The following is a 57,671-nucleotide window of genomic DNA, read 5'->3' on the forward strand; positions in this document are numbered from 1 at the left end:
TTTTGTCAACCTTGAAAATTGAATCAATTCGTTAAAGAAAATAGAATATAATGAGCAAACAATCAGAGTTTTATGATAAGTTGAAGAAGAGTTTAGATGAAACAACTACGTTTCCATCAACCTATCTTTATAAATTTATTGTACCTACATCAAAAAATCAATTGCAAGAAGTGAAAACCATTTTCGATATAAGTGGGGCAGTTATCAATACAAAAGCTTCAAAAACGAATAAATATGTAAGTGTTTCGATTCGAGTACAAGTGAAAAGTTCGGAAGAAGTAATTGCCAAATACCAAGAAGTTTCTTCGATAGAGGGTATTATTTCTTTGTGATTTATTTAACACGAATTTACTTAGTCTTAAGATATCTTTCAAAACTAAAATATCAACCTAATTATCCTTATTTTTGACCAGTATTAATAAAAATTTTATGATTAAAAATTTCAAAACCTTTTCGATTTTTTTATTGTTTTCTTTAGTTGTTACAGCACAGAAAGAAAAAGTTTTATTAAAAATAGACAAAGAACCGGTATATGCATCTGAGTTCAAACGTTTGTTTGGTAAAAACCAAAACTTGAAAATTCAAAACGAACCGTCAAGTATTGATGATGACATGCAACTCTTTGTCGATTATAAACTAAAAATACTTGAAGCCGAAGCATTGCAATTAGATACGGTGTCTTCGTATATTGAAGAGTTGGCGAGGTATAGAAATCAGTTGGCTTTACCTTATTTAAATGATGATAGTCAGTTAGATAGTTTGACTAGAGAAGCATACGAACGCAGTTTAACTGAAGTTCGTGCAAGTCATATTTTAATTAGAGTAGAGGAAAACGCAACAGATACAGTAGCTGCTTATCAAAAAATTTCGGCATTGCGAGACAGAATTGTGCAAGGCGAAGATTTTGAAAAGGTAGCTAAAGAAAATTCTCAAGATCCTAGTGCTAAAAGTAATGGAGGCGATTTAGGATATTTTTCTGTTTTTAGAATGGTGTATCCTTTTGAATGTGCTGCGTATGCGACAGAAAAAGGAAAAGTTTCTGAGATTTTTAGATCTCAATTCGGCTATCATATTTTAAAAGTTACGGATGTCAGAGATTCTCAAGGTGAGATGGAAGTAGCTCATATCATGATTCGAGATACAACAGCAGCTGGTGCTCAGACCATCGATAAAGTTTTCAGAGAACTTTTAAAGGAAGATAATTTTGAAGAGTTGGCAAAAAAATACTCTGATGATAAGAGAAGTGCTCAAAATGGCGGAAGACTAAATAAGTTTACGATCGGTGCCATGCCGGTACCCTTCGGAGAAAAAAGTTTTGAGTTGTCTGAAAACAATAAGTATTCGAATCCATTTAGAACGGATTATGGATGGCATATTGTAAAATACATTCAACATTACCCTGTAAAAAGTTTTGATGCTGTAGAAAAAGAATTTCGTCAAAAAACCAAAAGAGATTCAAGGTCGAAGACACTTGCGAATCCAGTTTTGGTTCGACTTAAAAAAGAATATGCGATTCAAATAAACGAAGCAGCAAAAAAAGATTTCGAAAATCCTAGTTTTACGGTTAATGACAGTATAAATAAATGGCTGATAACTATAGAAAAAGATACCCTAATGCAAAAAGATTTTTATGGGTATATCATGAATAGGAGACATAAAAAAGCTCTTGAAAATTTTCAACCTTTTTTAGATGAGGAGATATTAAATTATTACAAAGAACATCTTGAAGAAACGAACGAAGAATTTAAGTATTTGTTTCAAGAGTATAAATACGGGTTGTTGATGTTTGATTTGATGAAATTAGAAATCTGGGATAAAGCTCAAAATGATACCATAGGATTGCAAGAGTTTTATCAATTACATAAAACTGACTATATCAAGCCAGCACTTTATACATCAGCTATTGTAAGTACGAAAGACTCTAAACAGGTAGCTACGCTAAAGGCAACAATTTCTAAAGCTGATAGCGTTAGCGTAATTCAAGAAGAAATGGTTGCTGTGGAAAATGTTTTATTAAAAAGTGGTAGCTTTGAAAAGGACAATGCAATTTTCCCAGAAGGAGTAGATTATTCGTTAGGCGCAATTTCTGTTCTTAAGGATGGAGACTATACGGTTCTTGTTAAAGTTTTCGAAGTGCAAGAAGCGAAACAAGAAGAATTTGATGATGTTAAAGGAAAAGTGACAAGTGATTATCAAAATGAAATTCAAGAAAAATGGTTGACTGGTTTGCGCAATAAACATAAGGTTAAGATATACAAACGTAGGGTAAAAGAGTTGGCCTCTGAAATGGAAGTTTATAGTGAATAAATTATTTGGTTATTTAGCGGTTTTATTGATTTTCTCGTCTTGTGATTTGTTAAGCAAAAAGCAACCGAAAAAATCATCAAAAATAATTGCGAAGGTTGGTACTTACCAATTGCACGAGGAAGATCTTGAGTTGATTTTTCCTGATAATATTTCCAAAAACGATAGTGCTGCTGTTGCAGCTAATATTATTGAATCTTGGGCCAAGAAAAAACTTCTCATGGAAAAGGCTCGAGTGAACTTGCCTGAAAAAAATGCAGAATTAGAGTTGTTGGTTGAGCGGTATAGAGAAGATTTGTTTATCAATTCTTTTAAAAAAGCATTGGTTGCCAAAGAGCTAGACACTGTGGTTTCTTATGAAGAGATGGTTGCTTTTTATGATGAAAACAAAGAGAGTTTTCGAATTAATGAGGAGTTGGTGAAGTTTAAATATATTGAGGTGAAACCGACACATAAGAAAAGACTAACCTATAAAAGAATGTTAGTGTCGAAGTCTCGAAATGATTTATTTATGTTGGATGAAGAAAATGAAGAGTTAGAATCTTCGTTTTTGAGTGATTCTTTGTGGTTTCGTTACAAAGATGTCCAAAATAAATTACCAGTTTTGAAGTTATATAATAAATCAACGGTGTTAAAACCAAAGAAATTAATTTCTAAAAAGCACAATGGTAATATGTATTATATATACATAAATGATGTTTTGGAAAGAAATGAAATTGCACCGATAAGGTATATTTCTGAGACGATTGAGAAAATGGTAATTCAGAAGAGAAAGTTGCAATTGATAAACAAGGTTGAAGAGGTGTTAATCGATGACGCTAAAAAAAATAAACAATTTGAAATATATTAAAATGATTAAAAAATCAATATTGCTTTTACCAATGGTTTTTATGTTTTTTTGTGTGCAAGCACAAAAAATCAAGGTAGATGGTGTTGCAGTGGTAGTAGGAGAAAATATTGTTTTGGAATCTGATGTACAGAAATTCAAACAGGAGGTCTATAATAGTAGTGAAGGGAAGGTTGAGTTGTCTGACTGTGAAATGTTAGAACAAATAATGCTGCAAAAATTATTGGCACATCATGCGGTGATTGATAGTGTGCTAGTTTCAGAAGTAGAAGTTGAATCTGGAGTTGAACGAAATATTGCATATTTAAAACAACAACTGGGTTCTATCGAAAAGGTATACACGATGTATGGTTTCGATGATGAAGATGATTTACGAAAAGAATTGTTGAAAATCGAAAAAGAGAACATGTTGATCCAGAGAGAAAAACAAAGCGTTGTGTCTGAGGTTACAGTTACACCGGAAGAAGTTCGTGTTTATTTTAGAAGTTTAGAATCGCAAAACAATTTACCTGAATTTGGTGCTGAAATAGAGATGTCTCAAATAGTAATGCATGTCACACCTTCAAAAGAAGAGAATGATAAGGTAATAGAAAAGTTGAATGATATCCGAAAAGATATCTTAAACGGTTCTAGTATGCGTATGAAAGCGGTATTGTACTCAGAAGATCCTGGGGTGACACAGAATGGTGGTAAGTACACATTAACTCGAGAAAGTCAATTCGTAAAAGAATTTAAAGAAATTGCATTTAGTTTAGATGAAGGAGAGGTTTCAGAGCCTTTTAAATCTGATTTTGGATACCATATTATCCAATTAGAAAAGATAAAAGGACAGGAGCGAGATGTACGTCACGTATTGATTCAGCCTAAAGTAAATGAAAAACAATTAAGAGCTGCGGAAGAAAAAATATCAAATATAAGAGATAGTATTCTGGCAGAAGATCTAACGTTTGAGAAAGCTGTTATAAAGTATTCTCAAGACAAAGGTACAAGACAAAACAAAGGTATTATTATCAACCCACAATCGAATGATTCTAAGTTTGAATTAACTCGTATGGATCCTGCTTTGTATGGTAGAGTTAGTTCATTGAAGAAAGGAGATATTTCAGAACCTTTTTATGATGAAACGAGAGAAGGTCTTAAGATGTTTAAGATTATTTTACTGCGTAATAAAACAGAAGCGCATCAAGCAGATTTCACAAAAGATTATGTGAAAATTCAGCAGATGACCTTACAAAAGAAACAAGAAGATACGATGACCAAATGGTACAAAGATCGTGTTGATGAAACTTTTGTGAAGATTGGTGAAGCGAATCAGCAATGTAGTTTTGAGTACCCTTGGGGTATGGAACATTAAAAAAAAGAGCGTTGTTTTTACAACGTTCTTTTTTTTGTTTAGTTTTCAAAAAAACTAAATACATTACCACCATATCTTTTTTGGTAACTAAAGTTTTTATGCTCGCTTAAGTCGGTTTGATTTGAATGTTCGATTATCAGAAGGCCGTCGTCATTTAAGAGTTGTTTTTCAAATACAATACTGGCAATTTTTGAAAAATCTTCTTTTGAAAAATCGTAAGGAGGGTCTGCAAAAACAATATCTGATTGAAGCTTTGTTTTGTCTAAAAATTTATAGACATCTGATTTGATTGTGTTTATGTTGAAGTCAAATTCTTTGTTTATTTGGTTGATGAATTTTATACAACCATAATGTTGATCGACAGAAGTGATGTTATCTGTTCCTCTAGAGGCAAACTCAAAACTTATATTTCCAGTTCCTGAAAATAAATCTAAAACAGAGATATCCTCAAAGTAATAGCTATTGTTTAATATGTTAAATAACGATTCTTTTGCCATGTCTGTTGTGGGTCGAACCGGTAAGTTTTTAGGGGCGCTTAATCTACGTCCTTTGTATTTTCCTGATATTATTCTCATATGGGTTATGCTGAATATTCTTGGTTGAGTAACAAGTAGTGATGGTGTTTAGAGATGTTTTTAAATGATTCATTTAATCTCTGGTTTTCAATCTCGTAGAAATTTACATTTCTGATATATTGATAACACAATTCAAATATTTCTGAGTGTTTTTCAATGTCTCCTAAAAGCTGCAACTCAAATGATTCTGGATCGAATTCTAGTTGCTCTGCGACAAATAAGATATAGTATAAGAAGTCTTCAGCAGTATTGAAATTGAACCTGTTTATCAACTGTAATTCCCCTTTGTTAAAAGCGATACACTCAAAATTAGTATCGTTTACATTTGCAAAAATCACACTTTCTTTTTGAAGTGCATTTTCTGAAAGAGACTCGATTAGTTTTGTAAACACATGAAAGTACTCAAAGCTACCATAGATTCCGAATAAGTAATTGTTCAAATTTACGAACGGAATATAGACTGTTTTAGCTGCTATTTCTTTTATAGAATCGTAAGTAACATAATCAATAGGAAGTAGCTTTATAGTGTGCTGAAGATATGATTTCAGTTGTTGTTCTTCGAACAAAGCATCGGGAACAAGAGTTGCTAATTCATTTTGATGGATAACTGTTACTTTTTTAAATTTTCTCTTTAAGAATTCGTTGCTGTCAAAAATAGAGGTCAATGCATTGAGGTGTTTTTCCGGCGTGAGTGCTTTTTCCTCAAAATCAAAATCTTGAAAAACTACTATTTTGTTGTTTAAAGGATTATAGATGCAAAAAGAAAATCCATCCAAATTAATTTGGATGGATAATATAGTTTCTTCTAAATCGGTATTTTCAACCTCTTTAAGTCGTATGTTGTTATTCCTTTTTGTCATAAAAAGGAGGCCAGTTTCCGTTAGAATTTACTTCTTCCAAAGAACCTACAGATAAGAATTCACCTTTTACTTCATCTCCACCAATAGCTTCTTTTTCTTGTCTAATTAGGTGTGGGTCTAATCCTTCTAAAATAATAGCTTTATCAACTTTTGCAATAAAAACAGGTACTTCTAAGCCAGCTACTTTCGTAATATAACCAACAGTGATTTTGAACTCAGTATTTGTTCCAGGAACCTTTAACATTTTTGTGTAATCACGGTTTTTAAACATCGTCTCTTTTACAGATTCGTAGCCTGTTGTATCCGTAACTTTTTCTTCTACCTCAACCATGATAGGTTGCCATTTAGTTCCTTTATTTACTTGTTTTACCTCATTGTGTGTGTTGGTGATCGCAAATTGAGCAGTGTCTAAAAATTTAATTAACTTTTCTCCACTTCTTTCGTATTTACCCGTAATCGTTTTGTGTGCATCTTGCGCATCACGAATCATTCTTAAGTTCTCGATTACTTTTGCGTATCTGACTTTCTTTTCTATGTTAAAACGTATAGGTCCCATAATACTGTTGTAAATAGAATATCCTAAATAACCTGCTAAAGAAAGAAGAACAATTGAAACTAACCATTGAAGTTTTAACGGTACAAATTTCATAATTAATATAGCGAAGACAACTGCTGCTATAATACCCGCAATTAAAGTAAATATCATTGTGATTTTAGGTTTTAAATTTAATCTAGACAAATCTACAATTTTTTTTCAACCATAAAAATTTTTAAGGACAAATCAATGGCTATCTTTGTGTTTTTTTTAATGTATGATTAAAAGCCCATCTGTTTTTTACAAAGAATTACTGAAGTCGTTTCCTTTTGAGGCTACGAGTGCTCAAAATGAGTTGTTAAAGTTGTTGTCTGATTTTTTATTTGAAGAGGATTCTAGTGGGGTTTTTCTGCTGAAAGGTTATGCTGGTACTGGTAAAACTTCGACGATTAGTACCTTGGTTAATAATTTGTGGAAGATAGGGCAAAAGCCAGTTTTACTTGCGCCGACAGGCCGAGCGGCAAAAGTAATTTCTGTGTATGCCAAAAAAAAGGCGTTTACCATTCATAAAAAAATTTACCACCCTAAAAAAACGTCGAATGGAGGAGTTGAGTTTGTAAGACAAGTAAACAAACATACCAATACCATCTTTTTTGTTGATGAAGCATCAATGGTGCCAGATGCGCCTAGTAATTCAAAGTTATTTGATAATGGTTCTTTGTTAGATGATTTGATGGATTATGTCTATTCTGGAAAGAACTGTAAGATGGTGCTCATTGGGGATACCGCACAGTTGCCGCCAGTTAAATTAGAAGTTAGTCCAGCCTTAGATGAAGATAATTTAAGTTTTCATTACAATAAAAGTGTCACAATGATCGAGTTGGACGAGGTGATGAGACAACATAAAAATTCTGGTATTTTAAGTAATGCAACTGATTTAAGAATGTTTGTTGCGAATGATTCTTATGCAGATTTCGAATTTACTTTAGATTTTCCTGATTTGGTTCGTTTGGTAGATAGTTATGATATTCAAGATGCAATTCATACGGCATATGATCAAAATGGAATTGATGAAACTGCAATTATAGTGCGTTCAAATAAACGTGCTAACCAATACAATCAGCAAATACGAACACGTATTTTAGATAAAGAAAATGAAATCTCTCCTGGTGATCATGTGATGGCTGTGAAAAATAATTATTTTTGGTTAAAAGACTCTTCTGAAATTAGTTTTATCGCAAATGGAGATTCTTTTGAAGTGTTAGAGATTTTTAAAACTGTGTCTCTTTACGGTTTCCGTTTTGCGGAAGTCAAAGTAAGATTGATTGATTATCCTTCACATCCACCTGTCGAAACAGTGTTGCTTTTAGATACGTTGCTTTCAGAATCTCCTTCATTGTCATATGAAGAATCGAATCGTTTGTATCAAGAAGTATTAAAAGATTATGAAGATATAAAGTCGAAGTATAAGAAGCTTTTAGAGGTGAAAAACAATAAATATTTTAATGCAATACAAGTGAAGTATTCATACGCTATGACTTGTCACAAGTCGCAAGGTGGGCAATGGAAAACAATTTTCATTGAAAAGCCATATTTGCCTGATGGACAGAGTAAAGATTATTTTAGATGGCTCTATACTGCCTTAACAAGAGCTAAAGAAAAGTTGTATTTACTAGGTTTTCAAGATGAAGATTTTCAACAGAATTAGTTGAGTTTGTAGGCAATTTTTATTTGCCCGTATGTGTTGATCTTTTCTTCAATAGCATCTGTTTTTCTCGAGTATTTTATTACAGAATAGGATAGGTCGAATCGCTTGATTGCATATTTCAATCCAAATTCTAACTCGTAAATAAATGAATTTATGCCAAATGTGATAGGGCTATCGTATTTGAATAGGCTCCCTTGGATGGTTGCATTGTGAAGTGCATAGCCGATTTGAGGTTTTATAAAAATAAAGAGTTCTTTTTTTTGAGAAGTTGCGATCCTATTCAGGTTGCTCTCAAACAATGTTGAGTTAGAGTATGTGTTTAGTAGGGTTGAAAATAGGTTGATTCTTGCGTAAATATTTGTGTTGAGTTCGGTAAAGATGGTTCCAAGTTTAAGAGTTGTTGTTGAAGTAAAGTCCATTCTTTTTTTCGAGGTTTTACTAAAAGGTTTTAAGAAAACAAGTCCCATGTTGATGCCGAACGTATTTGATATTTGGTAATTCCAACCAGTAGTTGGGTTAAATCCATAGATCTGATGAATTAAATTCTGCATATCTTCAGCTCTGGCATCTGGCCCCAATACGCCAAGTTCTAAAGATGATTTTAATCCGTAGTTTTTTGGACTAAAAAATAAATGACTGTATTTCGCAAAAAGATAGCCTGCATAGGGTCTATCTACGGCTTCAGGAAAAAAAGAGTTCGCGAATTGCGGTGTATACATCATGTGTCCAATTTGGAATTCATGAATTTTCTTAACACTCGAGTTTTTTGATGCATAACGAAAATATAGAAATGTACCATTTGTGTAATACCTATCATAATAACTAGAAGTGTATAAATCGTTATCACTTATCAAGCCTACCTCTTTGGTAAATGCTTTTTGTGAAAATGATAAATGTACTCCAAGTATCAAGAAGAGACTTGAGAAAGTGTAATACTTCAGTTTTTTCAATAAGTAGTCTTTTTGATGCTTTACTTATGGGGTAAGGAAAGAATCATTAATATCATGTGAAAATACAAAAAAGCTCTGATTGAGAATCAGAGCTTTTTTACTAACCAAACTTAATTTATGAAATAAAGGGTAACCACTCCCTTCCAAAAGGTATTTGCAATTACCGTGCCAAAAATTAATTTTAGTCTAAATGTTTTTGAGCTTTGTAAGAAGATCTAACTAGCGCACCACTCTCAACATGCCTAAAACCAAGCTCTAAGCCAATTTTTTCATATTTTTTAAATTGTTCAGGAGTAATAAAATCTTTTACAGGTAAGTGTTGTTTACTAGGTTGTAGGTACTGTCCAATAGTTACAATATCTACCTTAGCTTTTGCTAAATCATGTAGTGTTTCAATTACCTCGTCTTCTGTTTCTCCTAGACCTAGCATAATACCTGATTTGGTTCTTCTTTGGCCGTTGTCTTTTAAATATTTTAATACAGCCAAACTGCGATCGTATTTTGCTTGGATTCTAACTTCACGAGTCAATCTTCTCACGGTTTCTAAATTGTGAGAAATAACTTCTGGCGCGGCTTTTAACAAACGATCGATATTTTTTTCTTCTCCTTGAAAATCAGGAATCAATGTTTCCAGTGTCGTATTCGGATTGGCTCTACGAATAGCTTGTATGGTTTCTTCCCAAATGATAGAACCACCATCTTTTAAATCATCTCTGTCTACAGAGGTAATAACCGCATGCTTTATATTCATTAATTTTATCGAACGAGCTACTTTTTCTGGCTCATCCCATTCAACCGTTTCAGGTCTTCCAGTTTTTACGCCACAAAAGCCACAAGAACGAGTACAAACGTTTCCAAGAATCATAAAGGTTGCAGTACCCTCACCCCAGCATTCACCCATATTTGGGCAGCTACCACTAGCGCAAATTGTGTTCAGCTTGTATTTGTCAACCAATCCTCTTAGTTCTGTGTATTTTTTTCCTACAGGAAGTTTTACACGTAACCATTTTGGTTTGGTTACTTTATTTTCTTTAATAATTTCTTCAGCCATAATGTTGCTATCAATAATTGGGTGCAAAGTTACGAATTAGAAAACTAAAAATTTTGGTGTTTAGAAGAAGAATTCAAACTTTATCGTTCTTAAATTGATTTTAGTACAAGGCTATCTTTTTAGTTAATTCACCAGCGGAAGTTTTTATTTTTACAATATAGACTCCTTGTGGAAGTTGTTTTACTTCTAAAGTAGTTTTGTCTTTCCATTCTTTTAATTCAGTTCCAAAAGTGTTGTAGAGTTGAACAGAAGAAACTGACATTGAATGATTTTTAACGATTTCAATGGTTTTGTTTTCTGGGTTGTATTTTACGAAAATATCTCTTTCGGTGATGCTTTCGGTTGATACTGTCTCTTGCGACTTGAAAGCAATGTAGAATCTGTTTGTATACAGACCTTTATTTAAGTTCAAGGCTATTGGAGTATCAGTCAATTCAACTTCAGAGTTGTCTAATTTGTCGATTAAATAAACTGGTCTATCTATGTTTATTTTTTCATCGGCCATAAGATACGATACTCCATCATAGTCCATCTTTACCGTAATAGGGAATTCTAAATCATCTTCAATTTCTTGGATTCCTGTAATCACATAGGCGGGTCTTAGATTGTCAAATTTGAAATAGACATCCGTGTCATAAAGGTCAAAAACCTGACTTTCGAAGCCTTGATCATAATCAAATGAGTTTCCTTTATTGAATGAAACCGCAATTTGTCTATGGTAATCAATGTTTTCGTTGTTGGTGTAGTCAAATCCTACTTTAAGAACTGGTGTATTATTGATGACTTCTAAATTTTTTGATTTTTTAGTTTTTTCTTTGAAAAATACAGAGTTAGCACCAAGTGTTTCGTATACGCGCTGGTTGTTGCTAAAGGTTATTGTACCCGAATTATCTCCGGCTTTTAAGAAGAATCCTTGTCCTACTGGTATATATCTTTGTGGAGCAGTATATGTCGCTCCCCCTAGACCAGCTGTGCCATCAATCGGTTCAGGAGCAGCTACACCTGCATTTTTGTTTAGAGTACCATAGCCACCTTGGTATTGGCTTTGCGTGTGGTTTCCACCATCTCCAGTGTGTTCCCAGAAATACATAGTACCTGCAATAGGGTTGTCATCAAAAAACTGATCTGCATCTAATGCAGAAGGGTATGGATTTCCTAAAAGAGAGTTGTGTCCTGCACTAATGGTAGTTGTAATATCTCCATCATTTGGTGTTCCAACAAATGTATAGTTTTGTGGAGCTCCTGGGCCTTTCAAAATAAATGCTTCACCTAGTTCAAGGGTACCTGTCTCTTTTTGTTGGATCCAAGAATTACCAGTTAATCCATTTATATAGCTGTAAATCCAGTAATTCGCGATTGTAATCGGTGTTGTTTGGTTGCTACCATTCAGGGTGTTGTAATTTCCATCATAAGATTGAAATGTGATGTCTAATGGTGTTGAAGTGGCTGAAGTATGCTGCGTTCCATCTTTTAAAACATCTCCTACAGTAAACGAATTACTCCCGATAGAAGATACTGGCGAGGTAATATAATTATATCGATAAACATTCTCTGCGGTAGCCATTTGGTCAATGAAGAGTTTTCCTGTACCTGTAACTTGTGAAGTCCCAGAATGTGTCTGAATTAATTGGGCATTTCCTACCATTCTCAATTCTCCATCTAATTGCAATTGTCCAGCGATTTGAAGGTAGTTATCAGTGTTGACTGTTAAAACAGATCCTGGTTTGATCCATAAACATCCAATTTCAACATTTTCTGTTAAAACAGCATGAGCACCAACGTTTGAGTCTATGGTTACCAATTCAGTGTCATCAGTATCATTTGGGGCACCGTTTACTAAACTAGAGGAACCTCCATTCCATTCACCTGTATCTTCACCTGTATCTTCATCGATAGCACCAACCCAGGTAATACCATTTACCTCTGTGAAAGTAAAATATTTAGTACCATTAAAATCAAATGTTCCACTCAATTGTGTAATCCCATTTATAGAAGTGGCAGATAATGATACAAATTCTACGTTGGTTGATAAAGATTCGTCATCGGCTACTTTCAAAGCTATTTGAATGGTAGGGCTCGTATCTAAATCATTTCTTATTGTTGTTTCCGGGGCTGCAATTTGAACGGTACCAACATTACCTGTTTCAACAACTTTCCAAACGCGGTCCATGATTTTTGAAGAACTACACAATACCGAAGTAGCAGTGCTTGTTCCTGTTTGATTGTTATTACCCCACATCAAGAAATCTTTGTCAGTTGTAAATGAATTTGCGTTAGAGGTGTTGTCGTTCGCTATAGCCCCTAGACCAATAGTTATCAAGGCATCTGAATTTATAGATTTCGATTGTTTTTGTTCGAAGTTTCTTGTTTGGTCTAATCCAATTCCGGCTACATCATTATGAAAAGTAGCATTGTCATCATAATTCCAAACAATGGTAGAACCATTCGAAAGTAGGTATGAACCCTCAGTAATATTTCCACTAGTATTCGTATTATCTAGGGTAATACCATATTTTATCGCCAGATAAGATTGAATGCTTTGTTGTTCAGCATCGGTAGGAATGTCGGCAAAAATCATTATTTCTGCAAGGTCTCCATCAAAATAATAGTCAGTAGTATTAAAATTACCTACGCCCAACGTCATATTTTGATTGTTACCTTGTACTGAATTATCTGGCGTATCTGCGTCTGCGAACCTCAGACCATTTCTGTACATTGCTTTGTTGTTGCCAGAAGGGTTGCTTGCAGAAGTACTATGGTTAAAATTCCAAAGGTAATAATTGCCATAGGTGGCGCCCCAGTCAGCATTGATATCTCCATCACTATCGTAAATTCCAAAATATAATGTATTTGAAGACCAAGGTAAATTGGTGTAGAATTCCTCTCCATTTGCAATGAATTCTTGGAATAAATAATTCTCTTCGGTGTTGGTTTTTGAAACTACGTATACCCAAAGATTGTTATAGCTATCATTGCCGAGAATTCCGCCATTGATTGTCATAGAATCGTTGATTCCATCAAATTCCATCACAGGGTTGAAGTTTACACCGTTCGAATTTAAAGTAGGATTGTTTGTCGAGCTTGTGGCATTTTTGTTGCTTCCAGATTGGTCTGTCCAAGAAGTTTCTGAGGCTTGGACGTCAGCTCTTAACCATAGCAAGTTTCCGCTACCAGCTGTAACATTTACCGTGTCATCTCTATAGTCGACATCACCACCAGTAAGCAAATCAGTATCAGAGTCAGGCAATAGAAGAGGGTCGTTGATTGATCCATTTACATCGGTGTAGTCGTTGGACGTATAGATATTACTGTCTAATCCGTTAGTTCCAATAGCGCCACTTAATGTAAGTCCAGCTTCAACAGTGTCATTAGCACCTTCGTTGTCAGAGTCAGTATCGATATAATCTGCATCAGATCCTTCTGTAATTATAGGGGTTAACCCTCCAAGATATGCCGAATTTACTCCATTGTTGTTGGTATAGGTACTTGCATCATCATTATTTGGTTCGATATAGTTATTCGTAGTTTGGGCTTCAATATTGTCAGGTATACCATCGCCGTCAGAATCTAGATCAAGGTAGTTTTTGATGCCGTCATTATCTGTGTCAAGAACAGTCCCTTCAACGGTGTCTAAAATTCCATCATTATCATCATCTAGATCAACGGTGTCATTAACTCCATCTCCGTCGTTATCACCATTGCTCAAGGCATCTCTAAAATCTACATCCCCACCAGAATTAATATCTCCATCAGAATCAGGTAAGTTTTCCGGATTATCAATGGTTCCGTTTACATCTGCATAGGTGTCATTGCTATCTATATTGTTGTCAAGACCGTTTACACCAACATTTCCTGTAAGTGTGAGTCCTGCTTCAATGGTATCGCCATCACCTTCGTTGTCTGAATCTGTGTCAAGGTAATCAGGATTGTCTACTCCATCTGTGTTTACAGGAGTTAATCCTGAAGGAAATGCGGTGTCGATACCGTTTGAATTATACACCCCATTCGGAGTAATATAACCGGCTGTTGTTTGCGCTTCGACATTATCAGGAATTCCATCTCCATCTGAGTCGAGGTCTAAAAAATTATAAATCCCATCGTTATCTGTGTCTGTAGGATTTGTAAGTGGATTGTTGTCGTTATCTAGGTTGGCGTCTTCTACTGTATCTAAAATCCCATCATTGTCATCGTCTAAATCTTCATCATTTAATATTCCATCATCATCAGTATCTGCATATCCACTAATTAAGTTGATGAAAATTGCTGAATCGAATGAGTTGTCTGTAACATCAGCAATTGCAAATTTTACATCATAAGTTTCACCAGGTGTAAGTCCAGAAACAGATGCTCTAATCTTAGTTGTAATACCATCATATTCGATAGTGATATTGCCATTTGTATTATCTGTGAAATAACTGGATTGAGTTAAATCACCACAATTAGCTACATTTCCACTAGAACCAACAGATCCATTATTTAAGTTGTTTATTGATACGGTATTTGACGTTCCTGGAACTAATGCAATATTTTGTGTCCCCGAAATTCCCGTACCGCTAACAAAATACCCAAATACATCATTAAAACTTGAACATACGTATTCGTTGTATTCTTCTGAGGCAAATTGATAGTCAATTGTGAGTACCGTTGCAAAATCGTCTAAAGTGGCTTCGAATTCAAATATAGCAGGGTCATTCATAGAACCATTTGCTAAAACATCAAGGTCTACATCTGTAGTTGATGTACCATGATTCGTGGTGCTTCCGCCAGCGTTATTTGTTGAGAAAGTTTCGTTTACGGTACCCGTAGTCATAACAATTCCTTCATCAATTTCTAATCCGATACCTTGCATGGCTCCAACGAAAGTACCGAACTGTGTTCCGTTTCCTGTGGAAATGGAAGGAGTCGAAATTGTAACACCTGGCCCCTCAATGCTACTAACAAGGTTTGCCGCGGATGCATTGTTTACAAAAGAAAATGGCACCGAAACTGTATTATCTCTATAATTTACATCTCCTCCAGAGTTCAAGTCACTGTCGGAGTCGGGTAATAATGTTGGGTCGTCTAATGTTCCATTGGGATCACTATAGTCGCCAGTACTATCATAATTGCTATCCAGTCCATTAGTACCAACAACCCCAGATAGTGCATAACCCGCTTCAACGGTGTCATTATCACCTTCGTTGTCTGAGTCAGTATCTAAATAATCAGGAAGTCCGTCATTGTCTTTGTTTAGTGGAGTTAACCCTCCCAAATAAGCAGAGTTTACACCAATATTTGCCTCGTAGGTAGACTGTATATCTGATGCTGGAGGTGTGTAACTTCCAGTCGCCTGTGCTTCTATGTTATCTGGAATTCCATCATTGTCAGAATCTAAATCTAAGTAGTCAAATATCCCATCATTATCAGTGTCTTCTGGGGTACATGAAACACTATTTTTTAATTGGTTGACTTGACCGATTGTCAAAGCAATAGGATAATGGTAAAACTCATCCATATAACCTGTAAAGAAATTAGTAGATCCTGAGCCAAATGCATTGTTCCCGTTCGTACCACCAAATCCACTAGCGTTACCATGATTTGTTAACGTGTTTTCTTGTGTGTCAACAGATCCAGATGATACACCATCTAAGTAAAGTGTTAAAATACCAGCTTCGAAGGTAGCTGCAATATGGTACCATTGATTTGTGTTGCTAATGGTAAAAGTTGGAGTTGCATACAAGGTGTTGTTCCCGTTGATTTCAGTGTTGTTGTTGATGGCACATTCTAATGTGTTGTTGTTTAATCTGATAGCGAAACCACGTCCGGTTGCACCTTCTTCAGCTAGCATTTGCTCTCCTGTAAGTGTTGTTGGGTAAATCCAAAATGAATAAGTGAAATTCGCAATTTCTTGATTCAAAAAAGTTCCATCGCTATATTGTAAAAATGTGGCTCCGTCAAATTCAAAAGATTTACTTCCTTTGATACTCGTTGCGTTGTAAAGAATGCTGCTAGGTGTGTTTTCCAGATCAAAGTTATTGATAGTTGCGTCATCAGTCGTATCATCAAAAGACCAATACGCGTCATATCCAGAGATTACTGCACAGCTGTTTTCAACTTCATCCAGAATTCCATCATTGTCATCATCTAAATCGATATCATCAGTAACGCCATCGCTATCAGTATCTGTCATAAAATAATAATAAGATGTCGATGAATTATTAATCGAAGGACTTAAATATTGATCGACAATATTTTTCCCAAATAAATATATAGAATAGTCAAAAAAGTCCTGGTTTTTTGGAGTATTCACTTCAGAAGCACTCAAAAGAAAAGGGATGTACAGTAGAATCCAAAAAAAATGGACCTTAAATGGGGTAGTTCGGGTTCGCATTAGTTCACAATTGGGGACTTAAATTTACTAATTAATCTTTTATTATTAGGTATTGCGCTGTTTTTTTTAACTTATGTTAAGTAGGGGTATTGCTAGATGTTTTAAAAGAGTATTTAGTTTTCTTTTATTTTGAGAAAATTATGGTACTTAAGAGGCATGGAAATAATAAGTTAAGGAACGATTTTACTAAGGCAGACATTAAATTTACTGGGAGTGTCTAAACATATGTTGCATACAGAAATAAAATTGATATATTTGTTTTGCTTAAATACTAACTTAAAATAAACATTATGACTACAGGATTTCATTTTTGGGATTATCTTATTTTCGTAGCCTATGCTGTCCTAATATTAGGGGTAGGGTTATGGGTTTCTAGAGATAAAGATGGTCACCAAAAAAATGCGGAAGACTATTTCTTGGCCAGTAAATCACTACCTTGGTGGGCCATAGGTACTTCTTTAATTGCCGCCAACATTTCAGCTGAACAATTTATTGGGATGTCTGGTTCTGGTTTTGCACTAGGTTTGGCAATTGCATCTTATGAGTGGATGGCCGCTTTAACATTAATAATTGTAGGGAAATATTTTCTTCCGATTTTTATTGAAAAAGGACTGTACACAATTCCGGAATTTGTTGAAAAACGATTTTCAACTAACTTGAAGACTATATTAGCTGTTTTTTGGATTGGTTTGTATGTGTTTGTAAACTTGGCTTCTGTGTTGTATTTGGGAGCGTTGGCGATTGAAACAATTATCGGAATCGATATGATTTATGCCGTGATTGGATTGTCGTTGTTCGCTGCGGCATATTCGTTATATGGTGGGCTTTCAGCAGTTGCTTGGACAGATATTATTCAAGTTGTGTTTTTAGTGTTAGGAGGTATCATTACAACCTACTTGGCATTGAATACTGTTTCTGGAGGAGCAGGAGCTTGGGAAGGAATGGTAACAGTTTTTAAAGCTGCTCCTGATCGATTTAATATGATACTTGATGAAAGTAACCCTGAGTATATGAATTTACCAGGTATCGGTGTTTTGGTCGGTGGTCTTTGGGTTGCAAACTTATATTACTGGGGATTCAATCAGTATATTATCCAACGTACATTGGCTGCGAAATCTTTGCGTGAATCACAAAAAGGTATTTTGTTGGCTGCTGCCTTGAAATTAATTATTCCTTTTATAGTTGTAATTCCTGGAATTGCTGCATATGTAATTGTAAATGATCCGGAAATATTGGCAAGCTTAGGAGAAGTTGGAATGTTGAATATGCCAGAATCTGGTGCTGCTGATAAGGCATATCCATGGTTGTTGCAATTTTTACCAACAGGTTTGAAAGGTATCGCTTTTGCTGCTTTAGCAGCTGCAATTGTTTCTTCATTGGCATCGATGTTGAATTCAACTTCAACAATTTTCACAATGGATATTTACAAACAATACATTAACAAAACTGCAAATGACAAAACAACTGTAAACGTTGGACGTTTGTCTGCTGCTGTAGCTTTGATTATTGCTAGTATTATGGCTCCTTTATTAGGAGGTATTGATCAAGCATTCCAATTTATTCAAGAATATACAGGAATCGTAAGTCCAGGTATCTTAGCAGTATTTATGTTAGGGTTGTTCTGGAAAAAAACAACGAACAAGGCTGCTATTTGGGGAGCATTACTATCTATTCCGGTTGCAGTTTTATTCAAAATGACTTCTATGCCATGGATGGATCAAATGGGATTAACAGCTTTAGCTACAATGGCAATTATTGTTGCGATTAGTTTATTGCAAAATAAAGGTGCGGATGATAAAAAAGGAATTGATTTGAATAGTGGGATTTTTAAAACATCTCCATTGTTTAATATTGGATCTTTTGCTATTATGATTGTACTTGTTGCTTTGTATGCAATGTTCTGGTAAGAATCAAAATTAAAGTTCATAAAAAAGCCACTCAATTTGAGTGGCTTTTTTATTTAATAGTCGAATGCAATTAGTTTTCTAACTCTTCTTCCAGTGCTTCGTTTACTTCGTCTTCAGATATATTATCGTCGAATGATTCTGTAGCTTCTAATGGACGATAATTTTCCGGTATTTCTTCATTTAATGGAGCCTCTTCTTCTCCATCATAATAAGGGAAAACATCTAAAATAGGCGATTCTACAACACTCGGAATTTCATAGGTGCTTACTGTGTCAGTCAAACTAGCAGCTAATACATCATAAGCATCTTTTACATCGTTTGCCTGAACTAAAATATACGAGTTTGCTTTTTTTTCTGTTCCTTTCTCTTCATCAATGGTAATATGTGATAATTTGCATTTAAACCATCGATCACCAGCTTCATTCGGACAGATCTCTGCGAAGTTTGCAACCTTAATATTCGTTATTTTAAATTCGGTTGATATGTATTGAGACATTTCTTCATTTACTCTTGCTTCTGCTTCGGTAAAAGTCATAGCATCAAATAAATAAGGTTGGTTAAATGTTTTTACTCTGTCGTCTTCGTCAATTCGGCTGTATTTGATTTTACATTCGTACCACATAATAATTTGATTTTTGTTAAAAATTAGAGGAGCAAATATAAACTATTGACTCAAATAAGTGAGTTTCAACTTTTAAAATATTTGCTAAATAATGATCAAGTTTACCACCAAGTGATAAACATAGATTCGGTCGAGTCTTCAGTGTGTTTTATCCAGATCAAAGGTGATTTCTGATTTGAAATACTATTTTTTATTTCTTCAATGCTAGATTCATATGAGGCCCATTGTGTATTTAGTTCTGGAGATATGAGCCAATTTTGTTTTTTTGGAACATGGAAATAAGAGTTTGTCCAATCTAATGAAACAAATGTATCGATGTTTAAATAGGTTCCTTTGATTGCTTTTAGGTTTATTTTTTCAAATGAAAGATTTGTCTTTCCATAGGGGATAAATAGTTGTGCTTTAAACAACAGTTTTTGTTGAATAAATTTTTCTTTCAGTTGCAATTGGTTTTTAGTTTCAGGCAAAAACAGTAAAGGAAACTGCTGGTTTGCAAGTTTATTTAATTTTTTGTGAAAGTTGTCGTTTCTATTCGGACCTATCCATTTGTCAATCTCATTTCCTGATTGACTTTCGTCGAACAAATAAAATTTGTACGCTATTTCTACATGTGTTAATTCAAGTGTTTTATTTTCTCGAAGCAAAAAATCTAGTTCCCCTATAGTTCTTTTGTCTTTTTGGATTTGAATATTTTCTAATTCAATAGTATAGCGATTAGAAAAATTTATTTGATGTTTGAAAAACTGTTCTGCTCGCTTTCCAAGCATTAAGTTGTTGTTGATTTCAGTTGGGGTACTATGGATTTCGTTTTCTAAATGAAATGCTTTTATTTGAATCAAAGAAGAGGATTCTTTGAAAATACTCGGAGTTTCTACAAAACCTTTGTATTGTAGGAATGTATCAGAAGATGTGTCCAAAATTGTTTGTTTCAACTGTAAAAATAAGGAAAGCTAACTTATGGCACGCAACTATTTATTGATTACTTTTACATTATAATTGAAGCATATGCCAGAGTTAATTAAATTATACGAACAAAACATCAATCCAAGAGAGATGCAAAAAGCGGTTGAGGTTTTGAAAAAAGGAGGATTGATCATCTATCCTACAGATACTGTATATGGATTGGGCTGTGACATTACCAATAAAAGTGCGCTTCAGAAAATAGCGCAAATCAAAGGAGTAAAATTAGAGAAGGCCAATTTTTCTATCATTTGTAAAGATTTGAGTAATCTATCTGATTATGTGAAACAAATAGATTCTTCCACGTTCAAGTTGTTAAAAAGGGCCTTGCCTGGTGCGTACACGTTTATTTTGCCTAGTAGTAAAACTTTGCCAAACGGGTTTAAAAACAAAAAAACCGTAGGTATTCGGGTGCCAGATAATGCAATTGCTGTAGAATTGGTTTCTTTGTTGGGGAATCCTATTGTATCTACATCTATTCACGATGAAGACGAGGTATTAGAGTATACAACAGATCCTGAGTTGATATATGAGAAATGGCAGTCTAAAGTTGATTTGGTAATTGATGGCGGCTATGGAGACAACCACGCTTCCACGGTGATTGATGTTACAGGTGATTCTCCTGAGGTTGTAAGAAAAGGTAAGGGAAGCTTAGATGTGTTGTAACTCTATCTTATTTTCTTAGTTGTTTTGATTTTCTAATATTTAAAATAAAGTGACTCCAAACAATACTAGTTGTGTCGTAATATTTTAAATTGTTGTGCTTGAAGGTTCTTTTCGCAAGCATTTTTCTTAGGTTTTTATAAAAGCTGATGTGTGATTTTAGAATTGCAATCATGTGTATGGGTCTTCCTTGTAATGTAAAGCGCAAGCCAGCAATCCCATCTAAAATCATTCTAATAAATACGAAAAAAAACAAGCGATTGGAAGGAAGGTTTTTTGCAAGTGAATAAAGGCTGTTTCTAAAATTCAAGAATGTTTTGTAAGAGTTCGCTTCGTTTAAAGTGGCCCCTCCAACATGATATACCATAGATTCACCGATATACTTAATATCATATCCTAAGTTGTTTGTTCTCCAACACAAATCGATTTCTTCTTGATGTGCAAAATAGTCTTCATCGAAACCTCCTAGTTGCTTGTATATTTCAGCTCTTATAAAAAAACAAGCGCCGGATGCCCAGTTTATTATGGTAGTGTCGTTATATTGTCCTTTGTCTTTTTCTAAGACATTGAAAATTCGTCCTCTGCAATAAGGATAGCCAAGCATGTCTAAATATCCTCCTGCAGCTCCGGCATATTCAAACTTTTTTTTGTTATTGAAATCTAGAATTTTGGGCTGAACGATACCCGTTTTTGAGTTGTTTTTAAATTCTTCAATTACTGGGTTTAACCAATTTTCACTTACTTCAACATCTGAATTTACAAGGGCATAGATATCGGCATCTACTTCTTTCAAAGCGTCGTTGTAACCTTTTGCAAATCCTCCGTTTTCTTTGTTTTGTATAAGACTAACTGTAGGGAAATTTTCTGTAATGAAAGCAATCGAATCATCTGTTGATGCATTATCAGCAACAATAATATCAGTTCCTGGACTGTTGTTGATGATAGATGGTAAAAACGTTTCTAGTAATTTTTTACCATTCCAGTTCAAAATGACAACTGCAATATTCATTGAAAAATATTTTTCTAAGTAGTTTGTGCTAAAAGTGCAGCTGCAAACATACTTTAAATAATTGATTCTTATAAGTAAATTAAGCGTTAAAAGTACTCTAAATAATTATTTGTAGGTAGGGATGTCTTTTAAAAAGTGATATGTTTTATTTTTCTTGTCTACTTGACAGTAGTAATGAGATAAACCATTGGTGACAATTAAATATTTTGCATCCAACTTTAAATTGTATCTAGCTATTTGGTCAAAAGTTTCTTGCGTAATTGGTACCGAAGGAGCTTTGCATTCTACAATTATTTCTGGAGTTCCATTTTTGTTGAAAACCAAAATATCTGTTCTTTTTTTTAAACCATTTAGTTTGAGTTCTTTTTCAATCGCAATAATTGAGGCAGGAATTTTTTTTTCAATTCTGAGATAAGAAACAAAGTGTTGACGCACCCATTCTTCAGGAGTTAATACGATATATTTTTTTCGAATGTTATCAAAAATGAATCGCTTATTTTCGCTACTTTTGATTTTGAAATTGCAAGGAGGCAAGTTTAAAACTGTCATAAAAACAAATCTACTGATTTTTAGAAATACATCAACAGGTCTTGCAAAATAATATAAGATGAACGAAGTAAATCAAATTGTATCTGATATAAAAAATGGCAATGCCAAACCTATTTATTTCTTGATGGGTGAAGAGTCTTATTATATAGATAAAATTTCGGATTATATCGAACAAAACGTTCTTTCTGAAGAAGAAAAAGGCTTCAATCAAATGGTTTTGTATGGAAGAGATGTGACTGTCGAAGAAATTATTTCTCAAGCAAAACGCTTTCCGATGATGGCCGAGAAAACGGTTATTATCGTTAAAGAAGCACAAGATTTATCTAGAACTATTGAGAAACTGGTTCCTTATGTAGAAAATCTGCAAGAAAGCACGGTTTTAGTAATCAACTATAAATACAAGACTTTAGACAAAAGGAAAAAGCTACATAAAATTGCATCGAAATATGGTGTAGTTTTTGAAAGTAAAAAATTATACGAAAATCAAGTTGCTGATTGGATTCGTAAAGTGTTGAACGGTAGAAATTACCAGATGGAACCGAAAGCGGCATTAATGCTTGTGGAGTTTTTAGGAACGGATCTGAGTAAAATTAGCAACGAATTAGATAAGTTGACATTGATATTGCCAGAAGGTACGATTATCAATCCAGCCCATATTGAAGAAAATATTGGAATCAGTAAAGATTTTAATAATTTCGAATTACGAAAAGCTGTGGGTAATAAAAATGTTGTCAAGGCAAATCAGATTATCAATTATTTTTCGAACAATCCGAAAAGCAATCCAACAGTGATGACAGTTTCTCTATTGAACAGTTATTTTACTCAGTTGTTAATGTATCATGGTTTACAAGATAAGTCTAAGGCGAATGTCGCAAAGAACTTGGGTGTAAGTCCTTATTTTGTTAATGATTATGTAGAGGCATCTAGAAACTATCCTATGAGAAAAGTATCTCAAGTAATTGGTTTTTTACGCGAAGCAGATGTAAAAAGTAAGGGTGTTGGCGCTTCACTTTCTCAAAATGATTTATTAAAAGAGTTATTGTTTAAGATCATGCATTAGATGCGTATTGATGTTATGTTTAAGAAATTTATTGTATTTAGTTTTCTTTTTCAATTGCTGAATATTTCGGCGCAAAGTCCTGTCAATCGATTTGATTCAAATGGTTTGAGAACGGGTGTTTGGATGAAAAAATATTCGAATGGAAATATTCGTTACCAAGGACAGTTCGAAAATGGAAAAGAGGTAGGGGTTTTTAAATTTTATTCGGAGTTTTATTCGAACCATCCATTGATAATTAAAACCTATTTGGAAGGAAGTAGCATTTGCGACGTTCAGTTTTTTACCAAAACAGGAGTCAAAGAAAGTGAAGGACGAATGCAAGATAAAAACCGAATTGGCGTCTGGAAATATTACGATACTAGCGGTAAAAATATTCTACTAGAAGAAACTTATAAGAACGGAGAATTGTCAGGTGTTCGAAAAGTGTTTTATCCTGATGGAAGCCTAACTCAAGTTAGTCATTACAAAAAGAATTTGTTAGATGGTGAATCCCTGCGCTATACTGATAAAGGAAAGTTGATTTCTCGAGTGCCATACAAAGAAGGTCAAATTCACGGAAAGGTGTTTTATTATCATAACGATGGAGTGATACGTGAGACAGGATTTTACGACATGGGAAAACGTGTTGGGAGATGGGAATTTTATATTGATGGAGAACTCGCTGGAGTTGAAGAACCAAATAAAAAGAAAGAAAAACCTGTCATTACTTTAGAGGAACTAGAGAGCAGAAAAGAAAAAAAGTCGACAAAAAAGTAACAATTGCTTCTTGTGTTATGGCTTATTTTTTTCGGTTCTGTTTGCGTATCTTTGCAGTCTTAAAATTTTTACAAGAATGAAACGTGTTGTTGTTGGACTTTCCGGAGGAGTTGATAGTAGTGTTGCGGCTTATTTGTTGCAAAAAGAGGGCTACGAAGTAATTGGGCTGTTTATGAAAAACTGGCACGATGATTCTGTAACAATCTCTAACGAATGTCCTTGGTTAGAAGATAGCAACGATGCCATGATTGTAGCTGAAAAATTAGGCATTCCTTTTCAAGTGGTTGACTTGAGTGAAGAGTACAAAGAGCTTATTGTCGATTATATGTTTCGTGAATACGAAATGGGGCGTACTCCAAATCCTGATGTTTTGTGCAACAGAGAAATCAAGTTCGATGTCTTTATGAAAATTGCTTTAGAATTAGGAGCAGACTATGTTGCAACAGGACATTATTGTAGAAAAGGAACACTTCAAAAGGATGGTCAAGAAGTATATCAATTGTTATCAGGAAAAGACACCAACAAAGATCAATCTTATTTCTTGTGTCAATTATCTCAAGAACAGTTGTCTAAAGCATTGTTTCCAATAGGTGAACTTACAAAACCTGAGGTAAGAGAAATAGCAAAAGAACTAGATTTGATTACTGCTGAGAAAAAAGATTCTCAAGGCTTGTGTTTTATTGGAAAGGTGCGATTGCCAGAGTTCTTACAACAGAAATTGCAACCAAAAGAAGGAGCCATTGTAACAGTGCCTTCAGATGCGTCTGTTTATAAAAGAGAAATTCCTGTTTTTGAATCGAAAGAAGATGAATTGGCATTCTATGCAGAAAAATATAAGTACAATAGTTCTGATGGAAAACTAGTAGGGAAACACCAAGGAGCACATTATTTTACGAAAGGTCAGCGTAAAGGCTTAGCAGTCGGTGGTACTGTTGAACCTTTATTTGTAGTTGAAACAGATGTTGTGGAAAATGTTATCTATGCAGGAGAAGGTAAGAATCATCCTGGTTTGTACAGAAAAGTGTTGTTTGTTTCTAACGAAGAACTGCATTGGATTCGAGAAGATTTAGCCTTAAAAGATGGAGAATCGTTGCAAGTTTTAGCAAGGATAAGATATCGTCAAACTCTTGAGGAAGCAACATTGTATAAAGTTTCAGAAGGGATGTATGTTGAATTTGAAAATCCTCAATCAGCGATCACCGAAGGTCAATTTGTCGCTTGGTACATCGAAGATGATTTAGCAGGGTCGGGAGTAATATCTTAATTGAATTATATGAAACATTGGATTCAAGCGGCTCGACTTAGAACATTGCCATTGTCTTTATCAGGAATAATATTAGGAGGTTTTTTAGCATCAAAAAATGAGGTGTTTAATACGTTGATTTTTGTGTTCTCAGTTCTTACGACAATAGGATTTCAGGTGTTGTCGAATTTTGCAAATGACTATGGAGACGGAGTCAAGGGTACTGATAATGAAAACAGAATCGGTCCGGAACGTGCTTTGCAGAGTGGCGCCATAAGTCCGAAACAAATGTTGCGTGGTATTTATATAACTGTTGCAGTTACTTTGATCGTAGCTTTGACTTTGATATATGTGTCTTTCGGTGTAGAAAATTTTGCCTATTCAGTACTGTTCTTTTTTTTAGGTTTAGCTAGCATTGCTGCGGCAATTAAATATACTATGGGTAAAAATGCTTATGGATATAGTGGACTAGGGGATGTTTTTGTTTTCTTGTTTTTTGGATTGTTAAGTGTTGTTGGGAGCTTATTCCTGTATACTAAAACCGTAGAGATTACTACTTTTTTACCAGCTTTTTCAATTGGTTTTTTGAGTACTGCAGTATTAAACTTAAATAATATGAGAGATAGGGCTTCTGATATTTTGTCCAATAAAAACACGTTGGTTGTGAAAATCGGAGCTCAAAATGCAAAGCAATACCATTATGCTTTGTTGATTTTAGCTTTTGTTTCTTCTTTGGTTTATGTGGTGTCTGATTACCACTCTCCATTCCAATTTTTGTTTCTTTTTTCTTTTATACCACTTGGGTTACATTTTGCGCGAGTCCTAAAAAATAGCGATGCACAAAATTTTGACCCAGAGTTAAAAGTTGTGGCATTGAGTACTTTTCTTTATGCTGTATTATTTGGATTAGGGCAAGTATTGTAGTTTCGTTTTAGACGGTATTAATTTTCAATTTATTTTAACATAAAATAAACTACATTTGATAGCATTGAATGTAAATAAAAAAATGAATGAAATTTATAATATCGTTATGTTGTCTTTTGTTTCTTGCGCAAACAACAATAGCGCAAAAGCCTAAGAGATTATCTTCAAATGAACTGTTCGAGAAAATAGAGTCATTGAATTTTTTTGGAACCGTATTGTATGTTGCAGCACATCCAGATGACGAAAATACAAGATTGATCTCGTATGCGTCGAATAAGTTGAAAGCTAGAACTGTTTACTTGTCTTTAACACGTGGAGATGGAGGCCAAAACTTGATTGGTCCAGAAATCAGAGAATCTTTGGGGGTTATTAGAACTCAAGAGTTATTGGCGGCAAGAAATGTAGATGGCGGAGAACAATTGTTTTCAAGAGCCAATGATTTTGGGTATTCAAAACATCCTGAAGAAACACTTTCTATTTGGGATAGAGAAAAAGTATTGGCAGATGTAGTTTGGGCCATTCGTACTGTAAAACCTGATGTGATTATCAATCGATTCGATCATAGAACTCCGGGAACTACACATGGCCATCATACGGCTTCCGCAATGTTAAGTTACGAGGCTTTTGATTTAGCGTCAGATAAGAATAGTTTTAAAAACCAATTAGCATATACAGATACATGGAAGCCTTCGAGAATGTTTTTTAACACTTCATGGTGGTTTTATGGAAGCCATGATAAATTTGAAAATGCAAATAAGGATAAATTTTTAGATTTTGACATTGGCGTGTATTACCCTCAGAAAGGAATGTCGAATAATGAAATAGCGGCAATCGCAAGTAGTCAGCATCTATGTCAAGGATTCGGGAGGTTGAGTCAGCGAGGTACTGAAAAAGAGTATATAGAGTTTTTGAAGGGAGATTTTCCTACCGATAAGTCAAATTTGTTTTCAGGTATTGATACGAGTTGGAAACGAGTAAAAGGAGGAAGTAAGATTTTTGAAATTCTTTCTGAAGTTCAAGAAAATTTTGATTTTAAAAGTCCTTCTAAACATATCTCGCAGTTGGTTGAGGCATATCAGTTGATTCAAACACTTGAAGATCCTTATTGGAGAAATAGAAAAACCGTGGAAATTACTGAGGTTATCGAAGCTTGTTTGGGATTGTATATCGAGGCTACAGCGGCTGAATCTTCAGCAACTCCAGGTCAATCGATTCCGTTGCAGTTAGAAATTTTGAATAGAAGTAACGTAAGTGTTATGTTAGATTCTTACGAAATTGTAAAAGACGGAAAGTCTGAAGTAAAAGAAAAAAACACAACTCTATTGAATAATATAAAAATATTGGTTAAAGATGAGGTTTCTTTGAAAAATGTTGCCTATTCGTCACCTTATTGGTTAAATACAAAAGCAAGTTTAGGGATGTATTATGTTGATGATCAGCGAATGGTTGGGAAGCCAGAGTCGGAACAACCCTTGAAAATAATTTTTAATATCAACGTCAAGGGACAGCAAATACCTATTACAAAAAATGTAGTGTATCGATATGCAAAAAGAGATAAGGGCGAGTTGTATCAGCCCTTCGCAATCGTTCCTAAAGTAACAGTGAGTATTCCTGAAAAAGTTATTTTGTTCAATAGCAACAAATCAAAAAAAATAACAGTAAATATTACTGCAGGAGAAGATGATATTTCTGGTACAGTTGAACTTTGTTATCCTGAAGGTTGGAAGGTTTCTCCCAAACAGATTCCATTTCAAATGAGTCAAAAAGGAGCAATCTTAAAAAAGGTGTTTGAAGTTACCCCACCCAATAAAACTGCTGAAGGAAAAATAAGTGGGTTAGTTCGAGTTGGTAATGATGTTTTTGAAAAAGAAAAAATAGAAATAGCTTATGATCATATTCCTAAACAAACTATCTTAAAAAATTCTGAGTCAAAAGTAGTTCGTTTAGAAATCGAGAAAAAAGGTAAGAAAATTGCCTATGTAGAAGGAGCGGGAGATGTTGTTCCAGAAAGTTTATCTCAGATTGGGTATGACGTTGAACGAGTTTCAGTTGAATCAATCACATTAGAAAAACTACAAGAATTTGACGCAGTGGTTTTGGGTATTCGCGCATATAATACGCAGGAGAAATTAGCCTACAAACAAGAAACAATCTTACAGTATGTTAAAGCCGGTGGAAAAATGATTGTGCAATACAATACGGCCGGTAGAAGGAGAGTTGATGTAATGGCACCTTTTGAATTACTTGTATCGAGAGATCGAGTGACTGATGAAAAAGCTACTGTGGTGTTTTTGGATAAAAAACATCCTTTATTGAATACACCGAATAAAATTAAAAAGAAAGATTTCGATGGTTGGGTTCAAGAAAGAGGATTGTATTTTCCAAACAAATGGGCCGAAGAATTTACACCTATTTTAGGAATGCACGATAAGGGAGAACCTCAAAAAAATGGAAGTCTTTTGGTTGCTCATTATGGAAAAGGAGTGTATATCTATACAGGTTTGAGCTTTTTTAGGGAGTTGCCAGCAGGTGTTCCAGGAGCTTATAAATTATTTGCAAATTTACTTTCTTACGAACAATAGCCTATGAAAAAAACAAAGTACACTTGGAAAAAAATATACAGCTACGTGCTATTGGCGAATGTGCTGTATCTCATTGGTTTTTATTTGATTATGAATCGATTTTCGATATAAATAGTAGTTGGTATGCAGCAAATTGATTGGGTAGTTCTTATTGCAACTTTATTGTTTATAGTGATCTACGGTTCTTACAAAACAAGAGGAAGTAAAAATGTAAAAGACTTCATCAAAGGAGGAAGCGAGTCGAATTGGTGGACCATAGGTCTTTCAGTGATGGCTACGCAAGCCAGTGCAATTACTTTTCTTTCTACTCCAGGTCAGGCGTTTAACGATGGTATGGGGTTTGTTCAGTTTTATTTTGGGTTGCCGCTTGCTATGGTGATTATTTGTGTAGTTTTTATTCCAATCTACCACAAACTCAACGTGTATACCGCCTACGAGTTTTTAGAACAACGTTTCGATTTAAAAACACGTTCGTTAGCTGCGATTCTTTTTTTAATACAGAGAGGTTTGGCAGCGGGTATTACTATTTTTGCTCCGGCAATTGTGTTGTCTGCTGTGTTAGGGTGGGATTTGATACCATTAAATATTAGCATTGGATTGTTGGTTATTATATACACTGTTTCTGGTGGAACCAAAGCAGTGAGTGTTACTCAGAAACAACAAATGGCAATTATTTTTTCTGGAATGTTCGTTGCATTTTATTTGATACTTGATTATTTGCCAGAAAATATCTCTTTTACCAAAGCATTAGAAATCGCTGGGGCAAGTGGGAAAATGGATGTGCTAGATTTTTCATTTGATTTGAACAATAGATATACAATATGGACCGGACTTTTAGGGGGCACATTTTTAATGCTGTCATACTTCGGTACTGATCAAAGTCAAGTGCAACGATATTTATCAGGAAAATCGGTAAAAGAAAGTCAGTTGGGATTAATTTTCAATGGGTTGCTAAAAATACCGATGCAGTTTTTTATTCTGTTGGTAGGTGTTTTTGTCTTTGTTTTTTATCAGTTCAACACGTCTCCGTTAAATTTTAACCCGAAAGCTACGGAAGTAGTGATGCAATCTCAAAACAAAGATGCTTATGCTGATTTGCAATTTCAGCATGAACAAATTGAAGGGCGCAAAAAAGTATTGCTTGAACAAGAGTTGTCTCAAGAAAATATTTTGCAATTAAAGGAATTAAATGCGCAAGACTTAGCATTGAAATCAAAGGCAAAACAGCTTATATCATCCACAGATGAGACGCTTGAAACCAACGACAAAGATTATGTGTTCATACATTTTATTTTGCAAAACTTACCGAGAGGGTTGATAGGGTTGTTGTTGGCGGTGATACTGTCGGCAGCAATGTCTTCAACAGCATCTGAACTTAATGCATTGGCTTCTACCACTACAATTGATTTGTATAAGCGAAATCAAACTCAAGAATTAGCTCAAGGGCATTATGTAAAGGCAACGAAATGGTTCACTTTTTTATGGGGTGTATTGGCAATATCTGTAGCTTGTGTGGCAAATCTTTTCGATAATTTAATTCAATTGGTAAATATTATCGGTTCTATTTTTTATGGAAATGTACTGGGGATATTTTTATTGGCATTTTTTGTGAAAAAAGTAAAAGGGAATGCCGTTTTTTATGCAGCTCTGATAACTCAAGTTGTAATAATTGGAGTGTGGTTTGCAAATGTGTTACCCTATTTGTGGTTAAATTTATTGGGGTGTCTATTGGTGATGAGTTTGGCAGTTACCATACAATATCTCAATAAAAAAACCGATTAGCATCACTAATCGGTTTAGGTTGTTTATAGTTTAACGCTCCATTCAATCAATGAGTCTTCATTCATTTTTACGTAGGCTTCGTTGTTTGCTTCTTTAGCAAGCTCTAGCGATTTTTTAGCCGCTTTGATCGCGCTCTTCGTGTCACCTGCTTTATGATGGATTAATGCTTGTTTTCTAAGAACCCAAAACTTAGGTTGTTTCTTTTGCATTTTCACAGCTTTGTCAATCCATTTTTTTGCTTGATTGATGTCGTGGTTCGTCTCATAATAATACACTGCTGCAGCATAATAGTCGTTTACCTTTGGATTTTCATCCATTGTTTTTTGAATACTCGCCATTACTATTTTCTCTGTAGGAACATGGAATGGAATAGAGACATAAGTCTTTTCCCAAATAATTTCTAAGAGAGCACGGTCACTTTTGATTTCGTTAAAATCAATAGCCATCGTTTCTACATTAAACGGTACTGGAAATGCTTTTCCTGTTGCTTTAGCTGCTACTTTAGTGTCGTCCCATTTTTTCGGAAGTCCCCAGTTTTCAGAATCTTTATAGAAGAAAAACTCCCAAGAATCTTTATTTGGAATGGTGAATAAAGCATAAGTTCCGGCTGCTACAACTTGTTCTCCAATAGTGATTTCAGTATCAAAGGTAACTTTGGTGTTGCTATTTGCACCGGTTCTCCAAAGCTCTCCATAAGGTACTAAATCACCAAAAATAGTTCTCTCTTTTACACCTGGTCTTGAGTATTCAACTGTAATTGTGGTCATTCCCACTTTCTGAGTTGTTTTTGATAAAGGACTAGGTTGCGGAGTGGTTACCTGAGCGTTCGTCAGGCCTGTCAGAGTGATGGTAAAGAGTGTTAGAATTAATTTTCTCATCATATAATATTTTTTGATTTTACTAGCGTTAAGATACAAACTTTCAATGAAGAAATTATGAAATAAAAAGTATCTTTACTTTACGATATTAAAAATTGAAACAGATGAAGATTACTTTTTTAGGACATGCAAGTTTTTTATTAGAAATAGAAGGAACAAAAATAATTGTAGACCCTTTTATCTCGCCGAATGAATTAGCAAGTGATATTGATGTTGATGCGCTGAGAGCTGATTATATTTTGGTTACACATGCACATCAAGATCATATTGTTGATGTAGAAAAAATTGCTAAAAATTCTGACGCTACGGTTGTTTCAAATTTTGAAATTGTAACTTATTTTGAAAAGTTAGGAGTTTCTGGTCATCCAATGAATCACGGAGGTACATGGGAATTTGACTTTGGTAAAGTAACGTATACAAATGCCATACATTCTAGTTCATTTCCTGATGGAACTTATGGTGGGAACCCTGGTGGTTTTCTTATTGAAGGAGAACATAAAAATATTTACATAGCAGGCGATACGGCTTTGACGATGGATATGAAGTTGATTCCTTTGAAAACAACCTTAGATGTTGCGATTTTACCAATCGGTGATAATTTTACTATGGGAGTTGACGACGCTATTATCGCTAGTGATTTTTTAGAGTGTTCAAAAATTGTAGGATGTCATTTTGATACTTTTGGATACATTGAAATTGATCATGATGCAGCCATTAAGAAATTTTATGACAAAGACAAAGATTTGATGCTATTGAAAATCGGAGAACATATTGAATTGTAATTTTTGTGAATAGTTTTAGATGAAAGCAATTTTCAAAAAGTATGTCTTAAATTTTAAGCAAGCAAGCGGCACTTCACGTGGTGTATTAAGAACAAAAGAAACTTTTTTTATAAAAATTTCTAAGAATGCAAGAGTTGGAATAGGCGAGTGTGGTTTGTTTCGTGGCCTGAGTGCGGATGATTGTCCAGAATATGAAGAGAAATTGGCATGGACATGTGAGCACATTCATTTGGGTTTAGAAGTTTTGTTAGATGAGTTGAAAGCGTTTCCATCGATTCAATTTGGTTTAGAACAAGCGTTTTTATCTTTAGCAGGAGCTACTAAGTTTCAATTATTTGATACTGGTTTTTTTGAAGGCAAAGAACCTATCTCTATCAATGGGTTGATTTGGATGGGGACAGCTGAGTTTATGCAGCAACAAATTCAAGAAAAATTAGCACAAGGTTTTACTACGATCAAATTAAAGATAGGGGCGATAGATTTTGACAAAGAATGTGAGTTGTTAGCTTCTATCCGTAGTCGTTTTTCTGCCCGAGAAATTGAGCTTCGAGTAGACGCAAATGGTGCTTTTACTCCTGAAAATGCACTTGATAAGTTGGAGCGTTTGTCTAAGTTTGACTTGCATTCAATTGAACAGCCAATACGGCAAGGTCAATGGAAAGAAATGAAAACTTTGTGCGAAAAAACACCTTTGCCGATAGCTTTGGACGAAGAATTAATTGGTGTTTTTGACAAAGAAATCAAAGAAAGATTAATCGAAGAGATAAAGCCGCAATACATTATATTAAAACCTAGTTTGGTGGGAGGAATTAAGGGTTGTAATGAGTGGATTTCAATTGCAGAAAAAAATAATATTGCATGGTGGATGACTTCTGCATTAGAAAGCAATATTGGATTGAATGCTATTGCGCAATACACAAGTTTTTTAAAAACAAATATGCCGCAAGGCCTGGGTACTGGTGGTTTGTTTACAAATAATGTAGAATCTCCATTGTACGTGAAAAACGGAAATATTGGGTACGATACGAATAAAAAATGGGGGCAAATATACATATAACATGGCGTTTTTAGAGAAAGGATTTTTAGGGTTGATTGATTGGTGGAGGTATCTAGTGGTTTTGAGTTTAATGATTGCAGGAATTGCCATTTTTTCGATTCCTCATGGTGCAGCAATTAGTTTAAAGACAGCTCTTGGAGAAGCAGATGCAACTCGCTTAGACGATGTAAGTTATTTGATGTCATTGTTTGAATCGAACCTAAATTTGTTTTACATCACATTGCCATTTGTAGGGGGATTGCTTTTTTTGTGGATTGGTGTTAAAAAAGTACACCGGCAAAATTTGGTGAATCTTACCACTGGAAGAAGTCGGATAGATTGGAGTCGTGTGAGATTTTCTTTTGGTTTTTGGACATGTATTGTAGCCTTGTTTGTGGCAATACAATTGATCTTGGCTCCAGAAACCTTGGTGTTTAATTTTCAGTTAAAATCGTTTTTGATACTCGTTGTTATTGCTGTAATTATGGTGCCAATTCAGACAAGTTTTGAAGAATATTTATTTCGTGGTTATTTGATGCAGGGGTTAGGTGTGTTGTCTAAAAACAGATGGTTTCCCTTGTTGTTTACTTCTGTTGTTTTTGGTGTGATGCATATATCCAATCCAGAAGTAGCTAAGTTAGGTAAGGTGTTACTTGTATATTATATAGGTACTGGTTTTTTCTTAGGAATCATAACGTTAATGGATGACGGAATGGAGCTGAGTTTGGGGTTTCATGCTGCAAATAATTTAATATCAGCATTGCTGGTAACTGCAGATTGGCAAGTGTTTCAAACGTATTCTGTATTTAAAGATGTATCTGAACCAACTTTATTCATTTCAATAGTGCCGCCATTAGTTTTATTTCCGATAGCAACAATACTGTATGCTAAAAAATATGGTTGGTCTGATTGGAGACAGAGATTAACGGGAAGTATAGAATTACCAAAATAATATGAACACTAAAATTCATCCTGCTTTTAAGGTAAACGATAAATCATTTGTGAATAGCAAAGAGTTGTGTTCGTTTGTGCAAAAGTTTTCTTTAGAGTCGGCCGTTTTTTTAGAGGATTGGTTTGATGATAAAGAGGTTGTTGTAGTGCAAACTTCAGGATCGACCGGTGTACCAAAAACAATTGAGATAAAAAAGAGTCACATGCGAAATTCGGCTTTGGCAACGGGTGATTTTTTTGAACTAAGAGCCGGTACAAGAGCACTTTTATGTATGTCGTCAGAATACATTGCCGGAAAAATGATGTGGGTAAGAGCACTTTTATTAGGTTGGGAAATGGATGTTGTAGTTCCCGTTTCTAATCCGCTTTCTACCAATACAAAAAGGTACGATTTTTCTGCTATGGTACCTTTGCAAGTTGCGAATTCGATCAATGAATTGGAACGTGTCAAAAAATTAATTGTTGGAGGAGGTGTGCTTTCGAAAGAGGTTGAAAAACAATTGCAAACTGTCACTACGAAGGTATATGCGACATATGGTATGACGGAAACCGTAACCCATATTGCAATCAAAAAAATCAATCAAACTTTTGCATCAGATTATTATCAGACGTTGCCTTCGGTAAAAGTTTCTATAGATGATAGAGGTTGCTTGGTTATAGATGCGCCTAAAATTGCTGATGAAATAGTCGTAACGAATGATATGGTAGAGATTCAATCAGAAAATTCGTTTCAATGGTTAGGGCGTTTCGATTCTGTGATTAACAGTGGAGGTGTGAAAATAATTCCTGAACAGATAGAAAAAGAGCTTTCAAAGACTATAAGTGGAAACTTTTTTGTAGCGGGAATTCATGATGACTTATTCGGTGAAAAAGTTGTTTTAATTGTGGAAGGAAAAGGAAATTTGATACAAAATAAACCAGACATTCTTCATTTTTTGAAAAACACGAAATTATCAGCTTATCAAGTTCCTAAAGCAATTTATTTTGTGGAGAAGTTTGAAATGACGGACACAAAAAAAATCAAAAGAAAAGCCACACTGTCGAAATTATTCTAAAGCTTGCTGCTATATTCTTGTAAAAAAGTTTCCCAAGATTCTTCTAAATGTCTTTCCTCGCCAAAATACACCAAGATTGGTTCTATAGTCTCAGCATCTAAATAACCCGGGATTTTTTGGATAAATCGACCGTTTTTATCCATAAACACTGTAGTCGGGTAACTCATTTTTCCATGTAAAATACTGGCAGCAAGTTCGTGATATCCTCTTCTTCCGTTGTTTATGTATTTATATTCTTTGCCTTTGTAGTAAATCGATTTTTTTTGCTCGGCATTTAATTTTACTGCATAAAAATTCTCGTTTATGATATCTGTGATTGCGTTATTACGATAGGTGTCTTGATCCATTTTTTTGCAATAACCACACCAGTCGGTGTAGATATCAATAAGAATATTTTTGGGTTCTTTTTCACTTTTTGCAATGGCTTCTTCAAAACCTATCCATTGAATTTGTTGTGCGTTGCTCGAAAGCCCGACAAGTAGAAGGAGTAGGGTTGAGAAAATATATGTATTGATTTTAATGAACACCATGCATCATTGATTTTATTTTTTTGCTTAGTACTATAAGTGTTAATCCTGCAAGAATTGGAACTAATGTGAAAATTAAGAAAAATGTTGACAAAGAATATTCACTAGAAATTTTGTCAATCATACCTCCCATAGATCCTGCAACTTTGTTTCCAACACCAATGGCACAATACCACAATCCAAACATCAATCCTATTTTAGTTGCCGGAACTAGTTTTGACAAATAAGATAGACCTACAGGAGATAAGGTAAGTTCTCCTAGGGTATGTAAAAGATAGGCTAAAATCAACCAAATTACACTTACAGAAGCAGTTTGAGCTCCAGACGGAATAGCTAAAGAGCCGTAAGCAAGTACCCCAAATCCTAGTCCTAGTAATATCAATCCTATTGCAAATTTCACACTTGCTGGTGGGTTGTATTTGCTTTCCCAAATTTTTGAGAATAATGGAGCAAAAGCAATGATGTAAAAAGAATTTAAAATCCCGAACCACGAAGCAGGGATATCTGCCTTAGTGTGACTAAATTCATTATAAATTTTCCAAAGTACAATTCCCCAAATAATGACAAAACTGAATCCGAGTATAAAATTTGAAAGTTTATAATTCTTAAAGGTTACATTAAACAATAAGAAGAGTACATAGGTGATTATCCCCAAGGGAACTATAGTAATTAATGTATTGATAATTCTAAAAATATCGGCAGCTGCACCTTCTAAAACTCGATTGGTGTAATCCTTGGCAAAAATGGTCATGGATCCACCTGCTTGTTCAAAAGCAGCCCAAAAGAATACGGTAAAGAAGGCTAATATTCCTACGACAATATATCGTTGTTCTTGGATTTTAGCAGGGATGTTATCTACGATTTTGTTTTTTTCTATTTCAGTTGTGTTTTTTATTTTCTTTTGAGACAACCCAATATGACCATAAATATTTTGAGCAAACCAAAATTGCAACATTCCTAAGAACATAAAGATTCCTGCCAATCCGAATCCCCAATGGAATCCGTAAGTTTCACCTATATAACCACAAAGTAAAATTCCTAAAAACGCACCGGCATTCACCCCCATATAATAAATGGTATAGGCCCCATCTTTTTTTTCAGGCCTGTCGTTATACATTTCAGAAATAATAGAGGTCATATTCGGTTTGAAAAGACCGTTACCCGCAATCAAACAGGCGATACCAATGTACAAACTTGTGGGGGTATCGAACGTCATAGCACCATGCCCGAGAGTCATAATGAATGCCCCTAAAACAACTGCCCATCGGTAGCCTAAAAATTTATCAGCCAAATAACCTCCAAATACAGGGGTAAAATATACCAACATCGTATAGGTACCATACAATCCTAAAGCTTCTTCTCTCGACCATGCCCAACCACCATCTAATAAAGACGAGGTTAAGAACAATACCAATAAGGCACGCATTCCATAATAAGAAAAGCGTTCCCACATTTCTGTAAAAAATAAGACAAACAATCCTGCTGGATGTCCTAAAACATTGTCTTTAAAAAAATGATCGTTGTTTGCTTGTGTCATAGGGATATTTCTTTATTAATTTTTTAAATGTTGCTCAAGAAAATTTGTCATTTTCGTAAATAAATGAATACGCGTATTTCTACCTCTATAGATGCCATGAGCACGATCTGGATAAATTGCTTGCTCGAAGTCTTTGTTTTGCTCGATCAATACATTCGACATTTGATACGTGTTTTGAATGTGAACGTTGTCGTCACCTGTACCATGTACAAGTAAATAATGTCCTTGTAGTTTTTCGGCGTGAAATAGGGGAGAGTTTTCATCATATCCAGATGGGTTTTCTTGGGGTGTTTGCATGTAGCGTTCGGTATAAATAGAATCGTAAAACCTCCATGATGTAACCGGTGCTACCGCTATAGCTGTATCAAAAACATCAGCACCTTTTAAGATACAGTTGCTTGCCATGAAACCTCCATAGCTCCACCCCCAAATTGCGATTTTTTCTGCATTTATATAATTGTATTTTCCTAGTTCTTTGGCAGCATTGATTTGGTCAATGGTTTCTAATTTTCCCAATTCTTTGTATGTTGCTTTTTTAAACGCTGCTCCTTTGTAGCCTGTACCTCTACCATCAATACAAGCTACGACAAACCCTTGCTGAGAAAGTAAATGATACCAATAATCATTGTAGCTGTTCCATGAATTGGCAACGCTTTGAGAGCCAGGACCCGAGTATTGAACCATTACGAGAGGATATGTTTTATTTGGATCAAAATTGGTGGGTTTTAATAACCACATGTTGAAAACACCACTTTCTGTTTTTAATTCAGAAAATTCTTTTTTATTTAAAGAATAGGGCGCAAGCTTATCAATAAGTTGCTTGTTGTTTTTTATTTCTTTGATGATTTTTTTACCATTGAATAGCGCGTATGATAAAGGAGTATTGGCATCTGAATGATTGATGATTGCATAGTTTTTCGATTTGCTAAAATCTGCATCATTCGTACCTGTTGTTTTGCTGATGATTTTTTTTGATCGTCCGTTGAGTGCAATCGAATATACCGTTCTGTTAATACTTCCGTTTTCTGTAGATTGATAATAGAGTTTTTTCTGCTTGGCATCTATTCCGTAAAATTTTGTCACCTCCCAGTTTCCTTTTGTCAATTGTCTCTTTAATTTACCAGTATTTGAATAATGATACAAATGATTGAAGCCACTTTTCTCACTTTGCCAGATAAAGCTATTGTCTTTTAAAAAAGTGAGTTTTGAAATTTTTTCTACAGAGATGTAGCAACTGTCTTTCTCTTGAAGCAGTATTTTCGTATTTAGATTTTCACTATCCACGCTTATCAATTCAAGATTATTCTGATGACGGTTTAGTGTTGCTACAACCAAATTTTTATTAGTATTAGTCCATTTTAGTAATGGGATATATTCATAATTGCCTATTGCTATCTTTTTTGAACTACCATCGGTTACGTTGGCTATGTGCAAACTTACATCGGCATTTTTTTCACCGGCTTTAGGATATTTGAAAGAATATGATTGAGGATACAATTGATTTCCAAAAACATCCATAGAAAATGTTGGGACATCGGTTTCGTTAAATTTTAAATAGGCGATTTTTTTGCTGTCTAAACTCCATTCAAACGCTTTTACAAAGCCAAATTCTTCTTCATAAACCCAATCTGTGATACCATTGATAATCTGGTTTTTTACACCATCATTTGTAATTGCTTTGGTTTCGTTAGAGATCAGATTGTTTACATAGATGTTATTGTTGTAAATAAAAGCAACTTGTTCGTTGTTGTTTGAAAAAGTTGGCTCTTGAATCCAAGCTTCAGAGATTTTAGATAGTTTTTTAGAGCCTATTTCAAAAATGTAATAAACCGCTTGAGAAGAATGCCTATAAATAGATTGCGTGTTGGTGGCTATTAGAAGATGAGTTTCAGAGGCATTGAATGAGTAAGAATCAAAATATTCTATTTCAGAATAATCTTTACTGTCAATCAAAGTCTTTGTTTTTTTCAAACTTTTATAGCTGTACACGTCTATCGAAGTAGATTTTGTTTCTGGGTTGTAGTTTAAAAGACTATATGCATCACCTTCTATGGGTTGATAAGAGTCTAAATAACTTTGTCTAAAAGCACCTGTCCAAATTTCTTGGTTGGTGATGTAAGCTGTTTGAGCAACTGAAAAATAAGTAACTAGAAATAATAGAATGCTAAAGATATACCGCATTTGTAGAAATAAATTTAAACGCTCAATTTATAAAAAAAATAGGGAATATTCTTCAGTTAGAGTTTTATAAATTCACAGTCCTTTGTTAACAGATAATCTTGAAGAAGTTTATATTCTGGTCCAAGTTTTTTTATATTTGGTCGATGATGCAATAACACAAAAAAGTTACTTATGATTATTAAAGAAGTAAGAGGTCACAAACCGAAATTTGGAGAAGATTGTTTTTTAGCAGAAAATGCTGTGATTTTGGGAGAGGTGTCGATGGGAGATCAGTGTAGTATTTGGTATAATGCAGTGGTTCGTGGAGATGTACATTATATAAAAATGGGAAATAAGGTAAATATTCAAGATGGTGCTGTAGTACATGCAACATTCGAAAAATCGCCTACAAATATCGGGAATAATGTTTCTGTTGGACACAATGCAATTGTGCATGGTTGTACTATTCATGATGATGTGTTAATTGGTATGGGAGCGATTGTCATGGACGATTGCGTTATCGAAAGCAATAGTATTATCGCGGCAGGAGCTGTGGTTGCGAAAGGAACATATGTGAAATCAGGTTCTGTCTATGGTGGTATACCTGCTAAAAAAATAAAAGATATTAGCGAAGAACTTTTGAAAGGAGAAGTACATCGAATCGCAGAAAATTATATCAAATATTCTGGCTGGTTCAAAGAATAACTTGCTTGTTTTACATTGAATACTTCTTGAAAAAGCCTGTTGATATTTGCGAAAAATATTTTTTCATTCGTTCGCTCATTTATGAATTAAGTTTTATTTTTGCGCATGCAACAAAAAGTACTTATTCTAGATTTTGGATCTCAAGTTACGCAGCTGATTGCGCGTCGAGTGAGAGAGTTGAACATTTATTGTGAAATTCATCCATACAACAGCGAAAAATATAATTTCGCAGATTATAAAGCCGTTATTTTATCAGGTTCACCACATTCAGTTCGAGGTGAAAATGCTCCTAAAATTGATTTGTCAGAAGTCAAAGGGAAAAAACCATTATTGGGTATCTGTTATGGAGCTCAATATTTGGCACATTTCTTTGGAGGAGAAGTCGGAGCATCTAATACCCGAGAATACGGAAGAGCGAATTTGTCTTATTTAAACCATACCAACCCGTTGTTTGATGAAATCAATGAAGGTAGTCAGGTTTGGATGAGTCACTCTGATACTATTTTGCATTTGCCAGAAGATTGCGAATGTATTGCAAGTACAGGTGATGTGAAAAATGCAGCTTACCACGTAAAAGGTGAAGATACATATGCAATTCAATTTCACCCAGAAGTGTATCACTCTACAGACGGAACAAAATTACTAGAAAACTTTTTGGTAAAAATTGCTGGTGTAGCTCAAGAGTGGACTTCCGCTAATTTTGTGGAAACCACAGTGCAAGAAATCAAAGACAAAGTAGGTAACGATAAAGTTGTACTCGGTTTGTCTGGTGGAGTAGATTCTACCGTTGCTGCTGTGTTGTTGAACAAAGCCATTGGAAAGAACCTATACTGTATTTTTGTAAACAACGGACTTTTACGTAAAAACGAATTCGAAAGCGTGTTGAATCAATACGAAGGAATGGGCTTAAACGTAAAAGGAGTTGACGCATCTGAAAGATTTTTAGAGGAATTAAAAGGTCTTGAAGATCCGGAAGAAAAGCGTAAAGCAATTGGAAAAGCATTTATAGATGTTTTTGATGCAGAAGCACATTTGATTGAAGATGTAAAGTGGTTAGCACAAGGTACTATTTATCCGGATGTAATAGAGTCTGTTTCGGCTGATGGAGGACCTTCAGCAACTATCAAATCGCACCACAATGTTGGTGGATTACCAGACTTCATGAAATTAAAAATCGTAGAGCCATTGCGTATGATTTTTAAAGATGAAGTACGTAGAGTTGGTAAGTCTATGGGAATAGACCCTGAGCTATTAGGTCGTCACCCATTCCCAGGTCCAGGATTAGGAATCCGTATTCTAGGTGATATTACAGCTGAAAAAGTTGCGATGTTACAAGAAGTAGATTATATATTTATACAAGGATTAAAAGATCATGGATTGTATGATTCTGTATGGCAAGCAGGTGCTATTTTGCTTCCTGTGCAGTCGGTTGGAGTTATGGGAGATGAGCGTACTTATGAAAAAGCAGTTGCTTTACGTGCGGTATCATCTACGGATGCAATGACTGCTGACTGGGTTGATTTGCCTTATAAATTTTTACAAGAAATTTCGAACAGAATTATCAATAATGTGAAAGGTGTGAACCGAGTGGTATATGATATCAGTTCTAAACCACCTGCAACTATTGAGTGGGAATAAAAGCTTTATTAAAAAGTTATTTATATAAAAATTGTGATAGCCATTCTAGAGAAAATTGTAAATTGTTTCTTTAGAATGGTTATTTTGTTAAAAATAAATTTTATGAAAAATAAATTCCTTTTTGTTTGTATGTGCATGTTTGTGTTGATTTCAGCATGTGCACAACAAAAAAAATATATTTCTTACAAGGTAAAAGAAGGCGAAAGCGTTAAAGAAATTGCAAAGAGATACGATGTAAAGTCGAGAGATATCATGCGTCTGAATCCTGATTTGAAAAGAAAACCTGAGGCAAACACACTTATCTTAATTCCGAATGTAGACTACGATGCCGAAGCAGAGGCAAAAAGAGCAGCAGCAGAGGTGTCAGCTTCTCAAAATCACATCGTACAGCCTAAGGAAACTTTGTATGGTATATCAAAGCATTACAATGTGAGTATGGATGCTTTAGAAGCGTTAAACCCTGCTATCGAAACCGAAGGGTTGAAGATTGGAATGGTTTTGCAAATTCCACAAGAAAAAATGTTGACTCCTGAACAAGTGAAGCAAAACGAATTAGATTATCTAAACGACCACTTTGTTTTACATACTGTTGTTAAAGACGATACAGAGTATAGTTTAACGAGACACTATAATGTTTCTCGTGAAAGTTTATTACAATTAAATCCTGAATTATCGGAAGGGTTGAAATTGGGAATGCTATTAAAGATAAAAGAGAAAGTTTCTGAAGCAGAATTGAAAGAAAGTGCAGCGTTGATTTTTAACGATAGTGTTGTGTTTAAAGATACTGTTGATGTTGCTATGTTGTTGCCTTTTAAATTTGCCAAAAATGATACGTTAACGAAAGAACAGCTTTTTACAACGAATCATAATCTCATATCTATTATTACTGATTTTTATTTAGGTGCTGATATTGCGATAGATTCAATTCGAAAACAAGGAGTGCCTGTGCGAGTGTCGGTATATGATTCTCAAAACGATCGAGACACGATTAAATCATATATCAAAGCTGGCGCTTTTGAAAAAACAGATGTGGTATTTGGTCCAGTGTTTAACAAACATGTCAATTATTTTGCTGGAGAAGTAAAAGATATACCAGTTGTATTTCCGTTTTATTCTGCCAATCAAAAATCATTTATCAAAGACAATATTGTTAAAACAGTGACAAGTCGTGAGGTTTTAAAAGAAAACGTACTTACACATTTTACAGATATATACACTAACGAGCAAATAGTTGTTGTGGGAGATGAAAAAGCAAGCTCTCGATCAGAATATATTGAGATAAGAGAGTTTTTAAAGGAACACCACGATTCAATTAAAGAGGTGCATTATATACAGCCAGAAAATGGTTATATAAGTCAAGAAAGATTTGTTCAAGAAATTGATACTTTGGGTGTGAATTGGGTAATACTTACCTCAAATAATAAAGTTGTTACGGCCGATGTCATTAATAATTTGAGAGTAGTGCCTAACGATCCAGAGGTTCGCTTGTTCGCTTTTGAAAAAGCAGCGAACTTCGACAAAGTAGATAATAACATGTTGGCAAAATTAAATTTTGTTTATGCAAGTTCAGGTGTATTGGTTGATACCTTGCCAGGAGTAAAAAGTTTTTATGCTCAATACGAAAGAAAGAATTTTGGATACCCATCTGAGTATGCGTCCAAAGGATTCGATATTGTTTATGATGTATTGAAAAGAATGGTATCTAATGATTCGCTGGACTTATGGAGTAGTTTTGATAAAGGAATCTCAAAAAGGGTGAGAAGTACTTTTGAGTTTTCGCAAAAAGCTTACGGAGAACCTGCGTATAACAAAGCAGTTTACGTAAGGAAATATAACGAAGATTTATCGATTGATATCATTCAATTAGAAAGAGATAAAGAGAAAAACGACGAAAAAAGCGACATCGAACTTGAACTGAATACAGAAGCGATTCAAGAAAATGATTCGATACAAGTAGAAGAATTGTCGAAAGATTTAGAGTAAATTATCGATAAAATTCGATATTGTTTTTTAAGATAGGTGCTAAAAGTTTTAAATTCCTTTTAGTGCCTATTTTTTTTAATGTTTGTAAATGATGCATGTGGTGTGTGTCTGAACCTGCCAAGTCAATCATCCCTTTTTCAATTAGTTTTTCAGCCGTTTTTTGGACAGATTTTCCGTAGTGTCCAGTCAAAGAAAGAAGGTTGATTTGAAAACGACATCCTGCATCTTTCAATTTGTGATACATGTCGAAATCTGCATGGTAAAATCCATAGCGCTCAGGGTGTGCAAGTATAGGTTTGTATCCCGCTAACTGAATGTCAAAAATCATTTCAAACAAATTTACCGGCGCTTGCAAAAAAGACATTTCAACTAATAGAGAATCTTCTCTCAATGTTAGAAGGTCTCTTTCTTGTAAAAGTTTTACAAATTCTTCATCTAACATGTATTCCGCAGCAGCGTCAAACTTAATGTAAGACATGTCCCTTTTTTCTAGCTCTTCTAAAACCAAATCAAGTTTGTCTAAAATTGTATCGCTGCTATTTTTCCATACATTTCCTAAAACATGCGGTGTTGTAATGAAATTCTGAATTCCATAGGCATCCATTGTCGAAATCATTTCTATGGTATGTTCCATAGATTTTGCTCCATCATCTATTCCTGGAAGTAGGTGAGAATGGATATCAACAAAGTTCATCGGGAAAACTTCGGTAATCGGAGTTTCTTTTTTGAATAAATTTAGCACTTAGAAATGTTAGATTTGAAAGGCACAAATTTATAAAATAATATGGTAAATCAATTTGAAAAGAAAATAGATTCTCAATTATTATTAAATACCCAAGTTTGTCCTAATGTTTTTCCGTTTTTTGAATCTCTGGCGTCAACTCTCCAATAGTAAGTTGTATTGGATTCTATTGATAATTCTATAGATGTTTTACTGATACCTTCAGCATATAGAGAGGGAGAGTTTGTGGTACCAACATACACATCATATACAAGTGGATCGTTGTCGATGTCAGCACAATTCCATTCTAAAAGAATTAACTGATTATTAGTTTCCGATTGATGAATTGGACTGATTAATTCTGGCATAAATGGCAAATGATTTTCATCGGCAATATTCTCTGTGTATAGATTTCTAGTTTCAGAAAAATCACTTTTTTCACCAGTTTCATCGATTGCTTGCACTCTCCAATAATATGTTGTTTCTTTCTCTAATTGGAGATTTTTTTTGGTGTCTTTTAAGGTTCCGCTTTTTACTACAGTGTTAAACATATTGTCTGTAGCTATTTGGTAAAAGTAGTTTATCGGGTCTCCTTCATTGTCTATAGAAGTAGCCCACTCAAAAGTTAAATCACTAGAAATACACAATAAATTATTTGTTGGATTTAATAATGTCGGAACTTCGGGTGCTGTATTTTGTTCAATAGTTTCTTCCGGAGTAGTTTGTGAACAAGACCATAAAGTTAGAACGCTTAGGAAGTAAAAAATATTTTTCATGAGTTATTTTTTTATGATTTTGATAGTTTGAGAAGGGGCTTGACTTGTTTTGATGAAATAAATACCATTTGTTAAATGCTCAATATTGATATTTGTTACATTGTTTGATATCGTTGTACTTTTCTCGTAAACGGTTTTTCCTAAAGGATTTAGTATTTGTACGCTAACTTGCTCGTCTGCATTATTTTCAAAAAATATTGAAAGCATAGAACTTGTAGGGTTTGGATATACGGAAATATGCGTTTGTATTTCGATGTTTTCTACCAGTTTTCCCTCGCAAGACCTCGCCGTTTCAACAGAGATTTGATCTCCGTTTTTAGCTTCGATTGTAGTCGTAGTTTCATAGGTTTGTTTTATCTCAGTATTATTTATCGAAATCGTATAAGGAGGTGTTCCTGATGATATATCAACAGTAGTAAGTGTTTTCTTTCCATAGTTTTTCGAAGTCGTTTTTGCTGTTAAGCTTTCAGCAGGGTCGATGGTCAATTCAAAACACTGCACAAAGGAGTCGTCTTCTTCGGTTCGGATACAAAATGAATATGTCGCCGGAGGAAGGTCGGTAATAGAAAGTTCGGTTCTAAAATCATAGAGTTGGTTATTCAATTCGAGAGAAAATTTAGAACTCCTAATAGAACTAATATCGATAGAACCATTATTCATACCGTCACATGTCTCACTTGATGATTTGATATTGAAATTGGCTTTGTCTAATTCAAAAATAGCACAACCATTTTGATCAACCTCAGCACCTTGAATTGTATTCGGACATTCATCCAAGAGATCATTAACACCATCATTATCGCTGTCGTGATTTTCAGTACCACCTCTTGGGTCGTAAACTTTTTTAGATGTAAACATTTTATACTCACCGGCATCTAATGCAATGTTTTGTTGTGTGTTTTGTAGCATTAATTCTTCTCCAGAAAAATACTCAAACCAAGTACCCGTTTGGGTAAAATTAATAGAGATTTCACTATCAAGAACATCGAAATTTCCAAGAATGATTACATCCATTTCTTCACCACGTAGGGTGATAGATTTTAATAGTTTATTTGTGTTTAATGAGAAGTCATTTGTCGAAAATGCTTCGTGTTTAGTTTTGAAAGCGATAAAAGTGCTCCATGTGTCGTAAATATGTTTTCTGTTCGCATCCGTGTTGTATTCCCATAAAACAGGTTTTTTACCTGTTCTTCCATTGAAATTAATGCTTTTATCATAACCTAATTCACCAAATTGCCAGATCATTTTCGGACCTGGAATACCAAATAAAAATGCTCCAGCTGTTTCTTGTCTGGCTAATGCAGTTTGTAAGTCTTTTGCAGAATGATAGTCAGATTCTTTTCCGAACTCTAGGTTTTTGTACATCAACCTTTCTTCGTCATGACTTTCCATATATCCAACTACATGAGGGGCATTCCATCCTCTTTTCTGGTGTGATATCCAATCAATATTATCACCATATCCCATTGTGTTTTCATTGTAGCTGTGATTTAGGTTTCCCCATAGTAGAATTCCATAATCGGCAAGTTCTTTTTCTTCAGAGTTTTCCGATAAATGTTCAAAAACGACATAAGGTTTGTTGTTAGGTGCCGTATTCCAAACAAAATCTGAATATTCTTTTAGAATCGAAATTCTTTCTGCGTCATAGGTGCTTGCCCAATTATTAGCACCTTCATAGATAGTATTTGAAAACCCTTTCGTGAAGTCGAATCTGTAGCCATCAATTTTGTATTCTGTTAACCAATAATTTAGTACATCTTTGAAAAAGGCTTTGGTATAAGAACTAGTATGGTTAAAGTCATAGCCCCAGTGAGCCGAAGTGTTATCTACTAAATTATGGTTTTCATTATACCAAGGATTGTCCACCGCTGGTTTACCAGTGGCTGAATCCCAGTACATTTGTAATAGTGGTGATTGGCTAAATGAATGATTGAAAACTACATCAGCTAAAACGGCAATTCCTCTTTCATGACATGCATCGACAAATTTCTTGAAATCGTTTTTTGTACCATAAGCTTTGTCTAAAGCGAGATAGAATGAAGGATTATATCCCCAGCTATCGTTTCCTTCAAATTCATTTATTGGCATTAATTCAATGGCATTCACACCGAGTTTTTCTAGGTAGTCAAGATGTAGCAGTGCCTCGTTATATGAGCTTTTTTCTGTGAAATCTCGAATATGCATTTCATATATAACTAGGTTTTCTTGTAAGGGTCTTTCGAAATTCTGAGTTTGCCAAGCATATGTGGTCTCATCAATTTTAAAAGTAGATACGTTGCCTGTCGTTTGTCCTTCAGGGTATGATTTTAAATTAGGATATACTGAGTTGTCAATATATTTATCATTATCAGGATCCAATATTTTTTCAGCATAGGGATCTGCAATTTTTATTTCATAATCAATTAGATATTGGTAAGCATATTCAACAGATGGATCTAAATCTGTAAGTGTAACCCAAAAATAATCACCGTCTTTATGCATCAAATAGGCTGCTTCTGTCTTCCAATTGTTAAAATCACCTATCAATACAACATCATTTTTGTTAGGAGCCAATAGTACAAAAGTAGTTTCAGTACCGTTTATTGTAATTCCATTCTTTACGTTGTTTGGCCTCGGGATAGTTTGAGTTGTTGTTTTAACAAAGACACTGATTTCTTTGGAGATAGTTTCGTTATTAACTGTTGCTATAGCCGAAATTAGGTGTGTTCCGGTTTTAGTAAAATTATATGCAGTAGATATATTATTTGCGTTTGTAGTGTTTAATATAGAGATCCCGTCAACTAAAATTTGTAGGTCTGCGGACTTAGTTGCTTCCACGGTAATTGTTATAGTTTCATTTAAACTAAATGTGTTTCCTTCTTTGGGATACACGAAAGCAATGTTTAATTCATCTGAGTAGATTGGGATAAAAATATCTGCTCCATTTTTTAAGTTCCCATCACTAGATCGGATGACGATACTGATTTCAGAAATCGTTTTTGAACTAATAACACCATAATAGTCATGTATGTTTGGTGTAATTGTAAGTCGGTATAAGTTAGCGTTGTTTGGGTCTTTAGTAAGCTCTGGTTGTTTTGTGTTGTCTCCCCATGTACCCATTACATTTTGCCATTTTTCTCCATCAACGGTAACTCCAGTATGTGCAAATAGTTTCCCAGAATAATTCGAGAGGGGTGTATTTGAGGCGTCAAAAAGAAGAGTGATTTCTTTATTTGTTGTTGGGATAGCAGGGGTTGTGGTTACTTGTCCATAAACTCCAGTAATTACAAGTAATAATAAGTAATATAAATTTTTCATAAGGAAACGAGAAATGAAACAAAAGGCTGTTATTTCTAACAGCCTTTTGAATAATGGTTAAATCATTAAATTAGTTAGATAAACTAATCGTTTTAGCAATAGTATTTACTGTGATTGTGTATTCTCCTGGAGTACCAATAAACTTAAAGTTTTTGTCACCATCCTCAGCATTTTCAAAATTTGCATCAATGCTATATTCAGCATCTTGGTAGTATGGATAATTTCTACCTGAACCCCAATCTCCATTTTTCGTGAAGAATCTGAAAGCATCATTGGCAAATGTTGTTGTTACTTCAAACAATCCATGTTTTATCCAAGTTAGTTTTACTGGAGTTGACCATCCCCAACCAGCATCTGGTACGGCTGCGCCAACCATAAATAAGTCAGGTAATTCAGTTGCTTCCATAGTAACGGTAAGCGTCTTAAGGTTTACACCAATTTTATAATAACCTGTAGCTCCATTAAACAAGAAGTTACTGTCACCATCACCTGCGTTTTCTAATAAGCTTGTAATTGTTCCTCCAGAAAAATGTGGATGGTTGTATGAGTTTGCTCCCCAATCAGCTGCATCGAAAAATCTAAAGCTTTCACCATTGGTAAACAAAGCAACTGTTTCGAAAGTTTTAGAACCAGTAGCTGGTACTTCTACAGCTTTTGCTGTATCCCAACCCATTAGTGCAGCACCTATCATAAATATAGGATCTGAACTTTTAGAGTAAGGAGTAATTGCTATTGTGATAGGACTTGATTCTGTCACTAAATCCCCAGTTGTAGCAACAACTTTAAATTGAATATTAGCTACTGCATCTGTTGCAATCTCATTATTAATAAGTACTTTGTTTATTTCCTCAACCATGAAGGTTTTTTCTTCTGTGTTGGTCGATGCCGCAATAATCATTTCACTAAAATTATCGTTTTCTTTCGCGATAAAAATTTGATAATTTGGTGTTTCTGTAACAACACCGTAATCAGGTTTGTTCCAGGTAATCGTAAATGCTTCTAACGCTGCATTGTCTTCTGTTAAGACAGCTGAATTGTCTGAAGATACCACCGTAATTTTGGTGTTTTCTGACTTAGTGTCTATCATGGCGAACTCTTCGTTACTAGCACACCCAGTTAAAAATAGGGGTAGGGCAAGCCAGTATATAAAATTATATAGTCTCGTTTTCATAATAAAAGTTGTTTGTTTAGTACTGAGGGTTTTGTGTTAAATTAGGATTTACTAAAATCGCATTTGCAGGAATAGGGTAGATGTTTCTATGACTTGAAACAGCTGTTCCATCAGGTAAATCTCCCTTAAATGGCCATAAATAATCACCTGTTGTAAATCTGTCGTATCTGATTAAATCAGTTCTTCTCAAACCTTCCCAGTACAATTCTCTAGAACGTTCATCCAAAATAAAATCTAATGTTACATCACCAGAAGTAATATTTCCGCTACTGTCTCCATATCCTCTTGTTCTTAAGATGTTAATATAGTTGGTTGCATCTGCAATAGATCCACCAGTTCCACCTCTGACCACTGCCTCAGCATAGTTTAGATAAATTTCTGCCAAACGAATCATCGGAGTATCCATATCAACCTGATCTCCATTAGGGTCGCTACCAGCATTACCATCTTTATCAACGTTTTTGAATTTTGTTATAGCATACCCATCTTCAAATGTATTTGCGATGGTTGTAATTTCATAGTTTTGTTGATCTGTGTGGAACATCGCTCTTTTGTCTGCCCATGCAATTGGTTCTCCATCGCCGTTTGTTGCATTTGCTTCAAATTTAGATACCAAAGCTTTTGTGGTTCTAAGACCTGCCCATCCACCATTTACACCGAAATGTGTTGGGTTCATTGTACCTCCGATAGATGCATGTACTAAATAAGTTACACCTCCCCAAGTTTGAGACTCAATTCCATCAAAGCTAATCGTGAAAATAAATTCGTTTTGTGCACCATTGCTATCGCTATCAGCTAAAAACATATCGTCGTAAGCAGTACCATTACCATTCACATCAGTCATATGGATTGAATATCCAGAACTGATAACTTTGTTTGAGTAAGTAATACAGTCAGAATACCTGTTTTCACCAATAAAAACCTCTGCATTCAAATACATTCTAGATAACAACGCTTGTGCAGCAGTTTCATCTACTCTTCCGTATTCGTTTGCTCTAGAGTTTTTTAACAGTCCTTCAATTTCTTTCAATTCTGTCTCAATAAAAGCGAATATTTCTTTTCTATTGCTTTGTTGTGGTAATTCAGTTTGAATTTTTGTTACTAAAGGTACATTTGCAAACAAGTCCATCAAGTTGTAATAAGCATAAGCTCTTAAAAAACGAGCTTCAGCAATAAAACTTTTTACTTCATCATCTTCTGCTAATACCTGTGCGTTTTCGATAAATGAATTTGCAAAAGATACAGATTGCGCCAATCGGTAGTACATACCTTCAACAAAACCATTGCTTGATGTCCAGCTCATGGCATGTAAATCTGGCAAACCTGGGTTACCCCATCCATTCACGGCATGGTCTGTAGTTAATTCTTGAAAGTTATGTAGCATTCTTGTGTATTGAGAAGAACCTTCATCAATTCCACTAATATCTGGGTCTCCATCAGGACCTTTTTGTCCTGTTAGTGCAAATGCGGCATATACTTTAGCTAAGGCACTTTTCGCTTCCGTTGGATTTGCAAATACGTCCAACTCAGTAAAACTATCTGGATCAATAGGTGTTTGGTCTAAATCACTAATACAAGAGAAAAGCAAAGTAGAAGCTAACACGCAGGCTATTGAGGTTTTTATATATTTTATCATGGTTTCTTAGTTTTTATTAAAAGTTAGCATTTAATCCTAACATAAATGTTCTTGGTCTCGGGTAGAATTCATCATCGATTCCACCGCTAATTTCTGGATCTAACCCATCGTAGTCCGTTACGATTAAGGCATTTTGAACAGATCCGAAGAAACGAAGTCCAAGTTTGTCAAACTTTTTGAATTTAGGTAAAGTATATCCAAGAGTAATATTGTCAATTTTAAAGAAAGACGCATCTCTAACATAGTAATCACTTAATAAATTTGTGTCAGTGATAAATTCAAATCCTGAATTTAAATAATCAGTACTTAAGTTACTCAAGATGTTGTTTTCTGTAGCTCTTTTTTCGTAAGACAAAGAAGAAGCCGTGTTGTTATAGTTGTAATTTCCAAAGCTTGCACGTGTTACAACACTCAAATCCCAATTTTTATAGTTCAAATTAGTATTTAGGCCCATAGTGATGTCTGCGTTAGGGTCTTTGTAAAAATAACGATCTTCATCATTGATGATTCCATCGTTTGTTCGATCGACAAAAACGCCTTCAAGAGGTTTTCCTTGTTCATCATACACTTGCTCATAAACATAATAAGAGAAAGCCGGTTTACCTTCTTGGTGTCTTTGAACCGTGTTGTTTGTTCCTCCAGAAATACCACCAACGTTTTGAGTATCAGGCATTCTTGTTATAGTATTTACATTATATGCAAGATTGAATCCGATAGTCCATTTCCAATCTTCGGTTCTAACTGGAATCGTATTGAAAACAAATTCAATACCTCTATTTTCCATATCCCCAACATTTGAGTCGATAGAGTTGGCAAAATTTGTAAATGGATCAACAGCACTGTTGATAATTAAATCTTTCGTGATTTTGTTGTAAGCATCGATAGAACCATAAATTCTTCCGTTTAAGATACTGTAGTCGATACCTGCGTTAAATGTAGTTCCGATTTCCCATTTTAAATTTTCATTAATTGGTTCAGGTCTATAAGTCTGATAAAATGAGTCTCCAAATTGATATGAGGCTCCATTGATACTCTTGTTGTATCGTGTAATAAATTGATAATCACCCAATCCGTTCACATTACCAACTTGTCCATACCCAACACGAACTTTTAAATTGTCGATTACTTTAGATTCTTTTAAGAACTCTTCATTTGTAACATTCCAAGCCAAGGCTGCTGAAGGAAAATAACCCCACCTGTCATCTGGATTTAATTTTGAAGATGCATCTGCTCTTAAAGTTGCAGTTAATAGGTATTTGTCTTTGTAATTGTAGTTTGCTCTACCAAAGAATGAAACTAATACGTTTCTACTTTTGTTTATTTCAGCAGGCAGTACATTGTCTTCCGAGCTTTTCAAATAATTTGTAGTTTGTGAATAATCATTAAAATCAAATTTTTGATAAGAATAACCAGTCATAAGACCAAAGCTATGGTCTTCATTTACATCTTTATTGTAGTTCAAATAAAAGTCAACTAAACTATTGGTTGCTTTGTTGTTGTAGGTGTTATTAGAACCATCAAAATCGCTGTTTGACGCTGGCATAAGTCCATTTACAATAGCAGAACCATTAGATTCAGAAGCATCAACCCCGACGTTTAATACAGCTGACAATTCAGGTAAGAAATGCATTTTGTAATCTAATTTGGCGTTTGCAATTAATCTGTTAATATCAGATTTGTCTTCTTTTAAGTTTAGCAAAGCCATAGGGTTTGTTGGAGCTAAATTGTATTTGTTCCCAGTAGCTGGATCGAACCATGTTGAGTAACCTCCGTATTTAGAGTTTGCATCATAAATTGGTTGGGTTGGATCGTATCCAACAGCTGAACCAATCGCATCTCTATTGGCAAAATTGTTTTTAATGAAAGAAGCATTTGCATTTATGGCTACTTTTAAATGGTCGTCAAAGAACTGAGGTGTCAATGTAAGTTTTGCAGTAGTTCTTTTCATGTTGTCAGTTTTCAAAATACCATTCGTATCTGTATATCCTGCAGAAAATCGATAAGGTACCTCTTTCAAACTACCAGAAACACTAACATTGTTTTCTGTACTAATTGCTTCTTGATATATTTCTTCTTGCCAATCAGTACGTGCACCACCTAATCGTGCAATTTCTGCAGGTGTACCTACAGAGTTTACCAATTCTGTGAATTGATCTGTATTTAATACAGAAACTTTATTCATGATTTGTGAGATAGCAACACTTGAATTAAAAGAGACTTTAGTTTCTTGACCCAGATGACCTTTTTTAGTGGTAATCATAATTACCCCATTTGCAGCTCTAGATCCAAAAATAGCTGTTGAAGAAGCATCTTTTAAAACAGTCATGTTTAAGATGTCATTCGGATTTACAGAATTTAAGATGTTTCTAGATCCACCAACGCCTCCATCATTCATAGGTACACCATCAATTACGATCAATGGGTTGTTTGTCAAACTCAAAGAACTGTTTCCACGAATACGAATTTCTTGTCCGTCTCCAGGAGCACCTCCACTTGTTGTAACTACAACCCCGGCAACTTTACCTTGAATTAATGAAGGAGCTGCAACTACAGGTCCAGGGTTAAAGTCTTTAACTCCCGCTACTGCAACAGATCCTGTTAAATCTTTTTTACGTGCAGTACCATACCCTACAACTACAACTTCATCAAGTGCTTGAGAATCGTCTTCTAGATAAATGGTTAAATCTTGATTTGCAGAAGCTGCTTGTTCTATTGTTTTAAACCCAACATAAGAAAAAACTAATACGTTTTCGCTAGTTGATGAGTTCAATTCAAAATTTCCGTCAAAATCAGTAGAGGTTCCGGTTGCGGTTCCTTTAATGATTACGCTTACTCCTGGGAGTCCTTCACCAGAAGATTGCTCAATAACCTTTCCTTTCAATATCGTTTGTGCAAACGAACTGAAGGACATAAGGCAGAGAATTCCAATTGAAAATAAATATTTTTTATTCATACAGATTGATTCTTAAGTTACGTTAATTTGGTTTAGATTTTTAACAATATGTTCACATTTCACTCTTCGAAACTATAGAGAAATGTTTGGTTGAAAAAAACGAAAAACCCACGAAAACGTTTTCGTGTTAATAACTTTTCTTACTCTAACGTTGTAGTAATTTGTTTCGTAAATTACATTTATATTAAAAATAGGTTAATTTTTGGTTAATTATGTAAAATACAATGTTAGTTTGTGATAAATAAACAAATGTTGATGCCTGGGTTGTGAGGTCTGTTTTCTTGGTTTTATATATGAAAAGTTAGCTCCAAGAAACGAATATTTGAAAAGAAAAAGTTTATTTTTGTTTGAACCAACCTAAATACTTTCAAAAAGAAAAGTAAATGAAACCAAAAATCACTTTAAAAGCAATTGCCAAAGAATTTGGTGTTTCTATTTCTACAGTCTCAAAATCTCTTAAGAATAGCAATGAAATTAGTTTAGAAATGCGTGAAAGAATTCAAGCTTTTGCCAATTACTATAACTACAGGCCGAATAGTTTTGCCATAAAGCTTAGAAATCAGAAAACCTTAGTATTAGGTGTAGTAATTCCGGAGATCACCCATCACTTTTTTTCAAAAGTCATTAGTGGAGTAGAGCAAGCGGCGAATCAAAGAGGTTATAATGTGATGGTATGCTTGTCGAACGAATCGCATCAAAAAGAGATGATGAATGTTGCTATGTTGGCAAACGGAAGTGTTGATGGTTTGTTAGTTTCTATAGCAAACGAAACACAAAATAAGAGAGATTTTAAGCATTTTCAAGAGTTGATAGATGAAGAAATTCCCTTTGTTCTTTTCGATAGAGTTGAAGATACTATAGCTTGTGATAAAGTTGTGATTGATGATGTTAAAGGTGGTTACAATGCTACCAAATATCTTATAGATACAGGTGCTAAAAGGGTAGGCATGTTAACAACACCCGACTATGTTGATGTAGGTTACAAAAGAAAGGTTGGTTATGAAAAGGCAATTGAAGAAGCAGGTTTACCAGTGGATGAATCTTTGATTTTAAAGGTGAATAAAGAAAAAGACATTGCTGAACAAATCAATTCGATGATTGACAGAGAAGACCATCCTGATGCAATTTTTGCAGTGAACGAAATATATGCAGCCATTGCAATAAAAACTGTGCAGAGTAGGGGAATGAATGTACCCAATGACATAGCAGTAATCGGTTTTACAGATGGTTTGGTATCGCAATATGCATCTCCTTCAATCACAACAATGGAGCAACATGGTTTTACTATGGGAATGCAAGCAGCAAATATGTTAGTAGATCGATTAGAATCAGATGTTCATGCTCCATATACGACAAAAGTAGTGAGTACAAGCCTGAAAGTTAGAGCGTCTACAAAAAAAGAATAAGTTTTATTTATTGTAGGTTTTAAAAGGGTTCACGTGTAATTAAATGACTGGAAAATAGCATGTTTCAAAAAAATATTTTCTATTTAATTTGTTTTTTCAAAAAAATATAATTTACCTTTGTACTCGAACATAGCGTTCAGTTTTATCAATATTTCACACTTCACACATTTAAAATATAGATAAAGACGCTACTGTCCTTACTATATTTATATCACAAATTTACTTGTATATTTAATCAGTTTTGAATTGAATATAGAATTTGTCGATAACATTCAATTAATGTCAAATATAGATAAGATGAAGAAAAAAATTCTGAGTTTTTGGGAAATCTGGAACATGAGTTTTGGGTTTTTAGGAATCCAATTCGGCTTTGCTTTGCAAGGTGGGTTTATGTCAAGAATATTTCAAACGCTAGGTGCGGATGAACATGATATTCCTATGTTATGGATTGCAGCACCTTTGACAGGGTTGTTGGTACAACCAATTATTGGTTATTTAAGTGATCGAACTTGGCATCCTAGGTTGGGTCGTCGTAGACCTTATTTTTTAATAGGGGCCGTATTGAGTTCTATCGCTTTGTTTTTAGTTCCTCATTCTCCAACTTTATGGATTGCAGCTGGTTTCCTTTGGGTATTAGATGCCTCAATCAACATCAGTATGGAGCCTTTCAGGGCTTTGGTTGCAGATAAATTAGATGATTCTCAAAGATCGTATGGTTTTGTTATGCAAACATTGATCATTGGTATCGGAACATGGGTTGCTAGTAATTTACCTTGGTTTATTTCTTATTTAGGAGTAAGCAATGAAGCTGGTCCAGGAGTTTTGCCAATGTCTGTAAAGATCGCATTCGGAATTGGAGCTTTCGTTTTTTTAACAAGTATCTTATTTACAATTTTTACTACTTCTGAATACCCACCTGAAGATATGGAGGCATTCGAAGAAGAGAAAAAGAAGAAAGGAACCTTTATTTCTGATATTAAAGAAAATATTGGAAGTATGCCTTCTACCATGCGTAAGCTAGGTTTGGTACAGTTTTTCAGTTGGTTTGCCTTTTTTACTATGTGGAGTTTGGCAACACCAGCTTTAACAGAACATGTGTTTCAATCACCGGTTCCCGTGGAATCTCTTTACAATATGGAAATAGCATCTGAAAAGGCTGCTTACCTTAGTGCAAATGGTGCATATCAAACTGCAGCTGATTTGGTGGGGTCTTATATGGGAGTTTATGGGTTATCATCTATGGGATTTGCTTTGCTAATGGTTTTGTATACTTCTAAAAGACGTATCAACCGAAAAATCGTACATATGGTTTCTTTAATTTTAGGAGGAATCGGATTTTTGTCGATGTATTTAATTCCATCACCTTCTTGGTTGATAGTTTCTTTTTCATTAGTTGGAATAGCATGGGGTAGTATTTTATCTATGCCTTATGCAATGTTATCGAGTTCAGTCGATCCTAAAAAAATGGGTGTGATTATGGGAATTTTCAATATGTTTATTGTATTGCCTCAGATTACAGCAGCATTAGGAGGCGTAAATTTTGCGTATAAATTGTTGGGAGACGAGTCTATTTTTGCAATGGTTGTTGCAGGAATTAGTCTTATCGTAGCGGGTTTATGTAATTTATTAATTACAGATAAGAATGCAATTTCTTATCAAATACCTGAATAGAAATGGAAAGAAAAGGTTTTATTTTTGATTTGGATGGTGTAATTGTCGATACAGCAAAATACCATTACCTCGCTTGGAAAGAGTTAGCCGATCAATTGGGCATTAATTTTACAGAAGAACACAACGAACTACTAAAAGGTGTAAGCAGAGCTCGATCTTTGGATATATTGTTAAGTG

43 protein-coding genes (1 of these 43 only partly in view) are annotated in these 57,671 nt (G+C 34.6%); 23 read left to right on the forward strand and 20 right to left on the reverse strand.

The genetic code is table 11. The features are described 5' to 3' along the window. Window positions 1-50: 50 nt before the first annotated feature. From F6P99_RS12090 to F6P99_RS12105, 4 genes are all read left to right on the forward strand, one after another. Complete coding sequence (locus F6P99_RS12090) at window positions 51-332, forward strand: DUF493 domain-containing protein (protein WP_152287752.1); 282 nt, start codon at window positions 51-53, stop codon at window positions 330-332. 97 nt (window positions 333-429) lie between these two features. Continuing rightward, window positions 430-2,307: a peptidylprolyl isomerase gene (locus F6P99_RS12095; RefSeq protein WP_152287753.1), complete on the forward strand. Its 1,878-nt coding sequence runs from the start codon at window positions 430-432 to the stop codon at window positions 2,305-2,307. Beyond that, a complete protein-coding gene (locus F6P99_RS12100; RefSeq protein ID WP_152287754.1) occupies window positions 2,300-3,154 on the forward strand; it encodes a hypothetical protein in 855 nt (284 codons plus the stop codon). Before F6P99_RS12095 ends, F6P99_RS12100 begins: the two co-directional genes overlap by 8 nt. 1 nt (window position 3,155) lies before the next feature. After that, window positions 3,156-4,505: a peptidylprolyl isomerase gene (locus F6P99_RS12105; RefSeq protein WP_226913072.1), complete on the forward strand. Its 1,350-nt coding sequence runs from the start codon at window positions 3,156-3,158 to the stop codon at window positions 4,503-4,505. A 38-nt stretch (window positions 4,506-4,543) separates the two neighbouring features. On the opposite strand, the gene F6P99_RS12110 is transcribed toward F6P99_RS12105, so the two are convergent. The 3 genes from F6P99_RS12110 to F6P99_RS12120 are packed head-to-tail and all read right to left on the reverse strand — an operon-like array spanning window position 4,544 to window position 6,589. After that, window positions 4,544-5,080, reverse strand: coding sequence for an RsmD family RNA methyltransferase (locus tag F6P99_RS12110; protein ID WP_152287756.1), 537 nt, complete (start codon window positions 5,078-5,080; stop codon window positions 4,544-4,546). A 5-nt stretch (window positions 5,081-5,085) separates the two neighbouring features. Next, the gene (locus tag F6P99_RS12115; RefSeq protein WP_152287757.1) at window positions 5,086-5,940 is read right to left on the reverse strand and encodes a DUF3822 family protein; all 855 of its coding nucleotides are present in this window, start codon (window positions 5,938-5,940) and stop codon (window positions 5,086-5,088) included. Further along, window positions 5,924-6,589 carry a hypothetical protein gene (locus tag F6P99_RS12120; RefSeq protein WP_226913073.1) on the reverse strand — a complete coding sequence of 222 codons (666 nt, stop codon included), beginning with the start codon at window positions 6,587-6,589 and terminating at the stop codon, window positions 5,924-5,926. Before F6P99_RS12120 ends, F6P99_RS12115 begins: the two co-directional genes overlap by 17 nt. A gap of 163 nt (window positions 6,590-6,752) precedes the next feature. Between F6P99_RS12120 and F6P99_RS12125 the strand changes: the two genes are divergently transcribed. Beyond that, window positions 6,753-8,183, forward strand: a complete 1,431-nt coding sequence (locus tag F6P99_RS12125) for an ATP-dependent DNA helicase (RefSeq protein ID WP_152287758.1) — start codon at window positions 6,753-6,755, stop codon at window positions 8,181-8,183. Here the strand turns inward: F6P99_RS12125 and F6P99_RS12130 are convergent. The 3 genes from F6P99_RS12130 to F6P99_RS12140 form a co-directional block, all read right to left on the reverse strand. Continuing rightward, window positions 8,180-9,133: a lipid A deacylase LpxR family protein gene (locus F6P99_RS12130; RefSeq protein ID WP_152287759.1), complete on the reverse strand. Its 954-nt coding sequence runs from the start codon at window positions 9,131-9,133 to the stop codon at window positions 8,180-8,182. The genes F6P99_RS12125 and F6P99_RS12130 overlap by 4 nt on opposite strands. 181 nt (window positions 9,134-9,314) lie before the next feature. Next, window positions 9,315-10,184, reverse strand: coding sequence for a lipoyl synthase (lipA, locus tag F6P99_RS12135; protein ID WP_152287760.1), 870 nt, complete (start codon window positions 10,182-10,184; stop codon window positions 9,315-9,317). Window positions 10,185-10,284: 100 nt separating this feature from the next. Further along, on the reverse strand, window positions 10,285-16,488 hold the full coding sequence (locus F6P99_RS12140; RefSeq protein ID WP_193316072.1) for a choice-of-anchor L domain-containing protein: 6,204 nt from the start codon (window positions 16,486-16,488) through the stop codon (window positions 10,285-10,287). Between the two features lie 356 nt (window positions 16,489-16,844). Here F6P99_RS12140 and F6P99_RS12145 point away from each other — a divergent pair, with 356 nt between their 5' ends. Next, entirely contained in the window at window positions 16,845-18,461 is a 1,617-nt protein-coding gene (locus F6P99_RS12145; protein ID WP_152287762.1) for a sodium/sugar symporter, read from the forward strand. Window positions 18,462-18,531: 70 nt separating this feature from the next. On the opposite strand, the gene F6P99_RS12150 is transcribed toward F6P99_RS12145, so the two are convergent. Then, entirely contained in the window at window positions 18,532-19,083 is a 552-nt protein-coding gene (locus tag F6P99_RS12150) for a DUF4494 domain-containing protein (RefSeq protein WP_152287763.1), read from the reverse strand. Between the two features lie 101 nt (window positions 19,084-19,184). Beyond that, on the reverse strand, window positions 19,185-20,000 hold the full coding sequence (locus F6P99_RS12155) for a DUF1853 family protein (protein WP_193316073.1): 816 nt from the start codon (window positions 19,998-20,000) through the stop codon (window positions 19,185-19,187). 88 nt (window positions 20,001-20,088) lie between these two features. Here F6P99_RS12155 and F6P99_RS12160 point away from each other — a divergent pair, with 88 nt between their 5' ends. Continuing rightward, window positions 20,089-20,709 (forward strand): L-threonylcarbamoyladenylate synthase, encoded by a 621-nt coding sequence (locus F6P99_RS12160; RefSeq protein WP_152287765.1) that lies wholly within the window; start codon window positions 20,089-20,091, stop codon window positions 20,707-20,709. Between the two features lie 7 nt (window positions 20,710-20,716). Here the strand turns inward: F6P99_RS12160 and F6P99_RS12165 are convergent, their stop codons facing one another. Both F6P99_RS12165 and F6P99_RS12170 read right to left on the reverse strand, forming a co-directional pair. Next, a complete protein-coding gene (locus tag F6P99_RS12165) occupies window positions 20,717-21,715 on the reverse strand; it encodes a glycosyltransferase family 2 protein (protein ID WP_152287766.1) in 999 nt (332 codons plus the stop codon). Window positions 21,716-21,820: 105 nt separating this feature from the next. Continuing rightward, window positions 21,821-22,264, reverse strand: a complete 444-nt coding sequence (locus F6P99_RS12170; protein WP_152287767.1) for a type I restriction enzyme HsdR N-terminal domain-containing protein — start codon at window positions 22,262-22,264, stop codon at window positions 21,821-21,823. Between the two features lie 58 nt (window positions 22,265-22,322). Between F6P99_RS12170 and holA the strand changes: the two genes are divergently transcribed. From holA to F6P99_RS12200, 6 genes are all read left to right on the forward strand, one after another. Further along, a complete protein-coding gene (gene holA, locus F6P99_RS12175; RefSeq protein ID WP_152287768.1) occupies window positions 22,323-23,324 on the forward strand; it encodes a DNA polymerase III subunit delta in 1,002 nt (333 codons plus the stop codon). After that, on the forward strand, window positions 23,325-24,080 hold the full coding sequence (locus F6P99_RS12180; protein WP_152287769.1) for a toxin-antitoxin system YwqK family antitoxin: 756 nt from the start codon (window positions 23,325-23,327) through the stop codon (window positions 24,078-24,080). It begins immediately after the preceding gene. Window positions 24,081-24,156: 76 nt separating this feature from the next. Further along, window positions 24,157-25,344: a tRNA 2-thiouridine(34) synthase MnmA gene (gene mnmA, locus F6P99_RS12185; protein WP_152287770.1), complete on the forward strand. Its 1,188-nt coding sequence runs from the start codon at window positions 24,157-24,159 to the stop codon at window positions 25,342-25,344. Window positions 25,345-25,353: 9 nt separating this feature from the next. After that, entirely contained in the window at window positions 25,354-26,247 is an 894-nt protein-coding gene (menA, locus tag F6P99_RS12190) for a 1,4-dihydroxy-2-naphthoate octaprenyltransferase (protein WP_152287771.1), read from the forward strand. Between the two features lie 86 nt (window positions 26,248-26,333). Continuing rightward, a complete protein-coding gene (locus F6P99_RS12195; protein ID WP_152287772.1) occupies window positions 26,334-28,829 on the forward strand; it encodes a PIG-L family deacetylase in 2,496 nt (831 codons plus the stop codon). Between the two features lie 123 nt (window positions 28,830-28,952). Next, on the forward strand, window positions 28,953-30,611 hold the full coding sequence (locus tag F6P99_RS12200) for a sodium:solute symporter (protein WP_152287773.1): 1,659 nt from the start codon (window positions 28,953-28,955) through the stop codon (window positions 30,609-30,611). A gap of 23 nt (window positions 30,612-30,634) precedes the next feature. Here the strand turns inward: F6P99_RS12200 and F6P99_RS12205 are convergent, their stop codons facing one another. Then, entirely contained in the window at window positions 30,635-31,492 is an 858-nt protein-coding gene (locus F6P99_RS12205) for a DUF2911 domain-containing protein (RefSeq protein ID WP_317162587.1), read from the reverse strand. Window positions 31,493-31,593: 101 nt separating this feature from the next. Between F6P99_RS12205 and F6P99_RS12210 the strand changes: the two genes are divergently transcribed. Genes F6P99_RS12210 through F6P99_RS12225 form a run of 4 tightly spaced genes read left to right on the forward strand, consistent with a single transcriptional unit; the run spans window position 31,594 to window position 35,313 of the window. Beyond that, a complete protein-coding gene (locus F6P99_RS12210; protein ID WP_152287774.1) occupies window positions 31,594-32,271 on the forward strand; it encodes a metal-dependent hydrolase in 678 nt (225 codons plus the stop codon). Between the two features lie 19 nt (window positions 32,272-32,290). Continuing rightward, window positions 32,291-33,328: an o-succinylbenzoate synthase gene (locus F6P99_RS12215; protein ID WP_152287775.1), complete on the forward strand. Its 1,038-nt coding sequence runs from the start codon at window positions 32,291-32,293 to the stop codon at window positions 33,326-33,328. Between the two features lies 1 nt (window position 33,329). Beyond that, window positions 33,330-34,259: a CPBP family intramembrane glutamic endopeptidase gene (locus tag F6P99_RS12220; RefSeq protein ID WP_152287776.1), complete on the forward strand. Its 930-nt coding sequence runs from the start codon at window positions 33,330-33,332 to the stop codon at window positions 34,257-34,259. Window position 34,260: 1 nt separating this feature from the next. Continuing rightward, window positions 34,261-35,313: an AMP-binding protein gene (locus F6P99_RS12225; RefSeq protein WP_152287777.1), complete on the forward strand. Its 1,053-nt coding sequence runs from the start codon at window positions 34,261-34,263 to the stop codon at window positions 35,311-35,313. Here the strand turns inward: F6P99_RS12225 and F6P99_RS12230 are convergent. From F6P99_RS12230 to F6P99_RS12240, 3 genes are read right to left on the reverse strand one after another with little or no spacing between them, the layout of a single operon-like run. Continuing rightward, window positions 35,310-35,843 (reverse strand): thioredoxin family protein, encoded by a 534-nt coding sequence (locus F6P99_RS12230; RefSeq protein WP_152287778.1) that lies wholly within the window; start codon window positions 35,841-35,843, stop codon window positions 35,310-35,312. The two genes, F6P99_RS12225 and F6P99_RS12230, sit on opposite strands and share 4 nt — an antisense overlap. Continuing rightward, entirely contained in the window at window positions 35,830-37,377 is a 1,548-nt protein-coding gene (locus tag F6P99_RS12235; RefSeq protein WP_152287779.1) for a peptide MFS transporter, read from the reverse strand. Before F6P99_RS12235 ends, F6P99_RS12230 begins: the two co-directional genes overlap by 14 nt. 15 nt (window positions 37,378-37,392) lie before the next feature. Beyond that, window positions 37,393-39,558 (reverse strand): S9 family peptidase, encoded by a 2,166-nt coding sequence (locus F6P99_RS12240; protein ID WP_152287780.1) that lies wholly within the window; start codon window positions 39,556-39,558, stop codon window positions 37,393-37,395. Window positions 39,559-39,729: 171 nt separating this feature from the next. Between F6P99_RS12240 and F6P99_RS12245 the strand changes: the two genes are divergently transcribed. From F6P99_RS12245 to F6P99_RS12255, 3 genes are all read left to right on the forward strand, one after another. Beyond that, window positions 39,730-40,242, forward strand: a complete 513-nt coding sequence (locus F6P99_RS12245) for a gamma carbonic anhydrase family protein (protein ID WP_152287781.1) — start codon at window positions 39,730-39,732, stop codon at window positions 40,240-40,242. 105 nt (window positions 40,243-40,347) lie between these two features. Further along, on the forward strand, window positions 40,348-41,880 hold the full coding sequence (gene guaA, locus F6P99_RS12250; RefSeq protein WP_152287782.1) for a glutamine-hydrolyzing GMP synthase: 1,533 nt from the start codon (window positions 40,348-40,350) through the stop codon (window positions 41,878-41,880). A gap of 102 nt (window positions 41,881-41,982) precedes the next feature. Beyond that, window positions 41,983-43,863: a LysM peptidoglycan-binding domain-containing protein gene (locus F6P99_RS12255; RefSeq protein ID WP_193316074.1), complete on the forward strand. Its 1,881-nt coding sequence runs from the start codon at window positions 41,983-41,985 to the stop codon at window positions 43,861-43,863. 1 nt (window position 43,864) lies between these two features. Here F6P99_RS12255 and F6P99_RS12260 read toward each other — a convergent pair whose 3' ends face one another. The 6 genes from F6P99_RS12260 to F6P99_RS12285 all read right to left on the reverse strand — a co-directional run bounded on the left by F6P99_RS12260 (window position 43,865) and on the right by F6P99_RS12285 (window position 54,417). Then, complete coding sequence (locus tag F6P99_RS12260) at window positions 43,865-44,605, reverse strand: tyrosine-protein phosphatase (RefSeq protein WP_226913074.1); 741 nt, start codon at window positions 44,603-44,605, stop codon at window positions 43,865-43,867. Between the two features lie 74 nt (window positions 44,606-44,679). Continuing rightward, a complete protein-coding gene (locus F6P99_RS12265) occupies window positions 44,680-45,360 on the reverse strand; it encodes a hypothetical protein (RefSeq protein ID WP_152287784.1) in 681 nt (226 codons plus the stop codon). Window positions 45,361-45,363: 3 nt separating this feature from the next. Then, on the reverse strand, window positions 45,364-48,657 hold the full coding sequence (locus F6P99_RS12270; RefSeq protein WP_152287785.1) for an alpha-amylase family glycosyl hydrolase: 3,294 nt from the start codon (window positions 48,655-48,657) through the stop codon (window positions 45,364-45,366). A 70-nt stretch (window positions 48,658-48,727) separates the two neighbouring features. Then, window positions 48,728-49,828, reverse strand: coding sequence for a SusE domain-containing protein (locus F6P99_RS12275; RefSeq protein ID WP_152287786.1), 1,101 nt, complete (start codon window positions 49,826-49,828; stop codon window positions 48,728-48,730). 16 nt (window positions 49,829-49,844) lie between these two features. Then, window positions 49,845-51,464 carry a RagB/SusD family nutrient uptake outer membrane protein gene (locus F6P99_RS12280; protein ID WP_152287787.1) on the reverse strand — a complete coding sequence of 540 codons (1,620 nt, stop codon included), beginning with the start codon at window positions 51,462-51,464 and terminating at the stop codon, window positions 49,845-49,847. A gap of 16 nt (window positions 51,465-51,480) precedes the next feature. Continuing rightward, the gene (locus tag F6P99_RS12285; protein ID WP_226913075.1) at window positions 51,481-54,417 is read right to left on the reverse strand and encodes a SusC/RagA family TonB-linked outer membrane protein; all 2,937 of its coding nucleotides are present in this window, start codon (window positions 54,415-54,417) and stop codon (window positions 51,481-51,483) included. A gap of 383 nt (window positions 54,418-54,800) precedes the next feature. On the opposite strand from F6P99_RS12285, the gene F6P99_RS12290 reads away from it, so the two are divergent. The 3 genes from F6P99_RS12290 to pgmB all read left to right on the forward strand — a co-directional run. Next, window positions 54,801-55,823, forward strand: a complete 1,023-nt coding sequence (locus F6P99_RS12290; protein ID WP_152287788.1) for a LacI family DNA-binding transcriptional regulator — start codon at window positions 54,801-54,803, stop codon at window positions 55,821-55,823. Between the two features lie 297 nt (window positions 55,824-56,120). Continuing rightward, complete coding sequence (locus F6P99_RS12295; protein ID WP_152287789.1) at window positions 56,121-57,494, forward strand: MFS transporter; 1,374 nt, start codon at window positions 56,121-56,123, stop codon at window positions 57,492-57,494. A gap of 2 nt (window positions 57,495-57,496) precedes the next feature. Further along, window positions 57,497-57,671, forward strand: the start of a protein-coding gene (pgmB, locus tag F6P99_RS12300; protein ID WP_152287790.1) for a beta-phosphoglucomutase. It continues 479 nt past the right edge of the window; only the first 175 of its 654 coding nucleotides appear in the window; its start codon is at window positions 57,497-57,499; its stop codon lies beyond the right edge, outside the window.

Source organism: Flavicella marina, assembly GCF_009193215.1.
Taxonomy (GTDB): Bacteria; Bacteroidota; Bacteroidia; order Flavobacteriales; family Flavobacteriaceae; genus Flavicella; species Flavicella marina.

Bases quoted from the DNA above. Each gene is read 5' to 3' on its own strand.
- F6P99_RS12090 (WP_152287752.1), top strand. From the start codon at position 51: ATGAGCAAACAATCAGAGTTTTATGATAAGTTGAAGAAGAGTTTAGAT.
- F6P99_RS12095 (WP_152287753.1), top strand. From the start codon at position 430: ATGATTAAAAATTTCAAAACCTTTTCGATTTTTTTATTGTTTTCTTTA.
- F6P99_RS12105 (WP_226913072.1), top strand. From the start codon at position 3,156: ATGATTAAAAAATCAATATTGCTTTTACCAATGGTTTTTATGTTTTTT.
- F6P99_RS12110 (WP_152287756.1), bottom strand. From the start codon at position 5,080: ATGAGAATAATATCAGGAAAATACAAAGGACGTAGATTAAGCGCCCCT.
- F6P99_RS12115 (WP_152287757.1), bottom strand. From the start codon at position 5,940: ATGACAAAAAGGAATAACAACATACGACTTAAAGAGGTTGAAAATACC.
- F6P99_RS12120 (WP_226913073.1), bottom strand. From the start codon at position 6,589: ATGAAATTTGTACCGTTAAAACTTCAATGGTTAGTTTCAATTGTTCTT.
- F6P99_RS12125 (WP_152287758.1), top strand. From the start codon at position 6,753: ATGATTAAAAGCCCATCTGTTTTTTACAAAGAATTACTGAAGTCGTTT.
- lipA (WP_152287760.1), bottom strand. From the start codon at position 10,184: ATGGCTGAAGAAATTATTAAAGAAAATAAAGTAACCAAACCAAAATGG.
- F6P99_RS12145 (WP_152287762.1), top strand. From the start codon at position 16,845: ATGACTACAGGATTTCATTTTTGGGATTATCTTATTTTCGTAGCCTAT.
- F6P99_RS12150 (WP_152287763.1), bottom strand. From the start codon at position 19,083: ATGTGGTACGAATGTAAAATCAAATACAGCCGAATTGACGAAGACGAC.
- F6P99_RS12160 (WP_152287765.1), top strand. From the start codon at position 20,089: ATGCCAGAGTTAATTAAATTATACGAACAAAACATCAATCCAAGAGAG.
- F6P99_RS12165 (WP_152287766.1), bottom strand. From the start codon at position 21,715: ATGAATATTGCAGTTGTCATTTTGAACTGGAATGGTAAAAAATTACTA.
- F6P99_RS12170 (WP_152287767.1), bottom strand. From the start codon at position 22,264: ATGACAGTTTTAAACTTGCCTCCTTGCAATTTCAAAATCAAAAGTAGC.
- holA (WP_152287768.1), top strand. From the start codon at position 22,323: ATGAACGAAGTAAATCAAATTGTATCTGATATAAAAAATGGCAATGCC.
- F6P99_RS12180 (WP_152287769.1), top strand. From the start codon at position 23,325: ATGCGTATTGATGTTATGTTTAAGAAATTTATTGTATTTAGTTTTCTT.
- mnmA (WP_152287770.1), top strand. From the start codon at position 24,157: ATGAAACGTGTTGTTGTTGGACTTTCCGGAGGAGTTGATAGTAGTGTT.
- menA (WP_152287771.1), top strand. From the start codon at position 25,354: ATGAAACATTGGATTCAAGCGGCTCGACTTAGAACATTGCCATTGTCT.
- F6P99_RS12195 (WP_152287772.1), top strand. From the start codon at position 26,334: ATGAAATTTATAATATCGTTATGTTGTCTTTTGTTTCTTGCGCAAACA.
- F6P99_RS12200 (WP_152287773.1), top strand. From the start codon at position 28,953: ATGCAGCAAATTGATTGGGTAGTTCTTATTGCAACTTTATTGTTTATA.
- F6P99_RS12205 (WP_317162587.1), bottom strand. From the start codon at position 31,492: ATGATGAGAAAATTAATTCTAACACTCTTTACCATCACTCTGACAGGC.
- F6P99_RS12210 (WP_152287774.1), top strand. From the start codon at position 31,594: ATGAAGATTACTTTTTTAGGACATGCAAGTTTTTTATTAGAAATAGAA.
- F6P99_RS12215 (WP_152287775.1), top strand. From the start codon at position 32,291: ATGAAAGCAATTTTCAAAAAGTATGTCTTAAATTTTAAGCAAGCAAGC.
- F6P99_RS12220 (WP_152287776.1), top strand. From the start codon at position 33,330: ATGGCGTTTTTAGAGAAAGGATTTTTAGGGTTGATTGATTGGTGGAGG.
- F6P99_RS12225 (WP_152287777.1), top strand. From the start codon at position 34,261: ATGAACACTAAAATTCATCCTGCTTTTAAGGTAAACGATAAATCATTT.
- F6P99_RS12230 (WP_152287778.1), bottom strand. From the start codon at position 35,843: ATGGTGTTCATTAAAATCAATACATATATTTTCTCAACCCTACTCCTT.
- F6P99_RS12235 (WP_152287779.1), bottom strand. From the start codon at position 37,377: ATGACACAAGCAAACAACGATCATTTTTTTAAAGACAATGTTTTAGGA.
- F6P99_RS12240 (WP_152287780.1), bottom strand. From the start codon at position 39,558: ATGCGGTATATCTTTAGCATTCTATTATTTCTAGTTACTTATTTTTCA.
- F6P99_RS12245 (WP_152287781.1), top strand. From the start codon at position 39,730: ATGATTATTAAAGAAGTAAGAGGTCACAAACCGAAATTTGGAGAAGAT.
- guaA (WP_152287782.1), top strand. From the start codon at position 40,348: ATGCAACAAAAAGTACTTATTCTAGATTTTGGATCTCAAGTTACGCAG.
- F6P99_RS12255 (WP_193316074.1), top strand. From the start codon at position 41,983: ATGAAAAATAAATTCCTTTTTGTTTGTATGTGCATGTTTGTGTTGATT.
- F6P99_RS12265 (WP_152287784.1), bottom strand. From the start codon at position 45,360: ATGAAAAATATTTTTTACTTCCTAAGCGTTCTAACTTTATGGTCTTGT.
- F6P99_RS12270 (WP_152287785.1), bottom strand. From the start codon at position 48,657: ATGAAAAATTTATATTACTTATTATTACTTGTAATTACTGGAGTTTAT.
- F6P99_RS12275 (WP_152287786.1), bottom strand. From the start codon at position 49,828: ATGAAAACGAGACTATATAATTTTATATACTGGCTTGCCCTACCCCTA.
- F6P99_RS12280 (WP_152287787.1), bottom strand. From the start codon at position 51,464: ATGATAAAATATATAAAAACCTCAATAGCCTGCGTGTTAGCTTCTACT.
- F6P99_RS12285 (WP_226913075.1), bottom strand. From the start codon at position 54,417: ATGAATAAAAAATATTTATTTTCAATTGGAATTCTCTGCCTTATGTCC.
- F6P99_RS12290 (WP_152287788.1), top strand. From the start codon at position 54,801: ATGAAACCAAAAATCACTTTAAAAGCAATTGCCAAAGAATTTGGTGTT.
- F6P99_RS12295 (WP_152287789.1), top strand. From the start codon at position 56,121: ATGAAGAAAAAAATTCTGAGTTTTTGGGAAATCTGGAACATGAGTTTT.